The following is a 55,255-nucleotide window of genomic DNA, read 5'->3' as shown; positions in this document are numbered from 1 at the left end:
GGCATCCAAATGCGCTGCGAAATGGCAGGAACTCATGCTAAGTTGCCACGAAAGGGGACCATTGCATGACGGACCGGCCTGACGGAATGACGCGCCGTACCTTTGCGGGCTCGGCATTGGCAGCATCTATCGCACTGACGGGCGGAGCAAAAGCGGCGGAAGCCGCGCTGCGGCCCACCGCGTTCGGGGACCTCGGCCCCTTCTATCCTGTCGAACGACTCGCCGAGCACGATGCCGACCTGACGTGGGTCAAAGGACGTCGTTCGCGTGCGCTCGGCGAGGTCATCGAAGTCAGCGGACGCGTGCTCGACCGGCATGGCAATCCGGTGCGGGGCGCGACACTGGAGATATGGCAGGCCAATTCGGTCGGCCGCTATGCCCATCCTAACGATATTGCGACGGCACCGCTCGATCCGAATTTCCAGGGCTACGCCCAGATCAGGACGGGCGCGAGCGGCGAATGGCGAATCGTCACGGTCAAACCCGCCGCCTATGACTCGCCGATCGGCCGGCGGACGCCGCACATCCATTTCGACGTCCATGGCAAGAGCCAGCGGCTCGTGACCCAAATGTATTTTTCGGACGATGCGGCGACCAACGCCTCCGACATGCTGTACAAAGGGCTCGGCGACGGGGCGGACACCGCGTTGGCGAAACTCGATACGCCGGCGAAATATCGCTGGGACGTCGTGCTCATGGACGGTTAGGGCCCTTCGGACCAGCGCCCGCGCTCATCCTGTTTCCAGAATCGATTGTCGACATCGTCGCGCGCCGCGAGCGCGCGCCAGGTTGCGCGCGCATCGTCGATGCGGCTGTTGTCGAAGAGCAGGAAGGCGCGCTCGAACGCCAGCGCTTCTTCGCGCCATTCGCCGTCGGCGAGCGCGACATGCGTCGCCTGGTTGGGGGGCGACGCCTCGAGCGTTCCGGCCAGCAGGATCGGCTCGATCGCCTCATCGGGCGAGCCCGCATTGCCATGCGGCAGAAAACTCGCGGGCTGGAGCGTCCACAAGGCCTCGTCGATGGCCTGCCGCTGCATCGCCGAGGCGGCGACCACCAGCAGGCGGTCGCCATTCCCCAAGATTCGCGTCGCGATTGCCGGCAGCACCCGTTCGACGGGGTCGCGGATCAGCCGGTAGAAATCGACGCGGGGCATCAGGAATATCTCTCCACCGTCATTGCGAGGAGCGAAGCGACGCGGCAATCCAGAGTGTGCGGTAACCGCACTGGATTGGTTGGCCTACGGCCACCTTCGGCCCGCTCCGCTCGCAATGGCGGGTTGAAGAGCATCAAGACTCGTGGTTGTCGGCGATGTAACGGTCGAGCAGGCGGACGCCATAACCCGTCGCGCCCTTGGCCCATACCGGACCGTCCTTGTCACCCCACGCCATGCCCGCGATGTCGAGATGCGCCCAGGCGACGCCCTCGTTCACATAGCGCTTCAGGAACTGCGCGGCGGTGATCGATCCGCCTTCGCGCGGGCCGATATTCTTCATGTCGGCGATCGGGCTGTCGATCAGCTTGTCATAGGCGGGCGAGAGCGGGAAGCGCCACAGCTTGTTGCCGCTGGCATCGCCCGCTTCGAGCAGTTTCGCCGCCAGTTCGTCGTCGTTGGCGAACATCCCCGCATATTCGTGGCCGAGCGAGATCACCATCGCGCCGGTCAGCGTGGCAAGATCGACGATGACCTTCGGATTATAGGCTTTCTGCGCCCAGGTGATCGCGTCGCAGAGAACCAGGCGCCCCTCGGCGTCGGTGTTGAGCACTTCGACCGTCTGGCCCGACATGGTGGTAACGATGTCGCCAGGGCGCATCGCATTGCCGTCGGGCATATTTTCGACAAGGCCCACGACACCGACGACATTCGCCTTTGCCTTGCGGCCCGCGATCGCCTTCATCGCGCCCGCGACGGCGCCCGCGCCGCCCATGTCCCACTTCATCATATCCATGCCCGGCCCGGGCTTCAGGCTGATGCCCCCGGTGTCGAAGGTGACGCCCTTGCCGATGAACACGACCGGGGCCTCACCCGGCGTGCCGCCGTTCCAGCGCATCGCGAGCAGCCGCGGCGGGCGCGTCGAGCCCTGCGCGACGCCCAGCAGCGCGCCCATGCCCAGCGCCTTCATCTGGCGCTCGTCGAGCACTTCAAGCTCGACACCGAGTTCGGCGAGATGCTGGCACCGTTCGACGAAGCTTTCGGGATAAAGGATGTTCGGCGGCTCGGCGACGAGCGTCTGGGTCAGCGCGACACCATCGGCAACCGCCGAATAGCTGCCCCAGCGCGCCGACAGGTCGCCGGCGGGCGAAGCGATCACGATCGTCTTGAGGCTGGGCTTCGCGGTGTCCGAAAGCCGGGTGCGATAGGTATCGAGCCGCCAGTCGCGCAGCCGTGCGCCCATCGCGAAGGCAAGCACGTCATCCTCGTCGCTCTGCCCCGCGCTCGCGAAATCGACATGCACGGCCGTGACGCCGCTGGTCTGCAGCCGCGCGGTCAGCGCGGCGCCGCCGCGTTCGAGGTCGTGCGTGGTGCCGTCGCCGATCCCGACGAGCAGCAGGCGCCGCGCCTGATCGCCGTCGATCGCTGCGGTTTCGGCGATCGCGCCCGCCGCGCCCTCGAAGCGCGCCTGCGCCGCGGCGGCGCCGAGCAGCGCACCGAGCTTTGCGGCCTCGCCCTTGCGGACGGGGAAAGCGACGACGTCGGCGGACGCATCGATTTGCGCGACAAACTGGATGTCCATGCGGTAACTTTCTTATGCGATGATTGATTGGAACGTGCCGGACCGATAGGGGTTTCGCTTGCGAGTTGCAAAAACAAAGCTGCCGGTCCAAGGCCGGGCAGCGACCATATAGGGTCTGGGACAAAGGGATTAAATGGGCTGGACTTTGTTCCATCGGGGGTCGCGCGCGCAATCGCTGTGGTTCGTCACGGCGAGCACTGCCGCGCTGATGGCATGCCCGGTGGCCGCACAGCAGACGGTCGAACCACCCCCGGTCGCCGTACCCGAAGGGCAGCCCGACCTGCAGGATCGCGACGTCGTCCCGGCCGCACCCGATGCCCCCGCGCCGACGAGCGAGGAACAGATCGGCTTTGCCGCTGACGCCCTGAACTACGACAATGACGCCGACATCGTCGTTGCCGAAGGCAATGTCCAGATGAACCGCGACGCGATCGAGATGCGCGCGGACAAGGTGACGTGGAACCGCCAGACCGGCGAGGTGGTCGCCGAGGGCAATGTCGCGGTCAAGAATCCCGAGGGCGATACCGCCTATGGCGACCGCATCGTCCTGACCGACACGCTGCGCGATGGCGTCGTCGAAAATATGCTCGTCGTGCTCGACAATGGCTCGCGCCTCGCGGCGATGAAGGGCACACGTTTCGACAACGGCAATATCGAGCTGGAAAACGCCGCCTACACCCCCTGCCCCGTCGAGGATGACTCGGGATGCCCGAAGAATCCGAGCTGGCAGATCCGCGCCGTGCGCGTCACCTATGACCGCGCAAAAAACAAGGTGAAATACAAGGGCGCGCGGGTCGAGATTTTCGGCCTGCCGCTGATCCCGCTCCCCGGCCTCAGCCATCCGGCGAACCAGGAGGCGGGCAGCGGGCTGCTGGTGCCTGAAATCCGCCTCGACCGTACGAACGGGTTCGAGATCGCGGTTCCTTACTATCTCCGCCTCGCGCCCGATCGCGACATCACGATCACGCCGCACATCTATACGAGCGCCGCGCCGATGCTGGAGGGCGAGTTCCGCGCGCTGACCGACGTCGGCTCGTTCCGCCTCAACGGCTTTGCAACCCACAGTGCGGCGGTTCCGGTCTCGGGGCCGACGACCGATCGCAACCGTCGGTTCCGCGGCTATTTCGAAAGCGCGGGCAAATTCCAGTTCGACCCGCGGTGGAGCCTGTCCTTTTCGGGCCGCGTCACGACCGACCGCACCTTCATGCGCCGCTATGACATCAGCCGCGACGACCGGCTGCGCTCGACCTTCGAGCTCGAACGGATCGGCGGGCAGAGCTATCTCTCGATCGCCGGCTGGGCGACACAGACGCTGCGCCGCAACGACAGCCAGGGGCAGCAGCCGGTCGCGCTGCCGATCATCGACTATCGCCAGCGCTTCGCGGATCCGCTGCTCGGCGGACAGGTCGAGCTGCAGCTCAACACATTGGCGATCGGGCGCACGTCGGGGCAGGACACGCAGCGCGCCTTCGCAGGGGCGCGCTGGGATCTGCGCGGGCTCACCGGCCTTGGGCAGGAAGTCACGGTCACGGCGCTGGTGCGCGGCGACGTCTATCACAGCGACGAGAATCTCCTGACCGCAATCCCCGGTTATCGCGGCAAGTCGGGGTGGCAGGGCCGCGGCATCGCGGCGGTCGCGGCCGACATGCGCTGGCCCTTCGTCGGCGAGTTCGCGGGCGGGACGCAGACGCTGACCCCACGCGTCCAGATCGTCGCGACGCCGCCGATCAAGAATCTGGACATTCCGAACGAGGATGCCCGCGCCTTCGACCTCGAGGACAGCAACCTGTTCGCGATCAACCGCTTCAACGGCTATGACCGGTTCGAGGACGGCGCGCGCATCACCTATGGCGTGGAATGGAATTACAGCCGGCCGAGCTTCACGATCAACAGCATGATCGGGCAAAGTTATCGCCTGTCCGACAAGCCCAGCCTGTTCCCCGACGGCACCGGACTCACCGACCGCACCTCGGACATCGTCGGGCGCACGACGATCGCCTACAAGAGCTTCCTGCGGCTGACGCATCGCTTCCGCCTCGACAAGGACAATCTCGCGATCCGGCGCAACGAGTTCGACGCGACGATCGGCGGCCGGTCGACCTACGCCGTGCTCGGCTATTCGCGCCTCAACCGCGACATCCTGCTGCTCGGCGAGGATCTGCAGGACCGCGAGGAGGCGCGCGTCGGCGGCCGCGTCGGTTTTGCGAAAAACTGGTCAGTCTTCGGATCGGCGATCATCGACCTCACCAGCCGCAGCGACGACCCGCTGGCGCAGGCCGACGGCTTCGAACCGATCCGCCACCGCCTCGGCATCGCCTATGACGACGACTGCCTGTCGATCGCCCTCACTTGGCGCCGCGATTACATCGACACCGGCGACGCGAAACGCGGCAACAGCTTCTCGTTCCGGATCGCATTCCGGAATCTGGGGTTCTGAGCGTCACGCCATGTGGGATATCATCCTCGGACTACTCATTCCCAAGGGAAACCGGAATGACGCACGAGGACCAGGATTTATAATCTTCGCGCTGCTTTTTTGCGGGGCGATTAGCCTCGGATTGTGGCTTTTGGCGGCGTAGGAAACTAGCCCTAGGCTAGCCGTATCCTACTCGGAAACCGACGCCTGCACCTTTCGGAAAGATCAGTTCTGGCTGGTGCCGACCGTCGCGACGACGGGTTTCGGCGCGATCGCCTCGGCCGCGACGACCCGCTTTTCGCTGCCCGCCGCGATCGCCTTTTCGAGCGCGGCGACCTGCGGGCAGTTCGCCTTGCACACGCGTTTCGCATCGGCAAGCTTTTCGCGCGCGAGTTCGAGCGCGCCCTTGTCGGCGAGCGCCTCGCCCTGCCCGGTCAGCGCGACGACGTCATTGGGTTCGAGAAGCAGCGCCTCGCGGTAGAAACCGATCGCCTTCCCGGGCAAGCCCTGTGCCCGTGCGACCTGTGCCAGCGCAACGATCGCCGACCGGTTGCGCGGATCGGCGGCGAGCGCCGATTCATAGAAATCGACCGCGGCGGCAAGGTCGCCCTTCGCCTGCGCCTCCACCCCCTGATGCTGGAGCGCCACCGAGCGCGGCAGGATGTCATTGTCGGCGCGCTGCGCGTCCGAGGCCACGGGCATGCTGGCAAGGATGAGGCCGGCACCGATAGCCAGGAAACTGACGCGCATCACATTCTCCCATTTCGTCATTTCGGGGGATGCTAACATGGCCGTGTCAGCCGCGCGAGAAAAAATCCGTCGCATCCGTCGTGCGCCGGAGTTAGCAGAAAACCGTGCCCTGCGGCGCGCCCGATGCCTTCGGGCAGATAGCCGCTGTCAGCCGTCCAGTCGGGATGCCGGTTCAAAAACTCGTCCACCTGGACCCGCCCCTCGCGCGCGATGATCGAGCAGACAGCATAAAGAAGTTTGCCGCCCGGCGCCACCAGATCGGCGCCGATGTCGATCAGCTTGGCCTGATCGGCGAGATGCCGGTCGAGCCGCGAGGGGGTGAGCCGCCAGCGCAATTCGGGGCTGCGCCGCCACGTCCCGCTGCCCGAGCAGGGGGCGTCGACAAACACGCGGTCGGCCCGCCCTTGCCAGTCGGCGAGCATCTCCGATTCCCGGTCGGGGTTCAACAATCGTGTCTCGATGCGCGTCGCGCCCGCGCGCTCGGCGCGCGGTGAGAGCTGCTGCAGCCGCGCACGGTTGGTGTCGCAGGCAAGGATTTCGGCGTCGCCACCGGTCAGCGAAGCGATGGCGAGCGTCTTGCCGCCGCCCCCCGCGCAAAGATCGACGATCGCCTGCCCCGGCGATGCATCGAGCGCGGCCGAGGCATATTGGCTGGCGGCGTCCTGCACCTCGAACGCGCCGTCGGAATAGGCGGGATGCTGGGCCGCCGCGGTTTCGGGCGGCAGGCGCCAGCCGTCGGGCGCGCCCGGGATCGCCTCGCCTTCTGCGAAGAGCGTCGCGAGGTCCGCTACCGTCGCCTTGAGGCGGTTGGCACGCAGGTCGAGCGAGGCACGGGCAAGCATCGCACTGCCCTCGTCCATCCCCACCAGCGGGTCGAAGAGATCGACCAGCGCCTGCGCGGCCAGTCCTGTCTCGGCGCGCGGCTCGTCCGCCGCGATCGGCGCGGGACCGTAGGGCGATCCGTCGAACGAGCCCGCCATATCGGGATCGGCGTCGGCGAGCGCGAGCATCGCGGCGCGGCCCGATACGGGCGCCGAGCGCACCAAGCGGATCGCGTCATAGACGTGCGCCCGGATCGCGCGGCGATCCTTCGACCCCGCATAGCGGCGAGCCCGCATCGCTTCTGCAAAAATGGCATCGGCGGGCGCTCCGCCCTCACGTGCCGCGGCGGCGATGGCGTCGAGAATTTCGATCGCGGTCTGGATGCGGGCGGCAGGGGTCACTGCTTCAACCCTCCCCCGTCATGTTATCCAACCGGATAATTCGGCGCCTCACGGGTGATCGCGACGTCGTGGACATGGCTTTCGCGCAGGCCCGCATTGGTGATGCGCACGAACTTCGCGCGCTCGCGCAGATCCTTCAGCGTCCGGCTGCCGGTATAGCCCATCGCTGCCTTCACACCGCCGACGAGCTGGTGGATCACGTCCTTCGCGGGGCCCTTGAACGGCACCTGTCCCTCGATGCCCTCGGGAACCAGCTTCATCTGATCCTTGATGTCCTGCTGGAAATAGCGGTCGGCGCTGCCGCGCGCCATCGCGCCGACGCTGCCCATGCCGCGGTAGCTTTTGTAGGTGCGGCCCTGGAAGAGGAAGGTTTCGCCCGGCGCCTCGGCCGTCCCCGCGAGGAGCGAGCCGACCATGACGCTCGACGCGCCTGCAGCGAGCGCCTTGGCGATGTCGCCCGACGTGCGGAGGCCGCCATCGGCGATCACCGGGACGCCCAGCTTCGACGCCGCCTCGACGCTGTCGAGGATCGCGGTGAGCTGCGGCACGCCGACGCCCGCGACGACGCGCGTGGTGCAGATCGAGCCGGGGCCGATCCCGACCTTTACGCCGTCGGCCCCGCAGTCGATCAAAGCCTTGGTCGCATCGCCGGTGGCGACGTTGCCCGCGAGCACCTGCACGCGGTTCGACAATTTCTTGATCCGTTCGACGGTGGCGCCGACGCCCTTGCTATGGCCATGCGCCGTGTCGACGACGATCAGGTCGCACTCGGCATCGAGGAGTGCCTCGGCGCGTTCGATCCCGCTGTCGCCGGTGTTTGTCGCCGCCGCGACGCGCAGGCGGCCACTGCCGTCCTTGGTCGCATCGGGGAAGTTCACCGCCTTTTCCATATCCTTGACGGTGATCAGCCCGATGCAATGATAGTCGTCGTCGACCACCAGCAGCTTTTCGATGCGGCGCTGGTGAAGCAGCTTGCGTGCCTCGTCCTGTCCGACGCCCGGACGCACGGTCGCGAGATTGTCGGCGGTCATCAGCTCGCGCACGGGCTGGCCGGGGTTGTCGGCGAAACGGACGTCGCGGTGCGTCAGGATGCCGACGAGCTTGCCGCCGGGTTCGACCACCGGAATGCCGGAGATCTTGTGCTGGTCCATGAGCGCGGTCGCATAGGAGAGCGGCGCGTCGGGGGTGATGGTGATCGGGTTGACGATCATCCCGCTTTCGAAGCGCTTGACCTGCCGCACCGCCGCCGCCTGTTCCTCGATCGTGAGGTTACGGTGGAGCACGCCGATGCCGCCGATCTGCGCCATCAGGATCGCCATGTCGGCCTCGGTCACCGTATCCATCGCCGACGAGAGGATCGGAATGTTGAGCGAAATGTCGCTGGTGAGCTGGGTCTGGAGATTGGCATCCGACGGCAGAATGTCCGACGCGCCGGGTACCAGCAACACGTCGTCGAAGGTCAGGCCGGTGATGATTTCCATGGATGCCACTTTCTCATGCGGGCGGCGCCTGCCCGCAGGGTTCGGGGCGGCACTCGCGACTCGTTTGGTGGCGGCCCATGTAACCAGTCGGAGCCAAGCGCGCCAGTGGGGGAAGCACGATTATTTCCCGCGGCGGGGCCGGACAGGAGGATCGAAGGGATGCTGGATGACGAGAGTCTGGAAGCGGCCGGAAGTCGCCATTGTGCACCCCGGGGCCCAGAGCGGCAAAACACCAGGCCGGTGTGTGAATTCCTGGGCCCCGGCTTTCGCCGGGGATCACAAAAGGATGTCCGCTTCCCACCCCAAAGCCGCCATCGGGATTTCGAAAAAGCTTGCCGCGCCGATTGCGATTCAATCCTTCAATGGCTACGCGCTTGATCCGTGAGCGCGACGCAGACCTCTTCCCCGCCTTCTTCCATCGCTCCCTTCCGCTATCCCGCCTTCCGCGCCATCTGGATCGCCAATCTCGCGTCGAATATGGGATCGATGATCCAGTCGGTCGGCGCCGCGTGGCTGATGACCGAGATCACCAATTCGCATCAGCTGATCGCGCTGGTGCAGGCGAGCGCGACGATCCCGATCCTGCTGCTCGGCGTCATCGCCGGCGCGATCGCCGACAATTTCGACCGGCGGCGCGTGATGCTGGCAGCGCAGACGGGAATGCTGCTGATCTCCGCGGCGCTGGCCCTCACGACCTGGATGGGCGCGATTACCCCGCTGTTGCTGCTGTTCTTCACCCTGTCGGTTGGCTGCGGAACCGCGCTCAACGGCCCCGCGTGGCAAGCGTCAGTGCGGCTGCAAGTCGGCCCGAAGGACCTGCCGCAGGCGATCGCGCTCAACAGCATCGCCTTCAACCTTGCGCGGAGCGCGGGCCCCGCGCTCGGCGGCCTGCTGATTTCGCTGACCGGCCCGGCGCTCGGCTTCGGGCTCAATGCGATCAGCTATCTCGCGCTGATCATCGTGTTACTCGGCTGGCATCCCGAGGTGTCGCAGCCGCAGCGCACGCCGATGTTCGCCGCAATCGCGACCGGCATCCGCTTTTGCGTCCAGTCGGACCCCGTGCGGCGAATCCTGATCCGCGGCTTCGCTTTCGGCGCCGCAGCGATCGGTATCCAGGCGCTGATGCCCGCGCTCGTCCGCGACCGGCTGCACGGCACCGAGACCGTCTATGGTCTTTGCCTCGCCGCCTTCGGCGCCGGGTCGATCTTCGCCGCGCTATGGGTCGGGAATCTGCGCCGCCGCTGGGGGAGCGACCGCATCGTCAGCGGTTCGGCGATCGTCTTCGCGGCGGCGACCGTCCCGGTGGCGCTGACGGGATCGATCGCGGTCGTCATGGCCGCGACCTTTATCGCCGGCATGGCGTGGGTCTCGACGCTGACCACGCTCAACGTCGCGATGCAGCTCCGGTCCCCCGAGGCGATCCTCGGCCGCTGCCTGTCGATCTATCAAGCGGTGACCTTTGGCGCGATGGCACTCGGTGCCTATATGCTGGGTCTCGCGGCCGACATCTGGTCGCTTCCGACTGCCATATTGCTCTCGGGCGGATGGCTCGTTCTGACGGCATTGTTGTTGCCATTCCTCGCCCCGATGCCCGCACGGGACGAGGGACGGATCGATCCCTGAAATTTTTCCTCCGGCGCCTTAACCTTGTTTCGGGGCGCCCGTTAATTTGCGCATGACCACACATGCAACTCCATCGAACGAGCCGGTCGGGCGGCTCCTGGGCTGGCTGGGGCTCCGCGCGAAGAACGGGGCCCACGAAGAGGAACAGGCATCCTCGGGAGCGCGCGGTTCGCGCAGCCTGGTGCGGGAGGCGCGGCAGCAGCTGGTCGGTGCGATCGGCGCATTCCTGATCGACCATGATCTGGATATTTCGGCGGCGAACCTGCTGATCGCGCACAGCGCCTTTTCGGGGATCAACCCACGGCTCGCGCGACAGATCGCGGCGCGCTCGATGACGAGCGAAGGCGTGACGCAGCAATGGCTCGACGAGCTGATGGAGAATGACCCCACGCTGGCCGATCGCGCCGACCTCGACCGGATGGTCGCGCGGCTCGAAACGAACCTCGAGACCTTCCAGAGCAGCACCAAGGCCGCACGCAGCGCGACGAGCGAATATGGGTCGAAACTGGAGGAGCATGTCAGCGACCTCGAACAGGTGCAAAAGACGGGCGAGCTTGTCTCGCACCTCGCCGACATTGCGAAGGTGATGCTGGAGCGTACGCGCCACGCCGAAGAGGAAATGCGCAAGAGCGAGGACGAGGCGAAGGCGCTGCGCAAAAGCCTTGCCCGCGCCAAGCGCGACGCAGAGGTCGACTATCTGACCGGCCTCCCCAACCGGCGTGCCTTCGAGGTGCTGCTCGAACGTCATTATGAGGAAGCGCGCGCCTCGTGCGAACCGCTGTCGGTCGCCTTCTGCGACATCGATGAGTTCAAGAAGGTGAACGACATCCACGGCCATGAAGCCGGCGACCGCGTCATCAAGCTGATCGCCGACACGCTCGCGAAGATTTCGAATGACCATTGCCACGTCGCACGGCACGGCGGCGAGGAATTCGTGATGCTGTTCCGCGGCCTGCCGCCGAGCGAGGCGGCGGCGCGGCTCGACGAGGCGCGCGAAGGCTTGGCCGAGCGGCGGCTCATCAACCGCAAGACCGACCAGCCGTTCGGCAAGATCACCTTCTCGGGCGGGGTGGCCGACGTGTTCGGCTTCGGCGATGCCCGCGCGGCGCTGAAAGCCGCCGACGAGGCGCTCTATCGCGCCAAGGAAAGCGGACGGAACCGGATCGAGCTGGCGACGCCAGCCGCCTAATTGCTCCAGCGCGCGAAGATCGCGGTTGGGAGCAAGAGCCCCCGCGCCTCTTCGCGCACCGCCAGCTCGCCGCATTCGACCGTGCCGGGCAGATCGGCAAAAAGCTGTGCGAGCAGTTCGCCGATCGCGAGCGCCGACATGCGCACGGCATAGACGGTGAGAAACAGCGCCTTGCTGTCGGCGTCGAGCAATTGCCGGCAATCGGCGAGCAAGGGAGCGAGCCCTTCTTCCAGCTGCCAGCGCTCGCCTCCCGGCCCGCGTCCGAACTTGGGCGGGTCGAGCAGGATCGCATCGTAGCGCCTTTCGCGCCGCACCTCGCGGGCGGTGAATTTGCCCGCATCATCGACGATCCAGCGGACCGGCTTTTCGGCCATACCGGCGAGCGCGGCATTTTCGCGCGCCTGCGCGACCGACTTTTTCGAGGCGTCGACATGCGTCACCGACGCACCCGCGGCGGCGAGCGCCTGGCTGCCTACGCCGGTGTAGCCGAAGAGGTTCAGGAAGGTCGGGTCCGACTTCCCCGCCACCTGCGCGCGCAACCAGTCCCAGACGGGCGCCATGTCCGGAAAGAAGCCGAGATGGCGGAAGGGCGTGCAGCTTGCCGTGAAACGCGTCTCGCGCCAGCCGAGCGGCCAGCCCTCGGCGGGAACGGGTTTGTTGTAATACCAGCGCCCGCCGCCATCATCGTCCGATGCGGGAACGAACTCGCCGTCGGCCTTGTCCCATTCGTCCTGCGGAAGCGCGGGGTGCCACATCGCCTGCGGTTCGGGGCGGATGAAGCGGTAAGGGCCATAGCGTTCGAGCTTGCGCCCGCCGCCGCTGTCGACCAGCCCATAATCCTCCCAGGCCTCACCGACAAGCGTGACCAGCGGCGCAAGCTCAGCCACGCGCCACTTCCGACAGGATATAGGCCTTCACCGCATCATAATCGCCGGGAAGCTTTTCATAGCGCTCCTCGCGGTCGAACAGGTTGCCGAGGCGCGCGGGAAGCGCCGGGCGGACACCCGTCGCGCGCTCGACCGCGTCGCGGAATTTTGCAGGGTGCGCAGTCGCGAGCGTGACGACCGGAATATCGGCATCGATTTCGAGCGTGCGTGCGGCGGCAAGGCCGACGGCGCTGTGCGGGTCGATGATCTGGCCGCCCTTCTCCTGCGCCCAGCGCAGCGCCAGCGACATCGCATCGCCGTCGATCCGCGCGCTCGAAAAAAGCCCGCGGGCCTCGGTGAGCATGTCGGCAGGGATGCTCATCGACCGATCCCGATCGAACGCGCCCATCATGCCGGCAATCGCCGCGCCATCGCGGCCTGCGAGATCAAAGAGCAGTCTTTCGAAATTGCTGCTGACCTGGATATCCATGCTGGGGGTCGCGGTCGGCGTGACGCTGCCAGCGCTATAGTCGCCCGACGACAGCGCGCGGTGGAGGATGTCATTGACGTTGGTCGCAACGACGAGCCGCGCGACGGGAAGCCCCATGCGCGCGGCGACATAGCCCGCAAAAACATCGCCGAAATTGCCCGTCGGAACGCTGAAAGCAATAGGTCGCTCGGGCGCGCCGAGGCGCACGGCCGCATAGAAATAATAGACGACCTGCGCCATCAGCCGCGCCCAGTTGATGCTGTTCACCGCCGAGAGAGTCAGGGCGCTGCGCGCCTCGGCATCGCCGAACAGCCGCTTCACCATCGCCTGCGCATCGTCGAAGCTGCCGTCGATCGCGATATTATAGACGTTGGGCGCCAGCACGGTGGTCATCTGGCGGCGCTGGACGTCGCTGACCCGGCCTTCGGGGTGGAGCATGAAGATGCGGATATGTTCGCGCCCCGCGACCGCCTCGATCGCCGCCGAACCGGTGTCGCCCGAGGTCGCGCCGACGATCGTCAGGTCGGTCTCGCCGCCGCCGAGGAACTTTTCGAAGAGCTGACCAAGCAATTGCAGCGCGACGTCCTTGAACGCGAGCGTCGGACCGTGAAAGAGTTCGAGCAGCCAGTGGCGGTGGTCGAGCTGGACGAGCGGGGTCACCGCATCGTGGCTGAAGCGGCCGTAGGCAGCCTTGCAGAGCTCGCGCAGCTCGTCTTCGGACAGGACACCCGCGACGAAGGGCGTCATCACCCGCACCGCGGTTTCGACATAATCGAGCCCTGCAAGCGCGCGGATATCGGCGGCCGACATCTCGGGCCATTTCGCCGGCACATAGAGCCCGCCGTCGCTGGCGAGGCCGGCAAGCGTGGCGGCGCGAAAGTCGAGGGTCGGCGCAGAGCCGCGAGTGCTGATATATTGCATGACGGACATGCGCCCTAACGGCGCACCGTCACCGCTGCAAGCGGCGGCGCACCGCAAGCGCGTAGATTATCAGCGCCGCAGCCGCGAAAATGAACCATTGCACGGCATAGGCGAGATGATTGTTGGGTACGTCGGCACCCGACGGCACCTCGCTGGCGCGGAGCCCGGCAACCGGCGCGTCGGCCACGAGCATGGCGCGCGCCGGAACCGCACGGCCGATCAGCCGCTCGACCACCGTCGGCTGTTCGGGGCCCGGAACGATCGTCCCCTGCACCGTGCCACCCGTCCATTTGGGCGGAATGAAGTCGTCCGCGATGCCGACATCGACAAGCACGCCCGGCCCCTCGGCACCGGTACGGCAATCGGCGACCATACGAATGCCGGACTTTCCCATGCGATCGGTGCCGCCGCGCTGGTCCCAGCGCACCACTTCAAGGCACACGACGCTCGATTTGCGGAACAGCATCGCATCGGGAACCGGCGGCAGCTCAGGGTAGGTCACGAGCGCCGACATCGCCCGGTTGCGCTCATAGAGCGCGATCAGGGCCTCCTTCTCGGCCTTGCGCTGGAGTTGCCAGACGCCGAGCGCGATCATCACCGCGACCGCGCACAGGACGAAGATCGTCGGAATCAGCGGCCAGCGGCGCCCGGACGACCGGGGGGCGGCCGACGGCACAGGCTCAGTCATCGCTGAGCCTTCCTTCGGCCGCCTTGCGCTGATGCTCGCTGGCGAGCAGCGCGGCTTTGCCGACGCGAAGACCATAGACCACCGCACCGACTGTTAGCGGGACCCAGAGGATGATGTGCAGCCAGAGCGGCGGCGCGAACGCGAAATCGACGACCAGCGCCGCGACAACGATTAACGCGCCGACGATCAAGGTCAGGAAGGCTGCGGGGCCGTCGCCGACGTTGTAGCTCTGGAAATCGAGCGAACAGACGCGGCAATGCGGCGCGAACTTCGCCGGCCCGTCGAACAGCGTCTGCGCCCCGCACTGCGGACAGAGACCAAAAAGGGCAGCGCGCGCGATCGGCGGCTGCCCCTTTGGTGTCTGATTGTTCTGCGGCAAGTTAGTGTGCAGCGACCGGCGCGCCCCAGCCGCCCCAGACATAGACAATGATGAAGAGGAACAGCCACACGACGTCGACGAAGTGCCAGTACCAGGCGGCAGCTTCGAACCCGAAATGCTGCTGCGGCGTAAAGTGGCCCTTGTAGGCGCGGACGAGGCAGACGATCAGGAAGATCGTCCCGACCAGCACGTGGAACCCGTGGAAGCCGGTCGCCATGAAGAAGGCCGAGGTATAGTTGATCGTACCGAAGGGGAACGGCGCCTCGGCATATTCATAGGCCTGGATGCAGCTGAAGGTGAGGCCGAGGATGATCGTCGCCCACAGGCCCTTCTTCAGGCCTTCGCGGTCGCCGTGGATCAGTGCGTGGTGCGCCCAGGTAATCGTCGTGCCCGAGCAGAGCAGGATCAGCGTGTTGAGCAGCGGCAGCGAGAAGGCGTCGATGACATGGATGCCCTTCGGCGGCCAGATCGTGGCTGCCACGGCGCCATCCTGCCCGAACAGGTTGCTGACCGCCCCGTCGACGATCTCGACCGGCACCGGGAAGAGCGAGAAATCGAACCAGGCCCAGAACCAGCCGACGAAGAACATCACTTCCGACGCGATGAACAGGATCATGCCGTAGCGCAGGTGGAGCTGAACGACCGGCGTATGGTCGCCGGCGTGCGCTTCGTTGATGACGTCCGACCACCAGCTGAAGAAGGTGGCGATCACGCCCATGATACCGAGGCCGAGAACCCATTTGCCCGCGCCGCCGAAATAGTCGGCATGCATGAACATCACGAGGCCGAAGAACATCACCAGCGCGGCGACCGACCCGATGAGCGGCCAGACGCTGGGATTTACGAGGTGATAGTCATGATGTTTGGCACCGGCCATGTCACAGTTCCCGTTTTTTGCCCCAGCGTGGCGATTCCCCAACCGCCCGCCGGTCCTTGGTAAGACTCTTTGATCGCGGCCTTAGCTCGCCTTTTTGCCCCCGTCTACAGGGTGAAAGGTATAGCTGAGCGTGATTTCCTGAATGTCGCGCGCGTCGGGATCGTCCTTGATCTTGGGATCGACAAAGAACAGCACCGGCATCCGGATCTGTTCACCCGCTTTCAGGGTCTGCTGGGTGAAGCAGAAGCACTGGATCTTGGTGAAATATTTGCCCGCCGCGTCGGGGGTGACGTTGAAGCTGGCTGTTCCGACCACCTCGTGCGGCGACTGGTTCTCGGCGATGAAGATCGCCATGTCGCGCGCGCCGATGCTGACCGTGTCGGTCGGATGCTCGGGATAGAATTTCCACGGCAGCTTCGGCGAGACATTCGCGTCGAAGCGCACCGAGATGGTATCGCTGAGGATTTTCGGCTCGGCAGCCGCGGCGACCGGATCGTAACGCTGCGTCGTGCCGCCGAAGCCGGTCACCCGGCAGAAGAGATTGTAGAGCGGCACCGCGGCGAACCCCAGCCCGACCATCGCGACCGCGAGCAGAGCAGCGAGCGAGGCGGTCTTCGCATTGGCCGACATCGTCTTCATTTGGGCACCACCATGCGCGCGATGGTGATGAAGAAGAAGAGGAAGGCGAGCCCGCCGAGCAGCCAGCCCATCAGGTTCGCGCGGCTGCGCTGGCGGCGGCGATATTCGGCCTCGTCGAAGGGCTGTGGTTCGGGAGGCGTTTCGCCGGGTAAGTCGGGGGGGGTCATAGCGGGAACCAATGGTCGGCGACGACCGCGCCGAACAGAATGAAGAGATAGGCGATCGAGAAAGCGAAGAGGCGCTTTTCGGGCTGCATCAAATCGCCCTCGCCCGTCGTGCGGGTCCCGACCTGCACCGAGAGCGCGACGAAGACCGCCGACAGGAGCGCGGCGGTCCAGCCGTAAAGCGCGCCGGCGTAACCGAGCGGCCAGGGCGCGATCGCGCCGATAGCCATGATCACCGCGTAGAACAGGATCTGGCGCCGCGTCGACGTTTCACCTGCAACCACCGGCATCATCGGAATGCCCGCGGCGGCATAATCCGAGCGCACGAACAGCGCGAGCGCCCAGAAATGCGGCGGGGTCCAGAGGAAGATGAGCAGGAACAGCAGCACCGGCAGCGGCGCGACGCTGCCCGTTGCGGCGACCCAGCCGATCAGTGGCGGAAAGGCGCCCGCCGCGCCGCCGATAACAATATTCTGCGGCGTCCGCGGCTTCAGCCACATCGTATAGACAAAGACGTAGAAGAGGATCGAGACGGTCAGCAGCACAGCCGCCTGCCAGTTGGCGGCGAACAGCATCAGGAAGACCGAGAAAGCGGCGAGCCCGACCCCGAACTGCAATGCCGTCTGCGGATCGAGCCGCCCTGCGGGAAGCGGCCGTCCGGCGGTGCGCTTCATCTTGGCGTCGAGACCCGCCTCATACCATTGGTTGAGCGCGCCCGACGCCCCTGCCCCCAGCGCGATCGCGAGGATCGACGAGAAAGCGAGCACCGGGTGCACGCTGCCCGGCGCCGCGAGCAGGCCGCACAGCGCGGTGAATACGACGAGCGACATCACGCGCGGCTTGGTCAGCGCGAACAGGTCGCGCCAGTCGGCGGGTAGCGCCGTTGCGCCGTGGGTCAGGCTCTGCGCCATGCATACTCCGGCCTGTCGGGCGACGCCCCCTGCCGAATGTCAGCAGAGGGCGAAGCTGGTCAGGCGATAAACGTCACGCGATCCGGGGCAGTTCGTTGAACTGGTGGAACGGCGGCGGGCTCGACAGCGTCCATTCGAGCGTCGTCGCGCCTTCGCCCCACGGATTGTCGGCCGCCTGCTTGCCCGCGAACAGCGACCAGAGGATGTTCACGAAGAAGAAGAGCATGCCGACGGCCATGATCACATAGCCGAGCGACGAGATGTGGTGCCAATAGGCATAGGCTTCCGCATAGTCGGGGTAGCGGCGCGGCATGCCCTGCTGGCCCAGGAAGTGCTGGGGGAAGAACATGACGTTGACGCCGATGAAGAACACCCAGAAGTGCAGCTGGCCGAGGAACTCGTTGTACATCCGGCCCGACATCTTCGGGAACCAGTAGTAGAAGCCCGCGAAGAGCGAGAAGACCGCGCCCAGCGACAGCACATAGTGGAAGTGAGCGACGACATAGTAGGTGTCGTGCAGGTTGGTGTCGACGCCGCCGTTGGCGAGCACGACGCCGGTCACGCCGCCCACGGTGAACATGAAGATGAAGCCCAGCGCCCAGACCATCGGGGTCTTGAAGCTCAGCGAGCCGCCCCACATGGTGGCGATCCAGCTGAAGATCTTGATGCCGGTCGGGACCGCGATGACCATCGTCGCGGCGGTGAAATACATCTTGAGGTTCACACTCATGCCCACGGTGAACATGTGGTGCGCCCACACGATGAAGCCGACGACGCCGATCGCGACCATGGCATAGGCCATGCCGAGATAGCCGAAGACGGGCTTCTTGCTGAAGGTCGAGATGATCTGGCTGACGATGCCGAAGCCCGGCAGGATCATGATGTACACTTCGGGATGGCCGAAGAACCAGAAGAGATGCTGGTAGAGCACCGGATCGCCGCCGCCCGTCGCATCATAGAAGGTCGTGCCGAAGTTGCGGTCGGTCAGCAGCATGGTGATCGCCGCCGCCAGAACCGGCAGCGCGAGCAGCAGCAGGAAGGCGGTGACCAGCACCGACCACACGAACAGCGGCATCTTGTGCAGCGTCATGCCCGGCGCGCGCATGTTGAAGATGGTGGTGATGAAGTTGATCGCCCCCAAGATCGACGCCGCGCCGGCGAGGTGCAGCGAGAAAATCGCCATATCGACCGCCGGCCCTGCCGACCCGCTGGTCGAGAGCGGCGCATAGACCGTCCAGCCGGTGCCGGCGCCGTGGCCGCTGCCGCCGGGCACGAAGCTCGACCCCACCAGCATCACGAACGCGACCGCGGTGAGCCAGAAGCTGACATTGTTCATGCGCGGGAACGCCATGTCGGGCGCGCCGATCATGAGCGGCACGAACCAGTTGCCGAAGCCGCCGATCATCGCGGGCATCACCATGAAGAAGACCATGATCAGGCCGTGCGCGGTGATCAGCACGTTCCACAGATGCTTGCCCGCGACCTCGTCGGCGCCGCTGCCCAGCATCGACGCCCAGCCGGGCAGATACTGGATGCCGGGTTCGGCCAGTTCAAGGCGCATCATGCCCGAAATCACACCGCCGACGATCCCCGCGACGATCGCGAAGATCAGGTAGAGGGTGCCGATGTCCTTATGGTTCGTCGACATGAACCAGCGGACGAAAAAGCCCGGCGTGTCATGGTCGTGATCGTGCGCGTGGGCATGAGCGTGTTCGGCGCCGTGCGCGGGTGCAGTCGCTGCGATATCGGTCATCTGTCGGACCCCTTAACTTATTTCTTTGCGGCCGGAGCAGCGGCGGGAGCCGCAGCCGGCGCTGCTTCGGGTGCGGTTGCAGCGGGAACTGCTGCCGACGTTGCGGGTGCGGCAGCGGCCGCAGGTGCGGCGGGCGCCGCAGCGGCCGGAGCCGCGGGCGCCGGATTGGGGTTGCCGCCCTTCGAGCGAACCCAGGCTTCCCACTTGTCGACCGGCAGCACTTCGACCGCGATCGGCATGTAGCCGTGGTCGACGCCGCAAAGCTCCGAACACTGGCCGTAATAGACACCGACCTTGGTCGGGGTGAAGGTCGTTTCGTTGGCGCGGCCGGGGACCGCGTCCATCTTGGTCCAGAAGGCCGGAACCGCGAAGCTGTGGATCACGTCGGCGCCGGTGATGATCAGCTTGACCTGACGGCCCACGGGAACGACCATGCGGTTGTCGACGGCGAGGTGATAGGGCTCGCCCGCAGCCTTTGCCTTGTCTTCGGGCAGGATCTTCGAGACATATTCGCCGATGCCCTGGTCGGGATAGGCATAGCCCCAATACCATTGATAACCGGTGACCTTGATCGTCAGCGCGTCCTTCTTCGGCGGTTCGTACTGGGCCGCGAGCAGGCGGATCGACGGGACGGCGATCACCGCGAGGATCAGCACCGGGATCGCGGTCCAGATCACTTCGATGAACGTATTGTGGGTGGTTTTCGACGGCACCGGGTTCGCCTTGGCGCGGTAGCGCGCGACAACCCAGAGCAACAAGCCGAGAACGAAGAGCGAGATCACCGTGATCACGGGCAGCAGGATCACATGGTTGAACCAGTAGGCCTGCTCACCGATCGGGGTGACCTGCGGCTGGAAATTGACGCCCCCGTCGACCGGCTGGCCGATCCCGGGGGTCGGTTTCATCGGAACATAGGTCGCATCGCCCGCCGGCACGGCCGCTTTCGCGGCGTCGGCCGCAGCCGGGGCGGCGGTCGGCGCGGCCGTATCGGGCGCCGCCGGTGCCGGAGTCGCCGCAGGCGCGGCGACAGGTACCGCCGCAGGAGCCGTCGCATGCGCGGTGCCCACCGCGCCGAGCGACAAAGCCGCTGCGATTGCGCCTTTGATTACAAGGGTTTTCAAGCTCTTCATAAGAATTGTGCCGCCCGTTGCCTGTTGTTCTTTTCGATGCCCCAACCCCTTTGTCCGGGTCGCCGGACACGCGTCGCGGCAGCCGTCCCCAAGGCTGAATCTCGCGGGCGCTATAACCCCGCTTGCCGCTTGCCTCAAGCATCTCTAACACTATTTTACGGCAGGCAAATTTTCGCTGCCGAAACCCAGTCGCCCCGATCGGGGCGATGACAGGAACAAAAGACCCATTCTCCCATGACCGATGATGAAATCCTGGCCGAGTTCCGCGCCGCCGACGCGCTGCTGCAGGGACATTTTCTGCTCTCCTCTGGCCGCCACAGCGAATATTATCTCCAGTGCGCGCGCGTGCTGATGGACACGGCGCGCGCCGGACGGCTTGCGACCGCGCTTGCCGCCAAGCTGCCGCGCGACCTGCGGCAGGCGATCGACGTCGTCGTCTCGCCCGCGATGGGCGGAGTGATCATCGGACATGAAATGGGCCGCGCGCTTGGAAAGCCCGCGATTTTCGTCGAGCGTCCGACCGGCACCTTCGAGCTGCGCCGCGGCTTCGCGATCGACAAGGACGCGAAAGTGCTGATGGTCGAGGATGTCGTCACCACCGGCCTGTCGTCGCGCGAGGCGATGGAGGCGGTCCGCGCGGCGGGCGGCGAGGTCGTCGCCGAAGCGGCGCTCGTCGATCGCTCGGCGGGCAGCGTCGACCTCGGCGTCCCTTTCTTTCCGCTCGTCGCGATCAATTTCCCGACCTATGCCCCCAACGAACTGCCGCCCGAACTGGCGGGCACGCAGGCGGTGAAGCCGGGGAGCCGGAGCGCGGCGGCTTGAGCGTCATGCCCTCAAAGCTGCGGCTCGGTGTCAACATCGACCATGTGGCGACGATCCGCAACGCGCGCGGCGGCGACCATCCCGATCCGGTGCGTGCGGCGGAGATCGTCGCGGCGTTCGGCGGCGACGGCATCACCGCGCATCTTCGCGAGGACCGGCGCCACATCCGCGACGCCGACCTCGCGCGCATCCAGGCCGCGACCGACCTGCCGCTCAATCTCGAGATGGCGGCGACCGACGAGATGCTGGAGATCGCGCTGCGCCATATGCCGCACGCCGCGTGCATCGTGCCCGAAAAGCGCGAGGAACGCACGACCGAGGGCGGGCTCGACGCGGCAGGCCAGCACAATCACCTCGCACCGATTGTGGCACGCCTCAATGATGCGGGCATCCGCGTCAGCCTGTTCATCGAACCCGACCCGCGCCAGATCGAGGCTGCGATGCGGCTGAAGGCGCCCGTCGTCGAATTCCACACCGGCCGCTACGCGCATGTCGAGGGCGAGGAACGCGCCGCCGAACTCCGCCGCATCGCCGACGCCGCGGCGCTCGCGTGGAAGAACGGCATCGAGCCGCACGCAGGGCATGGCCTGACCTATGACAATGTGGTCCCGATCGCCGCAATTCCCCAACTCGCCGAACTCAACATCGGCCATTATCTGATCGGCGAGGCCATATTTACCGGCCTCGAGCATGCGATCCAGCGGATGCGCGGCCTGATGGACGAGGCGCGGGGATGACCTTGCCAATCACAATATCCTCCCTGTGGCGGAGCCATGGGGAGGTGGCAGCGCGGAGCGCTGACGGAGGGGCTCATGGCGCCACGTCGCGGCCCCTCCACCACGCCCTGCGGGCGCGGTCCCCCTCCCCATCGCTGCGCGACAGGGAGGATATCCATTGATCATCGGTCTCGGTTCCGACCTCTGCAATATCGAGCGCATCCAGAATTCGCTCGACCGTTTCGGCGAGCGTTTCGAGCAGCGCGTCTTCACCGACGTCGAACGCGCCAAGGCGGCGCGGCGGCCGTTCACCCGCGCCGGTACCTACGCCAAGCGGTTCGCCGCGAAGGAAGCCTTTTCGAAAGCCGTCGGAACCGGTTTCAAGCGCGGCGTGTTCATGAAGGACATCGGCGTCGTCAACGCGCCGTCGGGTGCCCCGACGCTGGCGCTGACCGGCGGCGCGGCGGCGCGGCTCGCCGAGATGATCCCGGCGGGACATAGCGCGCATATCCACCTGACGCTGACCGACGACCATCCGTGGGCGCAGGCTTTCGTCATCATCGAGGCGATCAAGGACTGAGTATGGCGAAAGCGGACAAGGATGAAGGCGGCTGGGGCAAGCTGATCCGCGACGTGGTGGTGATCGTACTGCTGGTGCTCGGCATCCATAGCTGCGTCGCCAAGCCCTTCTATATCCCCTCCGATTCCATGATGCCGGGGCTGCGCAACGGCGACCGGCTGGTGGTAAGCAAATACCCCTATGGCTGGTCCTACGCCTCGGTCAGCTTTCACCTCGCGCCGAAAACGGCCGGCCGATGGTTCGGCAAGCTGCCCGCGCGCGGCGATATCGTCGTGCTCGAACATCCGGTGACGCGCGTCGACTATATCAAGCGCGTGATCGGCCTGCCTGGCGACACCATCGAACTCAAGGGCGGCGCGCTGTTCATCAATGGCAAGCCGGTGAAGCGCGAAGTGCAGCCGATGCTGTCGATCCCGGTCGACGCCAACCTGCCCGGCCCCGACAGCAGTCTCGGCCGCTTCATCGTCAAGGACGCGGCGGGCAAGGAACGGCTCGAACTGCCGATCGTGCGCGAGACGCTGCCCTGGGGCGCGACCTTCGACACGATCGACATGGGGCCCGGATACCAGACCGACGACTATGGCCCGATCAAAATACCCGCCGACCATCTGTTCCTGATGGGCGACAACCGCGACGGCAGCGCCGACAGCCGCGTGTCGGTGCAGCAGAAGGGCCTCGGCGGACCGGTTCCCTTCGACGCGATCGCAGGCCGCGCCGAGATCATCAGCTTTTCGACCGACGGCACCGCGGAATGGTACAATCCGGTCAGCTGGTTCGAGGCGCTGCGCCCCGGCCGCGCGGGAACCAATCTGCGCCCCGAGCATGATAAAAACGTAGACTAGGTTCGAGGGAGCAAGACCATGGCTGCGACCAGCGAGGAAGCCGTCGCGCAAGCCAAGGCGCAGGACGCCGCCCCCGGCCCCACCGAAATCCGCAGCCAGCTTGTCCGCACCGAACTGTTGAAGGCGGGGGTCTGGCTTGGCGTCGCGCTGCTGATCGGCGTCTGCATCGTCCTGATCCAGCCGATCCTGCTGATCTTTGCCGGGATCGTGATGGCGTCGATGCTCGACGGCGGCACGCGCCTGCTTGGCCGGATATTGCCGATCGCGCGCGGCTGGCGGCTGCTGATCGTCTGCCTGTCGCTTGTCGCTTTCCTGATCTGGACGGTGATGTTCGCGGGTTCGCAGATCGCCGACCAGGCCGCGGCACTGCAGACGGTGGTCATGGGTCAGGTCGAGCGCATCGCCGCGTGGGCCAGCGAGCATGGCATGGGCGAGTTCCAGCTCGATACCAAGACGATCACCGACAATATGGCGGGCACCTTCGGCCGCGTCACCGCCGCGGTCGGCACGGTGCTGGGCGGGCTGACCAGCCTCGTCATGATCCTCGTCCTCGGCGTCTTCATCGCGATCGAGCCGCGGCTGTACGAACGCGGTGTCGCGTGGATGCTGCCGATCAAAGCCCGGGAGAATTTCTACATCACCACCGCGCGCATGGGCTTCACCTTGCGCCGGCTGATGGCGGGACGATTGCTTGGCATGGCGGTGGAAGGGGTCGGAACCTGGCTCGCCTGCATGGCGGTCGGCATCCCGATGGCCGCGCTGATGGGACTGCTGACCGGCCTGCTCGCCTTCATCCCCAACATCGGCGCGATCGTCTCGGGGGTGCTGCTCGTCCTCGTCGGCTTTTCTGCGGGCACCGACACCGGTCTGTGGGCGATCGCCATCTATTTCATCGTGCAGACGGTCGACGGCTATCTGATCGTCCCGATGGTCGCGAAGCAAACGGTCGACCTGGCCCCTGCGCTCGTCCTCGGCGCGCAGATTCTTTTCGGCGCCTTGCTCGGCATCATGGGGCTGTTCCTCGCCGACCCGATCGTCGCGATGATCAAGGTCGCGCTGGAACGCGAGGCCGAGCGCAACGCGGGCGCCGGGCAAGCGAAAGCGGCGGCGAGGCCCTAGCCCCGCCGCCGCTTTGTTTCTTGACCGAACGAGCCGCTTACGGCTGCGGCGCGGGAACCGGGGCGCCGGGTGCGCCCGGAGCGCCGCCGGGGGCACCCTGCATCATCTGTTGCTGCTGCATCATCTGCTGCATCGCGCGGACTTCGGCCTCGGTGCGGAAGTCGATCAGCTCGATGTCGAAATGCAGCGTGCTACCCGCCGGGATCGGTCCAGCCGCGCGGTCGCCATAACCGAGCGCCGGCGGAATCGTGATCTTGTACTTGCCGCCCTTCTGCATCCGGGTCAGCGCTTGCGAAAAGCCGAGAACGACCTGCGACACCTGCATCGGCGCCTGTTCATTGGCGTCGAACACGGTGCCGTCGTCGAGCTTGCCCTCATATTTGATGAGGACGACGTCGGCGGTGGTTGGACTCGGGCCAGTCCCGGCTTTCACCGTTTCGAAACCGATCTTCGGCGTGCCGGTGAACGCGAACGCCGCACCCGCGACGAGCAGCGCGATCAGGCCGATCCACATCAGCCACAGCCCGCCCTTGCTCACCGGGCGCAGTGGAACCGTCGTCACGCTCATAATCTTGTCCTTCCCCTGCCCTTTCGGGCGCGAAACCATCGGCGACGCCTATAGGCGGACGAGCGCCGGAGGGTCCAGAGGCAATCGTCCGTGCCTGTCCGCCGCCCGACCCTATTTCCCGGCCCTTATTTCCCTGCCTTGTCGCTGATCGCCTTGATTACCAGCGCCTTGTCGTCCGTCAGGTAGCGCTGCGCGAGCGTTTCGAGGTCGGCGGGGGTCGCCGCCTCGACGATCGCGATGCTCTTGCGGCTACGGTCGAGCCGTGCCTCCTGGCTTGTCGCCTCGGACACATAGGGCAGCCAATAGCTGTTCTCGCGCCGCGCCTTGGTCATCGCCTCAAGCAGCGGTTTGCGCGCGCGGTCGAGCAGGTCGGCATCGACCGGCTTGTCGCGCAGTTCTTTTGCGATGGCGAAAATGGCGGCGCGCGTCGTCGCCAGATCCTTGAAATCCACGTTGCTCGCGGCGAACAGATGGCCATAGCCCGGATATTCGTCCGACAGGCTCGCCGCCGCTCCGGGGCTGTAGCTTTCGCCCAGTTTCTCGCGCAGTTCCTCGGTCAGCATCAACTGCATCACGCGCGCGAGCAGGTTGAGCCGCATCGCCTCGACAAGGTCGCTGTCGTCGCGCGCGGGCCAATAGACGCGAAGCTCGGCCTGCTCGGCGGGCCCTTTGTGGATCAGGGTCCGCTCGCTGCGGTCGGTCGCATATTGACGGACCCGCGCATCGGCGCGCGGATCGAACGCGGCACGGCGTTCGGGCAGCGCGCCGAAGGTCGCCGCGATCGCATCGATCGCCGCCTGCTCGTCGATGTCGCCGACGACGCCGATCTCGATCGCGCCATGCGCAAGGCTGTCGGCAATCGCAGGCTTGAGTTGGTTCCAGTTGAGCGCCAGCAGTTTCTCGAGCGGCGGGGTCTGCGCGCGCGGATCGTTATTGGCGAGGATTCCGGCTGCGTCGCGGCCGAGCACGGCCGCTGGCGTCGCATCGTTCGCGGCATAGTGCTGGGGCAGGAAACGGCGGATGAGTGCGAGCCCGTCGGCGCGGTAACCCGGATGCGTCACGAACGCCGCCATCAGCTTTGCCTGCAACGCAAAATCCTCGGGCGACGTAAGCGCGCTGCCCCCGAAAGCATCGGTGCTGGCGCCGAAGCCGGGGCTGACCGTCTTGCCGGCGAGGATCGTCCGCAGTTCGTCGGCGCTGTGCGCCTCGAGCCCGCCGACCGTCAGCGAGCCCGCCAGTGCGACCTTCGTCGGATCGTCGCGCGTCGCGAGCAGATTGCCGCCATCGACGCGCACCGACAGATAGACGCGCTCCTTCTGGAAATCGGTCTTCTTGATGTTGAGCATCACATTGTTCGCGAAGCGGATGCGGCGAATGCCGAGATCGTCGATGCGGCCGTCGCTGACGACCTTTCCGGGTGTCCCGAAATTGTCATAGGCGAAGGCTGCGCTCTCGGTCCGCGCCGGCGCCGCGACGGCGACCTGCGCCGACGCCTTGAGCGCGGCGAGGATCGCGCCCGTTCCGCCGTCGAGTGGCTTCTTCGAGGTCACGCGCGCGAGCGGCGGGCTGAGCCCTTCCATCCGCTTGCGGAAGGCGGCGGTGATCGCGTCGGAGGTCAGCGACGGCGCCACCGCCTCGAACATCGCCTGCGACGTTTCGGGCCGCACGACGACGAAATCGCCGTCGGCGGCATCGACGAGAACATCGGCCATCGTATCGCTGCGCCGCGTCGTCACCCCCGCGACCGCATTCTTGAGCGCGGTGCGGCGGTTCGCGACCTGTTCGGCAACCTCGGCTTCGGTGAAGCCGAATTCGGCGGCGCGTCGCCATTCCTGTTCGACGAGCGCGAGCGCGTCCTTCCACGCGCCCTCCTTCGCGACCGCGCCGATCGTGACCTGATCGAAAACCTTCCAGCCCTCAGCATCGCTGAAATAGCCGGCAAGGATCGGCGAATTCTCTTCGAGCGCGATCTTGGCGAGGCGGCGGCCGACGATCGACTCGCCGATATCCTCGGCGAGCTTGCGCGCGCGCTTCGCCTTGGTGTCGGCTTCCTGCACCCACGGCCGGAACGCCGTGATCGTCACCGAATCCTGGATCGCGGGATCGACGAAATCGTCGCTCGCGGCGGCGCGGGCATAATCGGGCTTGCCGATGTCGGGGTTCGCACCCGCCGGGCCGCGGCCCTGCCAGTCGGCGAAGCGCGCCTTGATCTTCGCCTCCATCGCCGCCGGATCGAAATCGCCGACCATCACCAGCGTCGCGCGCTCGGGGCGGTAATAGCGGTCGTAAAGGTCGCGGATGCGCGCAGCGGGAGCGGTCCTGATCACTTCTTCGGTGCCGACGGGAATGCGGCTTGCAACCTTCATCCCCTGCATCTGGAAATCGAGCTGGTCGATCAGGCTGCGCAGTTGATAGGTGTCGCGCGCGCGCCGCTCCGACAGGATGATGCCGCGTTCGCGGTCGACTGCGCCGGGATCGATGGTCAGCTCGCTCGCGGTTTCGCGCATCAGCATCAGCCCGGTGTCGACAAGGTCGTCGGACGCATTGGGCAGGTCGAGCTGGTACACCGTCTGGTCGAAGCCGGTCGACGCATTGGTATCGGCGCCGAAGGCCAGCCCCTTGCGTTCGAGCAGCTTCACCATCTCGCCCTCGGGCACATGGGTCGAGCCGTTGAACGCCATATGCTCGAGGAAATGGGCGAGTCCGCGCTGGTCGTCGGCCTCGGCAAAGCTGCCGACGTCGAAGCGCATCCGCAGCACGACGCTGTCCTTTGGCGTCGTATTCTTCAGCAGCGCATATTTCATCCCGTTGGGCAGGACGCCGAAGATGATGTTGGAATCGAACGGAATGTCGCTTGCAGCAAAGTTCCACACTTTCGCCGCGGGGGTCTGCGGATTGATCGTGGCGGCAGCCGCCGGTTTGGCCACCTCCTTTGCGGACAGCGGCGCCTGATGGAGTGCGAGGAGGACGAGCGGCAAGAGCGCGATCGTGGCGCGGCGGGCAAGGCGGAGGGTCATCCCCCCGTGATGGCCCCGATTTCCGCCCCGTCAAGCCACGTCGGAAACCCGGTCGAGCGGCTTTTCGATGAACGACGTCTGCCGCCGACCAACGGAAGCGACCGGGAAAGCCCGGCCGCTCAGCCCTTCTTTTTGCGGTGGCTTTCCAGGTCGAGCACCGCATTCTCGCCGCCTTCGGGCAGCAGGCCGAGCCGACGCGCGACTTCCTGATAGGCTTCGACCTCGCCGCCAAGGTCACGGCGGAAACGGTCCTTGTCGAGCTTCTCGCCCGAAACCATGTCCCACAGGCGGCAACCATCGGGGCTGATCTCGTCGGCCAGGATGATACGGCTATACTCGCCGTCCCACAGGCGACCGAATTCGAGCTTGAAGTCGATCAGGCGAATGCCGACCGCTGCGAACATGCCCGACATGAAGTCGTTGATACGGATCGCCATATCCTGAATGTCGTGCAATTCTTCCTGGCTGCACCAGTTGAAGCAAGCGATATGCTCTTCGGCGACGAGCGGATCGCCGAGCGCGTCGTCCTTGTAGCAATATTCGATCAACGTGCGGGGAAGCTGCGTCCCCTCCTCGATCCCGAGGCGCTTCGACAGCGAGCCCGCAGCAACGTTGCGAACGACTACCTCGATCGGCACGATCTCGACCTGGCGGATCAACTGCTCGCGCATGTTGAGGCGGCGGATGAAGTGCGTGGGCACACCGATCTGGCCGAGCAATGTGAAGACATGCTCCGAAATCCGGTTGTTCAGCACGCCCTTGCCATTGATCGTCCCGCGCTTCTGCGCGTTGAACGCCGTCGCGTCGTCCTTGAAATACTGGATCAGCGTGCCGGGCTCGGGCCCCTCATAGAGGATTTTGGCTTTGCCTTCGTAAATCTGGCGGCGGCGGGCCATGGGCGGGTACTTTCTGTCGGAACCAAATGAATGGCCCCGGCGATGGCGACTCAGGAAAGAGGCGCGGCGCCGGGGCGGTCGGGCGCGCTATAGCGGCAAAGAAACCGCCCGTCATCCCCAGCGATCTTTACGCTTACGTAAACTAGAGCTTGCCTTGGTGCACGCCGCTTGCAACCATGTCCGAAAATCAAAGGAGAGTGAAATGAGTTTCGACCAGATTCGCCTCGACAAGCATGAGGGCATCGCGCTGCTGACCCTCCACCGTCCCGACCGGATGAACGCCTTCACGACCGAGATGATGATCGAAGCCGTCGCCGCGCTCGACGACTGCGACGCCGACGACGCCGTGCGCGCGGTCATCTTCACCGGATCGGGCGATCGTGCCTTTTGCGCCGGAGCCGATCTCGGTTCGGGTGCCTCGACCTTCGATTATGACAAGCGCACCGACAAACAAGCGATACTGCCCGACGGCGCTTCGGCGAGCCCGATCGGCGCGGATGGCAGCATCGACTGGTCGCACCCGCTGATACGCGACTCGGGCGGGCGGCTGTCGCTCCGCATTTTCGAGGCGAAGAAGCCTGTGCTGGGCGCAATCAACGGCGCGGCGGTCGGCATCGGCGCGACGATGACGCTGCCGATGGACGCGCGCCTTGCCAGCGAGACCGCGCGTTACGGCTTCGTCTTCGCGCGGCGCGGCATCGTTCCCGAAGCCGCGTCGAGCTGGTTCCTGCCGCGCCTCGTCGGCATCGCGAACGCGGTCGACCTCTGTTATTCGGGCCGCCTCATCTCGGCCGAGGAGGCGCGGGACAAAGGCCTCGTCCAGTCGGTCCATGCGCCCGGCGCGCTGATCGATGCGGCAATAGCGAAGGCGCGCGAGATGACCGCCGACAGCGCGCCCGTCTCGGTCGCGCTGACCCGCCATATGCTCTGGCGGATGATGGGCGCGCCGCACCCGATCCAGGCCCATCGCTGGGACAGCCGCGCGATCTTCTCGCGCGGACGCAGCCCCGACGCGGCCGAGGGCGTGACGAGCTTCCTCGAAAAACGCCCGCCCAACTTCACCGCGAGCGTGGCGAACGACTATCCCTGGTTCGACGAGTTCGAGGAATCGCCGCCCTACAGCTAAGCCGCCTCGAACATCCGCCGCCCGCGCCGCGCCGTCATGCTGTGCGTCGATTTGAGCGCGGGCGTGTGGCTGCGGATCGTCTCGACGCTGTGCCAGTTCGCGGTCACCGCGTCGCGCGTCAGCTGGACGGTGACATAACCGCGATCCTCGGTATTCGCCCATTTGAGTTCGGGTGACGACCCCAGCAGGCCGCCGACGCGCTGCGCGTCGGAAATGCCCGGCGTATAATGTTCATAGCCCGGCGAAGTGACGCTGTGACCACCGATCTCGATCCCGGCGGGACGCCCGCCTTCGGCCAGGTCAAAGGCCCATGCGTTGTGCGAATCGCCCGCAAGACTGACGAAGTCGGCATCGGCCGCTTGCGCCGCTGCGAGCAGGCGCGAGCGCGCGGCGGGATAGCCATCCCAGCTGTCGAAGTTGAGCGGCAGGCCGGCCTTTGCGACAAGTTGCCCCGTCTCGACGCGGCGGCGCACCGAGGGGGACATATCGGGCCCGAACCAGTTCGCGACGTCGGGCGGTGTGAAGAGGCTGCCCATCAGGACCTGCTGCGCGCAAATCTGCCAGCGGGTACCCGATTTGGCGGATTTGGCGATGGCGCCGGTCAGCCATTTCTCCTGCTCGACCCCGAGCATCTGACGCGGGGGATCGCGATAGGTCGTTTCGGCGAACTGCCGCAGTTTCGCCGCAGCATCGCCCCCGCCCGCAATGATCTCGTCGACCTCGAACTGGCGGTCGCGGCCGGTGATCCGCGTTTCGGGGAGGAAGATGGTCGCAAGGTCGCCGATTTCGTACTGGCGCCAGCGGCTGTCGTCGACAGGCATCCATTCGCGATAGGCGCGCTCGGCCGCGCGCCTGCGTTCGGGCCACGGCCCCTCGCCTTCATTGTGGTTCTCGGCGCCGTCCCGCCACGCATCGTTCGTTATTTCATGGTCGTCCCACTGTGCGATCATCGGGAATAGCTGGTGCAGCCGCTGGAGGTCGGGGTCGCTGCGATAGGCGGCGTAGCGCAGGCGATAGTCGGCGAGCGCCACGATTTCGTGCGTCGGCTGGATCGATCTGCCGGGAAGCGCTTCCTCGATCGAGGGATATTCGCCGACGCGATATTCATAAAGATAGTCGCCGACATGCGCGACAAGATCGATGTCGCCGCGCGCCGCCGCGTGGGCATAAGCATTGAACCAGCCGAAGGGCAGGTTCGAGCAGGAAAAGAGCGCTATATTGAAAGCGCTTGTCGGCCCCTGCGGCAAGGTGCGCGTGCGGCCGACCGGCGACGTGGTGCCGTCGGGGGCGACGAAGCGATAGAAATACCAGCGTCCCGGCTCGAGCCCGTGGACGCGAAGCTTGACCGTATGATCGTTCCCACCCTCGGCGTCGGCGCTGCCGCCCCCGACGACGCGCGAAAAATCGGCCGTCTCGGCGACTTCGGCGGTCAGTCGCGCGCTCGACGGCGCGGCATAGCGCGTCCAGAGCAGAATGCTCGTCGGACCGGGTTCGCCGCTCGCGACATTATGCGTGAAGCCCTGCGCCATCGCGGCACGCGCGGCGCCGGGCAGCGCAAGCGCAGCGAGCCCCGCGGTGCCGAGTTTGATGAGCAGGCGGCGATCCATTTCGCCCCAAAGCTGGTGCATGACATAGTCTCCCGGATTCGCCGGGTCTTTGCCCGGCTTTTGTTACAGCTTGGCGCCCGGACTGCCGACTAGCCGCTGAACCCGAGCGCGAGCAGCAGCAGCATGAACATGATCACCGAAAACAGGCTGAAAAAGAGCAGAAGGGTCGCGCGCGCCAGCGACCCCAACCGCGACGAACGATAGGCGCCGCGAAGCTGCCGGTACATATGGAACGGGACATAGAACATCGCGACGAAGGTCGCGACATCGCCGAAAATCGTGAGGTTCAGGAGCCGCACCGCGACGAACAGGAGCAGCATGAAGCTGATCGAGTAAGTGACAAAGACGAAATGGTCATAGGTGTGGAAGCGGCGGCTGAACGGATAGAGCAGCCACATGAAAGGCAGCGACAGCGGGATCAGCGCCCAGGCGAATTTATAGGCGTTCGCCTGAAGCTTGTAGAGGATCAGGGCGGGGTTGGCGAAAGCCTTCTCCAGACCGTGATCGATGAAGGGCACACCGGTGTTGACCTTGTTGCGCGTGATGAAGTCGGCGCTACTCGCGACCTGCTGCTTCGGATCGTTCAGCACCGGCGGCCCCGCGGCGCTCTCGGCGTCCCGTTCGGCTTCGCTGCGGCTGCGCGAGATGCCCAGATAATCGGCACTTTTCTGAAGGATTTCGCGTTCCTGCTCCAGCTTCCGGCGATCCGCCCGCGGCAGGTCGGCTTTTGCAAGCTCGGCGTCGATCCGGTCGACTTCCTCCTGCATACTGTCCTTGATCGCGGTGGTGCGGGTCTGTTCCGCGGCCGCCTTGCTGAGCCCTTCGCTGACCCCGCCGCTGCCGACCATCGCCAGCACCGCATAGGTCAGGAACACCGCAAAGAGGAACAGCGCCAGCGGCGAGATGAAACGCGCGCGTTCGCCGTGGATATAGCGGCGCGTCAGGTCGCCCGGGCGCCATGTCAGCAGCGGCAGCGTGTTCCACAGCTTGCCCTCGAAATGAAAGATCGCATGGACAAGGTCGTGCCCGATCGCCCCGAAGCTGCGATGGACATCGGCCCTCTGCCCGCAGCGATGACAGTGCGAGCCGACGAAACTGGTCCCGCAGTTGAGGCAGCGGAGTCCCTCATGCCCGGCCGCGCCACCATGTTTCGGCTCGACCGCCGCGCCCGCCAGCCCGGCCGTGATCGCCGCCCCGATGCTCTCGATATCCCCGCTCATGCGCCCTGACTAGTGGCGCGCGCGGCGGCGTGCAACGGGGCTTTCGAGGTCCAGGCAAAACATGATAGGGGCGGCGTCATGACCGCCGAAGCCCTTGCCACGCCGCGCCTTATCGATGCCGATGCGCTGATCGCCGAAATGGGCGCGCGCGCGCGCGTCGTCGCAAAGATCCTGGCCGTCGCACCGACCGACGCAAAAGCGGCCGCACTGCGCGCCGCCGCAGCCGAATTGCGCGCTCAGGCACCGGCGATTCTCGCGGCCAATGCACGGGATATGGACGCGGGCAAGACCGCCGGCCTGTCGTCGGCGATGCTCGACCGGCTGCGGCTCGACGAGGGGCGCCTCGCGGCAATCGCCGACGCGGTCGAGGATGTCGCGGGTCTTGCCGACCCGGTCGGGCGCGAGATTGACCGCGCCACCCGGCCCAACGGCATGGAACTCAGCCGCGTGCGCGTCCCGCTCGGCGTCGTCGGCATCATCTATGAAAGCCGCCCCAATGTGACCGCCGATGCCGCGGCGCTCGGCCTGATGTCGGGCAACGCCGTGATCCTGCGCGGCGGCAGCGAGGCGGTGCACAGCAACCGCGCAATCCATGCCGCGATGGCGGCGGGTCTGGAGGCAAGCGGCCTGCCCGCCGACGCGGTGCAACTCGTGCCCGTGCAGGACCGCGCGGCGGTCGGCGCACTGCTCCGCGCGCAGGGACTGGTCGACATCATCATTCCGCGCGGCGGCAAGGGTCTTGTCGCGCGGGTGCAGGACGAGGCGCGCGTGCCCGTGCTCGCGCACCTCGACGGGATCAACCATCTCTATATCGACGCGGCCGCCGATCCGGCGAAGGCGGTCGAACTTGCGGTCAACGCAAAGATGCGTCGCACCGGCGTCTGCGGCGCGACCGAAACGATCCTGATCGATCGCGCCTACTCCGCCCCGCTCGCGATCGTCGACGCGCTGATCGCGGCGGGCTGCGAAGTGCGCGGCGACAAGGGTGTCGCGGCGCTGAGCGCGCATGTCGAGACGGCAGCGGCGGGCGACTGGGACACCGAATATCTCGATGCGATCGTCTCGATTGCGCTCGTCGACGGCCTCGATGGCGCGCTCGCGCATATCGACGCGCATTCGAGCCGCCATACCGACGCCATCGTCACCGAGGACAACGAGACGGCCGAGCGTTTCCTTGCCGAAGTCGACAGCGCGATCGTCATGCACAATGCCTCGACGCAATTCGCCGATGGCGGCGAATTCGGCCTCGGCGCCGAAATCGGCATCGCGACCGGCCGCCTCCATGCGCGCGGCCCGGTCGCGCTCGAGGGGCTCACGACGTACAAATGGCTGGTGCGCGGCACGGGGCAGGCCCGGCCTTGAGCGAAACAGTCCGTTTGTGGCGGCCAGTCGGGCCGAAGGAGCTGACGCTGATCACCGATAGTGCGATGCGCGAATTCCCGCCCCGTTTGCCCGATCAGCCCATTTTCTATCCGGTCACGACATTCGAATATGCCGTAAAAATCGCGCGCGACTGGAATGTGCCGGCATCGGGATCCGGCTTCGTGACCGAATTCGATGTGAGTGCCGATTATCTCGCGGGCTACAGGGTCGAACAGGCCGGCGGTCGCGAGCATGAGGAATATTGGATACCCGCAGAGGACCTACCGAATTTCAACCGGGCGATCGTGGGCCATATACGGGTCGTGAAATCCTTCCCCGAATGATCACCACCGGCCTCCTCGGCGGCAGTTTCAACCCCGCGCACGGGGGCCATCGCTCGATCAGCCTCAACGCGATCGATGCGCTGGGACTCGACGAACTGTGGTGGCTCGTCTCGCCGGGCAATCCGCTGAAGCCGGCGAAAGGCATGGCCCCGCTTCCTGCCCGCCTCGGCTCGGCGCAGCGCATGGCCCGCCGATCGCCGATTCGCGCGACCGCGATCGAGGCCGAACTCGGCACACGCTACACCGTCGACACGCTGAAGAAGCTCGTCCGCCGTTACCCGAACCGGCAGTTCATCTGGATCATGGGTGCCGACAACCTCGCCCAATTGCCCGAATGGCGCGACTGGCGGGAGATCGCACGCTTGATCCCGATTGCGATTGTCGCGCGTCCGGGCTATAATGGCCGAACCCACGCTGCGAAGGCGATGGGATGGCTGCGGCGCTTTGTCCGGCCCGCGGACCAGAGATGTCGATGGACAGACTGGAGACCGCCTGCCCTCGTGTTCCTGCGTTTTTCGCCCGATGTGCGATCCGCAACTGCAATACGGCAGGCCAACCCCCGCTGGTTCGAGAGCTATGCAGGCCGCGCGATGCGCGACCCTGTCACGCATTCGCGGCTGGCCATGGATGAAAGGAATGAAAAAGCTTGATAGCCGCCAGTAAGGATGCCGCGCCCGGCGCCGCAACCGCCCCTACGTCTTCGGACGACAGCGTGGAAGCACTCCACGCGCTGATCCTCCACCAGCTGGACGAGGATCAGGCTCAGGAAACCATCTCCATCCCGCTTGCCGGCAAGAGCAGCATCGCCGATCATATGGTGATCGCCAGCGGCCGGTCGACGCGTCATGTGTCGGCGATCGCCGACAAGCTGGCGCAGCGCATCAAGCAGGAAACGGGCCGACACGTCCGCGTCGAGGGCCTGCCGAACGCCGACTGGGTGCTGATCGATTCGGGCGACGTGATCGTCCATCTGTTCCGCCCCGAAGTGCGCAGCTTCTACAACCTCGAGCGCATGTGGTCGTTCGGCGACGCGCCGCCGGTTGCCGCGGTAAATTGACGCCTTTGCCTCGCTAACGTAGGCGAGGCGTCATGTTGCTGCACATCATCGCGCGCGGGCGTATCGGGCGGGGGCCCGAGGCCGAGCTGGTCGAGCGCTACATGAAGCGCGTGACCTGGGCGCAGAAGATTTCGGAGCTTCCCGACACCGGCGGTCGCGCGCCCGCCGCGGCAGAGAACAGCCGCACCATATTGCTCGACGAGGGCGGCGAACAGCTCTCTTCCCTCGAATTTGCCAAACTCCTCGAAAAGTGGCGCGATGGCGGCGTCCGCGAAGCGCGCTTCTGCCTCGGCGCGGCGGACGGCTTCACGCCCGAGGAGCGCGAGGGCGCCGACAAGGTAATTGCCTTTGGCCGCGCAACCTGGCCGCACCTGATGGCGCGCGCGATGCTCGCCGAACAATTGTGGCGCGCGACCAGCATCGTCGCCGGTCACCCCTATCATCGCGAGGGACGGCAATGAGGCGGGCACTGGCGACGCTGGCGCTGGCCGTGACGGTCGCGGGCGGGGCACTCGCCATTGCACAAAGCGACGTTTTCGATCCCGACGCGATCGCCGCGAACGAGCGCCAGCAACTCCTGACCGCCAAGCAGCAATCGGCCGAGGCGATGGAACGCAGCGCCGCGCTCGAAGCGCAGGCGACTGCCGCGCGGAGCGAAGCCGACCGGCTGAAGAAACGCAGCGCCGCGCTCGCCGCGCGCATCCAGTCCGCGGAGGCCGATATCAACGCGGGCGAAGCGCGCGTCGCGCTCGTGGGCCAGCGTGTTGCGGCGCAGGAAGCGCGTCTTGCCGAACAGCGCCAGCCTCTGCTCGAACTCACCGCGGCGCTCCAGCAACTGTCGCGCCAGCCGCCCGTCAGCGTCCTCGCGCAGCCGGGCTCGCTCGCCGACATGGTCCATGCGCGCGCCGTGCTCGACGCCGCGATGCCGGTGATCGCGCAGCGCACCGCAGGGGTCCGCCGCGAACTCGTGCAATTGCGCGCGACGAAGACCCAGCAGGCGATCGCCCTGAAGGCCCTCGCCGCCAGCAAGACCCAGCTCGCGCAGCGCCGCGACGCGCTGACGCGGCTCGAGAATGAAGGCCGCCTCCGCTCGCGCGAGCTGATGAGCAGCGCGCAGCTCGAGGCCGACCGCGCGCTAGGGCTCGGCGAAAAGGCGCGCGACATTGTCGACCTGATGGACACGCTGGAGATCGACAGCGCGACGCGCGGCGAACTTGCCGAACTCGCCGGCCCCCTGCCCCGTCCGCGCGATCCGACGAGCGCGGCGATGACCGCCGCGCCGCCCGCTCCGGCCGAAGCGGAGCTTGCGCGCGGCGCTTACCGCCTGCCCGTCGTGGGGCGCATCGTCGCCGGGCTTGGCGAGGTCAATGAAAGCGGCGTCCGATCGCGCGGTATCACCATCGCCGCGCGCCCCGGCGGGCAGGTGGTCGCGCCCGCTCCCGGCCGGGTCAGCTTTGCCGGCGATTATCGCGGTTATGGCAAGATCGTGATCATCGACCATGGCGGGGGCTGGACCTCGCTCGTCACCGGAATGATCGCGCTGTCGGTCGGGGTCGGCGATACGCTCGACGCCGGGACGCCGGTCGGCCGCGCGGGATCGCAGGACAGCCGGATCACCATCGAATTGCGCCGGGCCGGCCGCCCGGTCGATATCGTGGCGATGCTCGGCTGAGACGCGCGTTAATCGCCCGTTCGGGGCTTGCCCCGTATCGGGATGAGCGCTTGACGGCCTCATAAATCCATAGGACGATGGACGGCCGGGATTTATAAGGCGAGGTGCTTCCTCGCGGATTGAAAGACGACCATGACCGAATCGACCAAGACCCAAGCCTCCCCCAAGCGCCGCTTCGCGCTGTGGCAGGGCGCCGCTGCCTTCTCGACGCTCGCGCTCGTCCCGCTCGCGACCGGCGCGATGGCGACGGTGGATGCGTCGACGCAGGAAGAAATCTCGCGCTTCATGGACGTCTTTCTCGAGGTCAAATCCAACTATGTCGAACCCGTCAGCGACGACAAGCTGATCGAGGGCGCGATCAACGGGATGCTCGCCAGCCTCGACCCGCATTCGGGATATCTCGACGCGCGCGACTATTCGAACCTGCGCACGCAGACCGACGGCGAATATGGCGGGCTCGGCCTGTCGGTCACCATGGAGGACGGCGTCGTCAAGGTGATCGCCCCGACCGCCGACACGCCCGCCGAACGCGCGGGCATCAAGGCCGGCGATTATATCACCCACATCAACAAGGAACTGATTTTCGGGCTCACGCTCGACGAGGCGGTCGAGCAGATGCGCGGGCGTCCGGGCACGAAGATCGACATTACCGTCGTGCGCGAGGGTCAGGACAAGCCGATCGAAATGTCGCTGACGCGCGAAATCATCGACGTGAAGCCGGTGAAGTGGGAAGTGAAGGATGACGTCGGAGTGCTGACGATCACCAGCTTCTCCGCCGACGCGACCCGCGACCTCAAATCGGCCATGGTCTCGGTCGAAAAATCGCTGGGCCGCAAACCGCGCGGCTGGGTGCTCGATCTCCGGTCGAACCCCGGCGGGCTGCTCGACGAAGCAGTCGGCGTCAGCGACCTGTTCCTCGACCGCGGCGAGATCGTGTCGCAGCGCGGGCGCAAGAAGGGCGACATCGAACGCTATTTCGCCGAAACGGGCGACATGACCGGCGGTGCGCCGGTGATCGTGCTGATCGACGCCGGCTCGGCCTCGGCCTCCGAAATCGTCGCAGGCGCGCTCCAGGACCAGCATCGCGCGGTCATCATGGGCGAACGCAGCTTCGGCAAGGGATCGGTGCAGACGGTGCTGCCTCTGACCGACACGACCGCGCTTCGTCTCACCACCGCACGCTATTACACCCCGTCGGGCCGCAGCGTACAGGAAGGCGGGATCGAGCCCGACATCCGTGTGCCGCAGCTTTCGGACCCCGATTACAAGAACCGTCCGCGCTTCCGCGAGAGCGACCTTCGCCGCCACCTGATCAACGAGAAAAAGGTCGACAACAGCCTGCTCGAAAAGGACGAGAAGGACGACCCGCGCTTCACCGCGAGCGCCACCGACCTGAAGGCGAAGGGTATCGACGATTATCAGCTTTACTATGCGCTGCAGACGATCGGGCGGATCGGCCCGAACGCGCCGCGTATGGCGCAGGGCGGCAAGCCGCCGGTAAAGCCGGCCGCCAAGCCGACCGCGCGCAACTGACAGTTTTCGAGGGGTCGCAATGTTGAAATCGCGTCTCGCCGCGCCGTTCGTCGCGCTCGCCGCGCCGTTGCTCCTGTATGGCGGTGCGCTCGTCTCGCAGTTCGGCTTCGGCCTTCATCCCTGCGAGATGTGCTATTGGCAGCGCTGGCCGCACCAGGCGGCCATCGTGCTCGCGCTGCTCGCGCTGCTGCTGCGCAGGAATGACGCTGCGATGCGCACGCTGACTCTGCTCGCCGCGATCGCGATCGCGATCAGCGGCGCGATCGGCGTCTTCCATGCCGGGGTCGAATATGGCCTTTGGCAGGGACTGACGACGTGCAGCACCGGCGTCACCGGCCCGATCACGCTCGACGATATCATGGCCGCCCCGATCACGCGCTGCGACGTCCCGCAATGGACCCTCGCCGGCATTTCGCTCGCGGGTTTCAACGCGATATTCTCGGCTGCCGCCGCCGCGCTCGTCTTGACCTTGCTCCGCCGCGGGCGCACATCGGCAGCATGAGCAAACCGACGAAAAACGCATCGATGATCCGCGTCGATCAGGCGGGCGAATATGGCGCGACGCGCATCTACGCCGGCCAGCTCGCGGTGATGGGCGACCGTCACCCGATGGCGCGCGAAATCGCGCATATGGCCGAACAGGAAGAGCGGCACCGCAAATTCTTCGACGCGATGGTCGCGCGGCGGGGCGTGCGCCCGACCGCCCTGCAGCCGGTGTGGAACGTCGCGGGCTTCGCGCTCGGCGCGGTCACCGCCGCGATCGGTCCGCGCGCCGCGATGGCGTGTACCGCCGCGGTCGAGACCGAAATCGACCGCCATTATCGGCACCAGCTGGACGAGCTCGGCGATAGCGACCCCGAACTCAGCGCCGCGGTCGAGGATTTCCGCGCCGAGGAACTGGAGCATAAGGAAACGGCGCTCGCGGCCGGTGCCGAAAGCGCGCCCGGCTATCCGCTGCTCAGCCTCGCAATCCGCGCCGGTTGCCGCGCAGCCATCGCGCTGTCGAAGCGTATCTGATAGAATTCGAACAATCCTGCCCGTTCAGCACGGATGCAGGCTTATGGTGCCAAGCCCGCCAAAACAGGATGAAGGATAAACTGATGACCCGCCTGCCGCTCGCCGCGCTCCTTCTTGCCAGCAGCTTCGCCGCGCTTCCTGCCGCCGCGCAGGACGCCGACACGACCAATGCCGAAAAGATCAACCAGGTCATCGTGTACGGTCAGGACAAGTGCGAGTCATCGAGCCCCGACGAGATCGTCGTCTGCAACCGCCTGCCCGAACAGGACCGTTATCGTGTGCCGCAGATCTTCCGCGGCGGCGACCCGCTCGACCCGCGCAACCAGGCGTGGCTCAATCGCGTGACCTCGATGGAACGCGTCGGCCGGTTCGGCACCGACAGCTGCTCGCCCGTCGGGCTCGGCGGCTTCACCGGCTGCACCCAGCAACTCGTCGCGGGCGCCAAGGCCGAGCAGAGGGCGGCGGACAAGACCGACTGGCAGACGATGATCGCCGACGAGCGCGCCAAGCGCCTCGCCGGCATCGACGCGGCGGCCGCCGAGGTCGAGGCGGCGGTAACCGCCGAGGAGAAGGCGCTCGCCGAACGGCAGAAGGCGGCGGCAGAACTCGAGCGTCAGGCGAGTGGTCAGGCCCCTGCCCCGGTTACGCCCGATGTCGACGCGGGCGAGCTGCCGGTTCCGCCGAAGAATTGACCGGTCAGCGGCCGCGCGGCGTCCACGGCGCCGACGCGCGCCCTTTCCCCCAGCGCAGCAGCAGCCCGAGCGCGACCCCGACGCCGATCGCGATCGTGAGGTCAGCGAAGACGGTCAGGACCAGGGTCAACACGAGCAGCAGCAGTTCGTCCTTCGGGAGCGCCAGATGCTCGCGCCATTTCTCGGGCTCGGCCATGTTAAGCGCGGTGACGAGCAACACAGCCGCAAGCGCGGGCAGCGCCAGCGCGCCTGCCAGCTTCCCGGCGACGAGCACCACAGCCAGGATCACCAGCGCATGGACCATACCCGCGACCGGCGTCCGCCCGCCTGCCCGGACGTTGGTCGCGGTACGCGCGATCGCGCCGGTCACCGGTAGCCCGCCGAACAGCGGCGTGACGATATTGGCATAGCCTTGCGCCAGCAGCTCGGCACTCGGCCGGTGATGGCCCCCGAACATACGGTCGGCGACGATCGCCGAGAGCAGGGACTCAACGCCGGCGAGAAAGGCGATGGTGAAGGCCGAGGGCAGCAGCACGACGATGCGATCGGCCGTCACCTGCGGCCAGTGCGGCGCCGGCAGGCCGTTCGGCAAACTGCCGAAGCGCGACCCGACGGTATCGACGGGAAGATGCAACCATAGCACCGCGAGCGACGCGAACCCGACCGCGATCACCAGCACCGGCCAGCGTGGGCGCCAGCGGCGCAGCAGCAGGATGGCGGCGATCGTCGCGGCGGTGATGCCGAGCGCAGCGGGGCTCAGGGTCGCACGCGCCGCCCACAGCGCCTCCAGCTTCGGAATCATGTCGGCCGGAACCTTGCCCGCCGACAGGCCAAGCGCATCCTGAAACTGACTGACCGCGATGATCGCCGCGATGCCGATGGTGAAGCCGTCGATCACCGGCTCGGGGACCAGCGCGATCAGCCGGCCGGCGCGAAAGAAGCCCGCGATCACCAGGATGATCCCGGCCATGATCGTCGCGACGATCAGCCCGTCCATCCCGTGGCTCTGGATCACGCCATAGACGACGACGATGAAGGCGCCGGTCGGCCCGCCGATCTGGACCCTGCTGCCGCTGGTCGCGGAGAGGATGAAGCCACCGATGATCGCGGTGACCAGCCCGACGAACGGCGTGCTGCCCGACGCGATGGCGATCGCGATGCACAGCGGCAGGGCGACGAGCGCGACGCTGATCCCGGCCAGGGCGTCGGCGCGAAACAGCGGCCAGCTGTAGTCGCGCATCGTATCCAGCAGCTTGGGCCGGCGCATCGCATCTCCTTCGGCTGAAATCCGCCGAAAGCGCTAATCGCCGGCCCCGCGCCGGGTCAAGGCATGACCGTCAATCGAGCAGATATTTCTGCCAGAAGATCAGCGACGTCCAGAATTGATAATCGGCATTTTCCTTCTTCGCGAAGCCATGCCCCTCGTTGGTGCCGACGAGGTGCCACGCCGTGCCGCCCTTGGCGCGCACTGCCGCGACGATCTGATCGGCCTCCGACGCCGGCACGCGCGGGTCGTTCGCGCCCGTGACGACGAACATCGGCTTGCTGATCTCTGAAACGCGGGTCAGCGGCGAGATTTCCATCAGCTTCTTGCGCTGCGCAGGCACGCGCTCGTCACCATATTCGACGCGGCGCAGGTCGCGGCGATATTCCTGCGTATTCTCGAGGAAGGTCACGAAATTGGAGATCGCGACGACGCACAGGTTCGCCCGCAGCTTGTCGGCAAAATGGGTCGCGGCGGCATAGCACATATACCCCCCATAGCTGCCGCCGGTCAGGCCGAAACGGCTCGCATCGAGCCCCTTGTCCTTTGCGAGGCTGTCGAGAAAGGCCCCCATGTCCTTGACGCTGTCCTCGCGTTTGAACGGACCGTTGTCGAGACCGACGAAGGTCTTGCCGTAGCCGGTCGAACCGCGAACATTGGGATAGAAGAGCGCCACCCCCATTTCGTTGAGCAGATAATTGTTGCGGCCCATGAAGCCCGGACGCGACTGGCTTTCAGGGCCGCCGTGGACGCTCATGATCAGCGGACGCTTGCCGGGGAATTTCGCGGGGTCGGGACGGTAGAGGAAACCCGACACTTCCAGCCCGTCGAAGCTCTTTACCTTGACCAGCTCGGGTTCGACATTCCGCGTGACGTCGAGCCCGCCGGTCTCGCTCTGCGTCCAGCGCGTGACCTTCAGCGTCTTCGGGTCGACGCTATACGCATCGGTCGCGCTGCGCGCCGAGGTGAAGCTGAAACCAACCTCGCCCCATGGCGCGATACTCACCCCGCCGATGACACCCGCCGGCAGGTCCACCGTGCGCACCGCTCCGCTCTTCGGATCGAGCAACCGCAGCTTCGACATGCCCGCTTCGTTGACGACATAGGCGATGAAACTGCCGTCGTCGGCGATGTTGAAGCTGGTGACGTCCCATTTTTCGGCGGGGCCCTTCGCGGTGAACTTGCCGCTTGCCGGGTCCAGCGTGCCTAGCCGCTGGAAGTCCGACCCCTCGTCGCTCGTCAGCCAGATCGTGCCGTCGGGTGCGAATTCGGCACCGCGCTGCGCTATCGCCTTCTTGTGGTCGCCGATCGGCGTAAGCGCACCGCTGGCAAGATCAAGACGGAACAGGTCGGCCTGCTCGACAGACACATATTGCGACACGATCGCCCAGCGCATGTCGGGAGAGAAGTCATTGACCGCCCAGCCGCCGCCCTCGACCTGCGCAATCATCCTGTTCGACGCGCGATCGCGCGGATCGATGAGGTAGATGTCGCTGTCGCGACCGTTGCGACGCGTCGACGTGTAGGCGAGTGTCGTGCCATCCCTGCTCCAGGCATTATATCCGTTGCGGCTCTTGCCGTCGGTCAGCAGTTCGAGCCGACCGTCCTTCAGCGCATAAATCTGGAAAAATTCGTTCCCGCCGACGTCCTTCTGGACCAGCATGATGTCGGCGCTTTTCGGCGACCAGGCGCCGACGCCGACCGGCTCGGCCTCGAACGTCAGTTGCTGGCGCGCGCCCATCGGCGCCGCCACGCGGTGAATCTGCGCGGTGTTGCCGAAACGCGTCGCGATCAGCATCGACCGATCGACCTCGTTCCAGCCGACGAAGCTGGCGCTGCGATTTTCCATATAGGGCCGCGTCGCCGCGGTGATATCGGCCGGAACCTCCGGGATTCCGTCGGCGATCAGCGCCGCGGGCTTGGGTTCGATTCCCGGCCGGCCGCCCTCCGCGGGGAGGGCCGGTGCGAGCGGAAGAGCGAGGGCGGCCAGAATGGCGAGATGACGCATGCTATTTCCCCAATTGCTTCGTGCGAGTAGATGAAACTTAGACGGCACGACCCCGGCCCCTGGATGCAGGGCTTCGACCAACGGCGCTCCACGCTCGACCGTCTGCAACCCGCCTGGGGCAAAAATCGGGCCAATTATCACCGTTTTTGCAGCGATTTGGGCGCCCCGGCGCGATTTCGTTGCGAATCCGGGACGAATCGAATGCATTTTTTAACGAATCGCGCGCAGAGTGTCTTGACTTGGGAATTTTTGGGGCAAATCGTGCGGTTTCTGGGAATCGCCGGCCGGGGAGGCTGAAAAACATGGCATCGACGTTCGGACCGCGCCTCTGGCGCCGATCGACTGCAAGCGTACCGCCGGCACGCAGCCTTGGCCGCCGCATGACCGTTCACGCCGCGGCCGCCCTCATTGCCTTCGCCGCGCTTCAGGTCTGGCTCGTCGCCAGCGCCGTTTCGGCCGGTGCCCCTTCGGCGCTCATCATCGTTGCGCTCATCATGCTCGTCGCGCTCGCGCTGCCGATCGCGCGGATGACCGAGCGGCGCTGGTATCATCTCAGCCGCCAGGCCCTCGCGAGCCGCGGGCTTCATCAGCGCTTCCGCCGCGATACGCGTCGGCTGTGGGCGGCTGCACTCATCCTGCCCTTTCTCTGGGTCAGCGGAGCGATGGCGGCGACCGACGCTATCGCTGCGATCGCGCGCTAAATCATCGACTTTAATTTTTGACGCTGACCCGCGCGCCGTATAGGGCGCGCGGATGCTGACCGTTGCCGAAGCCCTAGACCGCGCGCAGATGCTGTGCGACGCCGCGACCAAAGCCGGCGCCGACGCCGCCGACGCGCTCTATTATTGCAATGCCGCGACCTCGGTCTCGATGCGCCTTGGCGCATTGGAGGACGTCGAACGCTCCGAAGGACAGGATATCAGCCTGCGGGTCTTCGTCGGGCAGCGGAGCGCCAGCGTCTCGACCGCCGACATGGACGCGGGCGAACTCGCCAAGCTCGTCGAGCGCTGTGTCGCGATGGCGCGCGAGGCACCCGAAGATCCCTATGCCGGTCTCGCCCCGCAGGACTTGCTGTTCAAGGGGCCCGTCCCCGATCTCGATCTCGACGACGGCAGCGAGGCCGACCCGCAGGCGCTGCGCGAAGCCGCGCTCGCGGTCGAGGAAGCCGCGCGCGCGATCACCGGCGTGACCAACAGCGAGGGCGGCAGTGCGAGCCACAGCCGCACGCGCTTCGCGCTCGCCACGAGCCACGGCTTTGCTGGCGGCTATGGGTCAAGCGGCCATAGCGTGTCGGCGAGCGTGATCGCCGGCGAAGGCGCTTCGATGCAGCGCGACTATGGCTGGCACAGCGCGCACCACCTTGCCGATCTTGAAAGCACCGCAGAGATCGGCGCGCGCGCCGGGACGCGCGCGGTTGCCCGCCTCAATCCCGGCAAGGCGCCGGTCGGTAAACTCCCCGTCATGATCGATCCGCGCGTCGGCGGCAGCATCGTCGGCCATCTGCTCGGCGCGATCGCGGGTCCGTCGATCGCGCGCGGCACCAGCTTCCTGCTCGGCAAGGAGGAGCAGGCGCTCTTCGACAGCAGCATCCTGATCCGCGACGAGCCGCATCGTCCGCGCGGGCTGCGCAGCCGGGCGTTCGACGGCGAAGGTCTGCCGACCGCAGCGCGGGACATCGTGTCCGGCGGCAGGATCACCGGCTGGCTGCTCGATACCGCTTCGGCGAAGCAGCTCGGCCTTTCGCCCACCGGCCACGCGAGCCGCGGCGGCGGTGCATCGGGGGTGAGCGCGAGCAACCTCCACCTCGCCGCGGGCAGCCTGAGCCCCGAGGCGCTGATGGCCGACATCAAGGAAGGCATCTACGTCACCGAACTCATCGGCCAGGGCGTCAATCCCGTCACCGGCGATTACAGCCGCGGCGCTTCGGGCTTCGTGATCCGCGACGGCGCAATCGCCGGTCCGATCGCCGAATTCACCATCGCGGGCAATCTGGTCGACATGTTCGCCGCGCTGGTCCCTGCGAACGACCTCGAATTCCGGCATGCCACCAATGTGCCGACGCTGCGCATCGACGGCATGACCGTCGCCAGCAGCTGAGCCGCCGCCGATGCCGGGTCGCAACCTCGAAGCCGTGATCGCCGCGACGCGCGAGGTCGGCGATATGGCGATGGCGCGCTGGCGCGGCGAGGGCAAGGCCGTCAACGTCTGGAACAAGTCGCACGACAATCCGGTTAGCGACGTCGACCTGGCCGTCGATGCGCGGCTGAAAGCCGTGCTCGGCGCGATGGTCCCCGAGGCTGGCTGGCTCTCCGAAGAGACCGCCGACAATGAGGACCGCCTGTCGTGCCGCGCCATGTGGTGCGTCGACCCCATCGACGGCACGCGCGATTTCATCCGCGGCCGCCCCGGCTGGTGCGTGTCGGTCGCGCTGGTGATCGACGGCCAACCCGAGCTCGGCGTGCTCTATGCCCCCGCGCTCGACGAGCTGTGGGTCGCGCAAAAGGGCAAGGGCGCGACCTTGAACGGCGAAACGCTGCGCGCCAGCCGCCGGATGATCTTCGATGGATCGCGCGTCCCCGCCGACAGCCTGCCGAAGATCGACCGCGACCTGATCATGGTGACGAAGCCGAACAGCATCGCGCTGCGCATGGCGCTCGTCGCCGACGACCGCGCCGACCTGGTCGCGACGCTGCGCTGGGGGTTCGAGTGGGACGTCGCCGCTGCGGCGCTGATTGCGACCGAGGCCGGGGCCGTCGTCACCGACGCCTTCGGCGAACCGCTGGTCTTCAATACGCCGCGCGCGCAAGCCTTCGGTGTCATCGCCTGCTCCCCCGGGATCCACCGGGCGGTCGTCAGCCGGCTACACGACCGCGCCGCCATGATCGCCTACAACGCCTGACGCAACGGCGCCGAGCCGGCCTGTTGTAGCATGTGCTACATCGTGCTATTCACCTCTGTAGCACATGCTACACAAAGGAGCTCTACCATGGCAGCACAGGACCGGCACCTTCCCTTCACCACGCGCCAACTCGCGATCATCGTCGGGATGGGGGTCGTCGTCTGGCTCGTCGGGGCATTGGTCTGCCGCTGGATCGGCGATTCCGGCTGGTACGCCGGCACGGCGCGCTGGATCGTCTATGCGGCGTTGATCCCGGGAACCTTGCCCGTGCTGCTGCTGTTAAGGGCGCTAGCGGGACTGCGCAGCGACCAGATGGCTCTGGCGAGCGCGGTCGCCACGGCTGCGGCCATCACGCTCGACAGTGTCGCGTTGGTCGTGGTGCCGGAGCTTTACGCGGCGAATAGCAACAATCTGGCGTCGGCGGGTGCGTCGATCCTGTGGGGCGGGGCGGTCGCAATCTTCCTCGGCTGCTGGCTGAACCGCGTTCAGCCGAGCGCCTGATCGACCACGCTCGCCATTCCCAGACTGTCGAGAAGGACCAGGCCTTCGATTTCCGCCAGCAATCGCGCGGCGGCGGCCGGGCCAGCATCGGGAAGCAGATGGGCCTCGATCCACACCATAAGGCCGCCGCCGATCGCTGCGCCGACGCGCCGCGCCAGCGCGTCGCCCGCAGCGCCCCGGGCGGCAAGTTCCAGCCACAGACGCATGAAAGGGGCCGCAACCGGCTCGCGAAGCATCGGGACGATCCGCGCGCGCAGCTCCTCCGCTCCCAGAGGCTGGGCCGGGGCCGCCGCGTCGAGCAGTGCCGTCATCCGCCCCGCCGCGCGTTCGAGCACGGCAGCAAGCAGCGCGCCCTTGTCGGGATAATAATAAAGGAGCATCCGATCGCTGGTTCCGGCCGCACGGGCCAGCGCGCGCAGGCTCGACCCCGCAATGCCATGCGCCAGCACATGATCGGCGAGCGGGTCGAGCCAGATGGCAGGGCGGTCGGCGGCCTCGGTCACGCCTGCGCTGTGGCACGAATGGCGGAGCGGTGCAAATGGCCGCACTTCCCTTGACTTTCTGCCCGACTCGCCTTACCTGCGCACCATTCCGACAGCCTGACCGGACGGCGAAACGCTCCAAGCGTGTTCGTGGTCCGTTTTTTGCGTTGGAAATCAGACGCTTTGAGATGGGGTCGTTGCCAGCGACCCTGTGGAGCAGGAGAAAGTTACCAATGGCACGTATCGCGGGCGTCAACCTGCCCACCAACAAGCGCGTCATCATCGCGCTCACCTACATCCACGGCATCGGTCGCAAGACCGCCGTCGACATCGCCGACAAGCTGGGCATCGACCACAGCCGCCGCGTCCAGGACCTCAGCGACGCCGAGATCCTGCAGATCCGCGAAACGCTCGACGCCGACCACACGGTCGAGGGTGACCTTCGCCGCAACACGGCGATGAACATCAAGCGCCTGATGGACCTCGCCTGCTATCGCGGCCTGCGTCATCGCAAGGGCCTTCCCGTCCGCGGCCAGCGCACGCACACCAATGCGCGCACCCGCAAGGGCAAGGCGAAGCCGATCGCCGGCAAGAAGAAGTAAGCCGGTTTTTCGCGCCGGCGGCCGCCCTCACCGGCTTGTGCCCCGGCCCGCTTTACGGATTTAGGTTAGGATTTCATCATGGCTCGTGAACCGCAGCGCCTTCGTCGGCGCGAACGCAAGAATATCTCGTCGGGTGTGGCCCACGTCAACGCGACCTTCAACAATACGATGATCACCATCACCGACGCGCAGGGCAATGCGATTGCCTGGTCGAGCGCCGGCATGATGGGCTTCAAGGGCAGCCGCAAGTCGACCCCGTACGCCGCGCAGGTGTGCGCCGAAGACGCGGGCAAGAAGGCCGCCGAACACGGCGTCCGCACCCTCGAAGTCGAGGTCAAGGGCCCCGGCGCGGGCCGCGAATCGGCTCTCCGCGCCCTGCAGGCCGTCGGGTTCCACATCACGTCGATCCGCGACGTGACGCCGATCCCGCACAATGGTGTCCGCCCGGCCAAGCGCCGCCGCGTCTGACACCTTTTTCCGGAACGGCGGCTTCGGCCGCCGTGCCGCCGCAATATCTCCGCGGGACCGCTGCCGACCCCAGCCGCCCCGCCCATAGCGAAGGGAAGTCCATGACTGTCAATATCCGGAACTGGCAGGAATTGAAGAAGCCCAGCAACCTGGAAATCAAGGCCGGCGGCGACGGCAAGCGCAAGGCGACCTTCGTCGCCGAACCGCTTGAGCGCGGTTTCGGTCTGACGCTTGGCAACGCGCTGCGCCGCGTGCTGCTGTCGTCGCTCCAGGGTGCGGCCATTACGTCGATCAAGATCGAGAATGTTCTGCACGAATTCTCGAGCCTTGCCGGCGTGCGCGAAGATGTCACCGACATCGTCCTCAACGTGAAGCAGATCGCCCTCAAGATGGAAGGCGAAGGCCCGAAGCGGCTGCAGCTCTCGGCGACCGGTCCCGCGACCGTCAAGGCGGGCGACATCATGGTGTCGGGTGACATCAAGGTGATGAACCCGAACCATGTCATCTGCCACCTCGACGACGGCGCGACGCTGAACATGGAACTCGTCGCCGACACCGGCAAGGGTTACGTCCCCGCGACCGCGAACCGCCCGGCCGACGCGCCGATCGGCCTAATCCCGGTCGACTCGCTCTACTCGCCCGTCCGCCAGGTCGCCTACAAGGTCGACAATGCGCGTATCGGCCAGGAGCTCGATTTCGACAAGCTGAGCCTGACCGTCGAAACCGACGGCACGGTCACCCCGGAAGACGCCGTCGCTTATGCGGCGCGCATCCTCCAGGACCAGCTGCAGGTCTTCGTCCACTTCGAAGAGGCGATGAACGACAGCGGCCTGATCGGCATGGCGGCCCCCTCGGCCGCGACCGAGGAATCGGACGTCAACCAGCTCAACCGCTTCCTTCTCAAGAAGGTCGACGAGCTCGAGCTGTCGGTCCGTTCGGCGAACTGCCTCAAGAACGACAACATCATCTACATCGGTGATCTCGTTCAGAAGACCGAAGCCGAAATGCTCCGCACGCCGAACTTCGGCCGCAAGTCCTTGAACGAAATCAAGGAAGTGCTGTCGTCGATGGGCCTGCGCCTCGGCATGGACATCCCCGGCTGGCCGCCGGAGAATATCGAGGAAATGGCGAAGAAGCTCGAACAGGAGCTTCTCGGCTGATCTTGCGGCCCGGCGAAAGCCGGGTCCCACAACGGGAATGGGTCGGCCCGATAATCGACCTGGTCTGGGCTACCTCACACGGGCCCTTAACGAACGAAGGAAGAAATCATGCGTCATAAATCGGGTGGCCGGAAGCTTCAGCGCACCGGCGCGCATCGCATCGCGATGTTCCGCAACATGTCGGCCTCGCTCATCAAGCACGAGCAGATCACGACGACCGTCGCCAAGGCGAAGGAACTGCGTCCCTACGTCGAAAAGCTGGTCACGCTCGCGAAGCGCGGCGGCCTTGCCAACCGCCGTCTCGCCAAGAGCCGCCTGATGGACGACACGCAGCTCGCGAAGCTGTTCGATGTCCTCGCCGAGCGCTACAAGGACCGCAACGGCGGCTATACCCGCATCATCAAGGCCGGCATCCGCGCCTCGGACGCCGCACCGATCGCGATCATCGAATTCGTCGATCGCGACGTCGATGCCAAGGGCCAGGATTCGGGTCCGGTGCTGACCGAGGACGAATTCGAAGACGCGTAAGCCGCGGCTTCCAGCGACAAAAGATCAAGGGCGGCGTCCGCAGGGACTGCCGCCCTTTTTCATGTTCGATAATGCGGAGGCTCGCCCGGCCGGTCGCCGAACCGAAGCCTCAGCCATAGGAAACGGAAAGCTTCCCCTTGCGGCGCTGCGCGCGCATCACGCCGCCGACAGCGGCAAAGCCGAACAGGAACATCGCCCAGGTCGCGGGCTCGGGCACCGCCGAGGTGACGACGGCCTTGATGATCAGATCGTCATAATCGTTGTCGGCGCCCTGAATCTGGTCGTCATAACCGAAATAGAAGGTCGAAACGGAACTGCCGCTCTTCTGCATTTTGGTCAGGAAGATGCCGAAGCCGTCGTCCCCGACCGTCGCCGGCTTCCCGCCGACGCTCGAGAAATTCAGGCGGCCGGCGAGACTGCCGGCATTGAATGCGCCGCTGCCGATCGAAACCGGCGCGCCGAAGTTATTCTGGAAGGGCGTGTTCTCGCTCTTGATCAGATTGGGGGTCGAAATCGTCGCGAAACTGTCGTTGAAGCCGCTTTCCGAACCGAGCAGATAGAAGGTGATGATCGAATTTTCGGTGAGGACCAGCGAAACGTCGTCCGACGAATATTTCGTGAGGCCCAGCGCGTTCAGCTGCGACTTGAAATCATTGCTGCTCGAAATCGTCTCCTTATCGTCGAAGGTGATCGTCACGGCGGCCTGCGCCGCAACCGGAAGCGCGGATGCAAGGAGCAAGGCCATAGCAGCAAGCGGTTTTTTCATGTCTTTTCCCCCACGCCCGGCGCGCCCTTCATTCGGTTCGTCACGCCCGGCGACTCGGAGTTTTAGCATTTCGGAAACCATGAAAGTAGGGCACCGGGGAAGATGTGCCGAAGTGGTACATGCTGATTTACGGCGATCTTTTTGCGGACGATCGCCGCCCGCGCCCGGCCGTCGAGCGATCTGCAGCGGCCCCGCCGCCTGGCCGCTCAAAATATGGCCGGCACCCCAAGCCGATGCCCAAATCCGCTTGCCCGGCCTCTTTCTATCCTTACATAATGGCGCACGATTGTTGCTTCGACGATGAGGATCGCCTTGCCATGCCCCGTAAAGATATGCGCGCGCCGCTTGCGCTGGTCGCGCTGATGATGACGCCCGCCGTTGCGCCGACCGCTGCAAACGCTACCGATTCCGCCGCGGCCCCTGCCCCGGCGCTCGCCTATCCGGCGACCGAACGCGGCTCGACGGTCGATCGGCAATTCGGCGTCGACGTCGCCGACCCCTATCGCTGGCTGGAGGACGATGTTCGCGTCAATCCGAAGGTCGCGGCGTGGGTTGCCGAGCAAAACAAGGTCACCGACGCCTATCTTGCGACGCTTCCCGGCCGCGAGGCGTTCCACAAGCGGATGACCGAACTCTATAATTACGAACGCTTTGGCCTGCCGACGAAGGCGGGGACGCACTATTTCTACACGCGCAACGACGGGCTTCAGCCGCAGTCGGTGCTCTATGTCCGCGACGGACTGAAGGGCGAGGGCCGCGTGCTGATCGATCCCAATGCCTGGGCAAAGGACGGCGCGACCGCGCTCGGCGAATGGAACCCATCGGAAGACGGCAAATATCTGCTCTATTCGGTGCAGGACGGCGGCACCGACTGGCGCATCGTCCGCGTCAAGGACGTCGCGACGGGACAAGACACCAGCGACGAGATCCGCTGGGTCAAATTCTCGGCGCTCGACTGGGCGAAGGACGGCAGCGGCTTTTACTATTCGCGTTTCCCCGAGCCGAAGGAAGGCCAGGCTTTCCAGTCGCTCAACGAAAATCACGCGGTCTATTTCCACAAGCTCGGCACGCCGCAGAGCGAGGACGTGCTGATCCACGCCACCCCCGACGAGCCGAAGCTCAACCACAGCGCGGTCGTCACCGACGACGGAAAATATGTCCTTGTTGTCTCGTCCAAAGGGACCGACGAACGCTATGGCCTGACACTGCATCCTGCGAAGGGCGGCGCGGCGATTCCGCTCGTCGACGACTATGCAAACAATTGGGAATATGTCACCAACGCGGGCTCGCGCTTCACCTTCCTGACCAACAAGGGGGCGCCCCGCGCGCGCCTCGTGTCGCTCGACATCCGCAAGCCCGGCGAAATTACCGAACTGGTCCCGGAGAGCCAGTCGACACTCGTCGGCGCCTCGCGCGTCGGCAACCGCATCATCCTGTCCTATCTCGGCGACGCCAAGTCGCAGGCGGTGATGATCGGGCTCGACGGCAAGCCGATTTCAGCAATCCGTCTGGCCGATATCGGGTCGGCGAAGGGCTTTGGCGGCAATCCGAGGGACGCGGAAACCTTTTACGAATTTTCGAGCTACGCGACGCCGACGACGATCTTCCGCCTCGATACGGTGACCGGCAAGAGCGAGGTGTTCGCCGCGCCCAAGCTGACCTTCGACCCCAAGCAATTTTCGGTCGAACAGCGTTTCTACAAGTCGAAGGACGGCACGCAGATCCCGATGTTCGTCGTGATGAAAAAGGGGCTCGATCGCAGCAAGGGATCGCCCACCCTCCTCTACGGCTATGGCGGGTTCAACGTGTCGCAGGTGCCGGGCTTCTCGCCCACCAAGCTCGCGTGGATGGACAAGGGCGGCGTGTTCGCGGTCGCTAACCTGCGCGGCGGCGGCGAATATGGGAAGGCGTGGCACGATGCCGGCCGGCTCGACAAGAAACAGAATGTGTTCGACGACTTCATTGCCGCGGGCGAATATCTGATCGCAGAGGGGATCGCAGGCAAGGGTCAGCTCGTCATCGAGGGCGGGTCGAACGGCGGGCTGTTGGTCGGCGCGGTCACCAACCAGCGCCCCGATCTGTTCGCTGCGGCGCTGCCCGCGGTCGGCGTGATGGACATGCTGCGCTTCGACCGTTTCACTGCCGGCCGCTATTGGACCGACGACTATGGCTATCCGTCGAAGGAAGCCGATTTCCGGAACCTCCTTGGCTATTCGCCCTATCACAATATCAAGGGCGGCGCGGCCTATCCGGCGATTCTCGTCACCACGGCCGACACCGACGACCGCGTCGTGCCGGGGCACAGCTTCAAATATACCGCCGAACTGCAGCATGAGGATATCGGCCCCAAGCCGCACCTGATCCGCGTCGAAACGCGCGCGGGTCACGGGTCGGGCAAGCCGGTCGACAAGATCATCGCCGAGGCGGCGGACAAATATGCCTTTGCCGCCAAATGGACCGGGCTGAAGGTCGAATAGGCGCCCCTATGTCCTACGCTCTCTCCTTTTCGGCAACCGACCCCGCGACGCTCTGGGCAGAGGCCGCCGACGCGGCCGAGGCGCTCGTCGCGGGCGAGCCCGACGGCATCGCCAATATGGCGAATGTTGCGGCGCTCGTCTGGCAGGCGATTCCCGACCTCAACTGGGCGGGCTTCTACCGCTTCGACGGGACCGAACTCGTCCTCGGCCCGTTCCAGGGCAAGGCTGCGTGCATCCGCATTCCGCTCGACAAGGGGGTGTGCGGCGCCGCGGCGCGCCTTCGCGAGACGCAGCGCGTCGAGGATGTCCACGCTTTTCCGGGCCACATCGCCTGCGACGCCGACAGCCGCAGCGAGCTGGTCGTCCCGATCGTCGCCGACGACCGACTAATCGGCGTCCTCGACCTCGACAGCCCGTCGCCGGCGCGCTTCACCGCGGAGGATCAGTCGGGCGCCGAAATTCTCGTCGCGCGCATCGCCGCAGCGCTGGCGCCCTGACCCAAATCAGCCTGGCCCAAATCGGCCTGACCCAAATCGGGACGCAAAACTCAGGGTTAACAGATTCGCGAGAATCACCCTGATTTGATAACAAACTGTTAACCAGTCGCTCGCCGACGCAGCGATGCGGACGGCGCGGCCAGGGTAACAGGGAGTTTAGAATGCGCACGATCTTGCTTCTGGGGGCGGCCGTCGGAACGGTGTTGCTGACGAGTGGCGTGGCGCGTGCCGCGGATCCCGCGCCGAAGCTCGACTATGGCACCCCCGCAGCCCCCGACGTCCGGGTCTATACCGGCTATCCCGATCGCGTGCCGAGCGAGACCGACTATCGCCACGTCGAGGGGGGCTATGACGCAGAGGGCCGCTGGACCGGGAGCTGGACCGGCACTTACGACGCGCCCGACGGTCGTCGCTACGAAGGCACTTACGAGGGCACGGTCGAGGGACACGGCGCGGGCTATCCGCCGCCGCCCTATTATAATCCCTATTACGGCGGCCATCCCGATCCCGAGGATGCGGAGATGGCGCGTCGCTGTGGCCGGGGGGGCACAGCGACCGGAGCGGTTGTCGGAGGCGTCGTGGGGGGCGTCGTCGGCAACCGCGTCGCCGGGCATGGCGACCGCACCGCAGGCACGCTGATCGGCGGCGGTGTCGGTGCGCTGGCCGGCGCCGCGATCGGCAACGAAGCCGACAAGAAGAAGTGCGACGAATGGTGGGAGGGCCGCGGCCGCCATCATCAGGGCGGCTATGCCTGGCATCACGGCGGCACTTACCCCGGCGCCTACTCATACAGCAGCGGCTATGGTTACGGCTATGGCTGGTACACGCCGGGCGTCGTCGTCACGACGATCATCAACGGCGCCCCGCTGGTCACCGAGACGGTCGAGACCACCACCAAGACCTATTATGAAAAGGCGCCGGTCCGGAAGCGCTATGCTCCGAAGAAGAAGTGGAAGCCGAAACCCAAGCCGCGCTGCGTCTGCTGAACGACCCCGACTGGTCTGGTCACCGTCACAAGGTCCCGTCAGGCCCGCCCTCCACCCGGAAGGCGGGCCTTTCCTTTCATCGCGGACCCGCCACGGTTCAGCGGCGCGAAAGCATGGCGGGCGTAACAGCGAATCCTGTTGCGGGTGGGAGCGTCCCTTGCCCGCGCCTGCGGAGTATCCCGCCCATGCGCAAAT

Annotated in this window: 56 protein-coding genes (1 of these 56 only partly in view); 32 read left to right on the top strand and 24 right to left on the bottom strand. The window is 66.0% G+C overall.

The window, feature by feature from the left end; all coding sequences use genetic code 11:
* Window positions 1-65 precede the first annotated feature (65 nt).
* Window positions 66-707, top strand: a complete 642-nt coding sequence (locus ATE64_RS02795) for a protocatechuate 3,4-dioxygenase (protein ID WP_082657551.1) — start codon at window positions 66-68, stop codon at window positions 705-707.
* Here the strand turns inward: ATE64_RS02795 and ATE64_RS02790 are convergent.
* A complete protein-coding gene (locus ATE64_RS02790) occupies window positions 704-1,153 on the bottom strand; it encodes a DNA polymerase III subunit chi (protein ID WP_058454449.1) in 450 nt (149 codons plus the stop codon). The two genes, ATE64_RS02795 and ATE64_RS02790, sit on opposite strands and share 4 nt — an antisense overlap.
* A 133-nt stretch (window positions 1,154-1,286) precedes the next feature.
* Window positions 1,287-2,732: a leucyl aminopeptidase gene (locus ATE64_RS02785; RefSeq protein WP_058454450.1), complete on the bottom strand. Its 1,446-nt coding sequence runs from the start codon at window positions 2,730-2,732 to the stop codon at window positions 1,287-1,289.
* Window positions 2,733-2,865: 133 nt separating this feature from the next.
* On the opposite strand from ATE64_RS02785, the gene lptD reads away from it, so the two are divergent.
* Window positions 2,866-5,169, top strand: coding sequence for an LPS assembly protein LptD (gene lptD / locus ATE64_RS02780; protein WP_058454451.1), 2,304 nt, complete (start codon window positions 2,866-2,868; stop codon window positions 5,167-5,169).
* A 204-nt stretch (window positions 5,170-5,373) separates the two neighbouring features.
* On the opposite strand, the gene ATE64_RS02775 is transcribed toward lptD, so the two are convergent.
* From ATE64_RS02775 to guaB, 3 genes are read right to left on the bottom strand one after another with little or no spacing between them, the layout of a single operon-like run.
* Window positions 5,374-5,898 (bottom strand): tetratricopeptide repeat protein, encoded by a 525-nt coding sequence (locus ATE64_RS02775; RefSeq protein WP_058454683.1) that lies wholly within the window; start codon window positions 5,896-5,898, stop codon window positions 5,374-5,376.
* A 32-nt stretch (window positions 5,899-5,930) separates the two neighbouring features.
* Complete coding sequence (locus tag ATE64_RS02770) at window positions 5,931-7,121, bottom strand: RsmB/NOP family class I SAM-dependent RNA methyltransferase (protein WP_058454452.1); 1,191 nt, start codon at window positions 7,119-7,121, stop codon at window positions 5,931-5,933.
* Window positions 7,122-7,144: 23 nt separating this feature from the next.
* Entirely contained in the window at window positions 7,145-8,602 is a 1,458-nt protein-coding gene (gene guaB, locus ATE64_RS02765; protein ID WP_058454453.1) for an IMP dehydrogenase, read from the bottom strand.
* Window positions 8,603-8,983: 381 nt separating this feature from the next.
* On the opposite strand from guaB, the gene ATE64_RS02760 reads away from it, so the two are divergent.
* Window positions 8,984-10,225, top strand: coding sequence for an MFS transporter (locus ATE64_RS02760; protein ID WP_058454454.1), 1,242 nt, complete (start codon window positions 8,984-8,986; stop codon window positions 10,223-10,225).
* A 52-nt stretch (window positions 10,226-10,277) separates the two neighbouring features.
* A complete protein-coding gene (locus tag ATE64_RS02755; RefSeq protein WP_082657550.1) occupies window positions 10,278-11,414 on the top strand; it encodes a GGDEF domain-containing protein in 1,137 nt (378 codons plus the stop codon).
* Here the strand turns inward: ATE64_RS02755 and ATE64_RS02750 are convergent.
* From ATE64_RS02750 to coxB, 10 genes are all read right to left on the bottom strand, one after another.
* Window positions 11,411-12,301 (bottom strand): class I SAM-dependent methyltransferase, encoded by an 891-nt coding sequence (locus ATE64_RS02750; RefSeq protein ID WP_058454455.1) that lies wholly within the window; start codon window positions 12,299-12,301, stop codon window positions 11,411-11,413. The two genes, ATE64_RS02755 and ATE64_RS02750, sit on opposite strands and share 4 nt — an antisense overlap.
* Window positions 12,294-13,691 (bottom strand): threonine synthase, encoded by a 1,398-nt coding sequence (gene thrC / locus ATE64_RS02745; protein ID WP_058454456.1) that lies wholly within the window; start codon window positions 13,689-13,691, stop codon window positions 12,294-12,296. The genes ATE64_RS02750 and thrC overlap by 8 nt, the downstream gene beginning before the upstream one ends.
* A gap of 28 nt (window positions 13,692-13,719) precedes the next feature.
* Window positions 13,720-14,379: an SURF1 family cytochrome oxidase biogenesis protein gene (locus ATE64_RS02740; RefSeq protein WP_058454457.1), complete on the bottom strand. Its 660-nt coding sequence runs from the start codon at window positions 14,377-14,379 to the stop codon at window positions 13,720-13,722.
* Window positions 14,372-14,758, bottom strand: a complete 387-nt coding sequence (locus ATE64_RS02735; protein WP_231728989.1) for a DUF983 domain-containing protein — start codon at window positions 14,756-14,758, stop codon at window positions 14,372-14,374. The genes ATE64_RS02740 and ATE64_RS02735 overlap by 8 nt, the downstream gene beginning before the upstream one ends.
* Window position 14,759: 1 nt before the next feature.
* Window positions 14,760-15,635, bottom strand: a complete 876-nt coding sequence (locus tag ATE64_RS02730) for a cytochrome c oxidase subunit 3 (protein WP_058454459.1) — start codon at window positions 15,633-15,635, stop codon at window positions 14,760-14,762.
* Window positions 15,636-15,716: 81 nt separating this feature from the next.
* Entirely contained in the window at window positions 15,717-16,274 is a 558-nt protein-coding gene (locus tag ATE64_RS02725; RefSeq protein WP_058454460.1) for a cytochrome c oxidase assembly protein, read from the bottom strand.
* The gene (locus tag ATE64_RS21930) at window positions 16,271-16,441 is read right to left on the bottom strand and encodes a hypothetical protein (RefSeq protein ID WP_167541732.1); all 171 of its coding nucleotides are present in this window, start codon (window positions 16,439-16,441) and stop codon (window positions 16,271-16,273) included. Before ATE64_RS21930 ends, ATE64_RS02725 begins: the two co-directional genes overlap by 4 nt.
* Window positions 16,438-17,349, bottom strand: coding sequence for a heme o synthase (locus ATE64_RS02720; RefSeq protein WP_058454461.1), 912 nt, complete (start codon window positions 17,347-17,349; stop codon window positions 16,438-16,440). The genes ATE64_RS21930 and ATE64_RS02720 overlap by 4 nt, the downstream gene beginning before the upstream one ends.
* A 73-nt stretch (window positions 17,350-17,422) precedes the next feature.
* Window positions 17,423-19,102 (bottom strand): cytochrome c oxidase subunit I, encoded by a 1,680-nt coding sequence (ctaD, locus tag ATE64_RS02715; RefSeq protein ID WP_058454462.1) that lies wholly within the window; start codon window positions 19,100-19,102, stop codon window positions 17,423-17,425.
* A 17-nt stretch (window positions 19,103-19,119) separates the two neighbouring features.
* Window positions 19,120-20,232 (bottom strand): cytochrome c oxidase subunit II, encoded by a 1,113-nt coding sequence (gene coxB, locus ATE64_RS02710; protein WP_058454463.1) that lies wholly within the window; start codon window positions 20,230-20,232, stop codon window positions 19,120-19,122.
* 234 nt (window positions 20,233-20,466) lie between these two features.
* Here coxB and pyrE point away from each other — a divergent pair, with 234 nt between their 5' ends.
* From pyrE to ATE64_RS02685, 5 genes are all read left to right on the top strand, one after another.
* A complete protein-coding gene (gene pyrE / locus ATE64_RS02705; RefSeq protein ID WP_058454464.1) occupies window positions 20,467-21,054 on the top strand; it encodes an orotate phosphoribosyltransferase in 588 nt (195 codons plus the stop codon).
* Between the two features lie 5 nt (window positions 21,055-21,059).
* Window positions 21,060-21,791 (top strand): pyridoxine 5'-phosphate synthase, encoded by a 732-nt coding sequence (locus ATE64_RS02700; RefSeq protein ID WP_058454465.1) that lies wholly within the window; start codon window positions 21,060-21,062, stop codon window positions 21,789-21,791.
* Between the two features lie 157 nt (window positions 21,792-21,948).
* Window positions 21,949-22,350 carry a holo-ACP synthase gene (gene acpS, locus ATE64_RS02695; protein ID WP_058454466.1) on the top strand — a complete coding sequence of 134 codons (402 nt, stop codon included), beginning with the start codon at window positions 21,949-21,951 and terminating at the stop codon, window positions 22,348-22,350.
* A 2-nt stretch (window positions 22,351-22,352) separates the two neighbouring features.
* Window positions 22,353-23,192, top strand: coding sequence for a signal peptidase I (gene lepB / locus ATE64_RS02690; RefSeq protein ID WP_058454467.1), 840 nt, complete (start codon window positions 22,353-22,355; stop codon window positions 23,190-23,192).
* An 18-nt stretch (window positions 23,193-23,210) separates the two neighbouring features.
* A complete protein-coding gene (locus ATE64_RS02685; protein ID WP_058454468.1) occupies window positions 23,211-24,311 on the top strand; it encodes an AI-2E family transporter in 1,101 nt (366 codons plus the stop codon).
* A 37-nt stretch (window positions 24,312-24,348) separates the two neighbouring features.
* On the opposite strand, the gene ATE64_RS02680 is transcribed toward ATE64_RS02685, so the two are convergent.
* The 3 genes from ATE64_RS02680 to purC form a co-directional block, all read right to left on the bottom strand.
* Entirely contained in the window at window positions 24,349-24,879 is a 531-nt protein-coding gene (locus tag ATE64_RS02680; protein ID WP_058454469.1) for an FKBP-type peptidyl-prolyl cis-trans isomerase, read from the bottom strand.
* A 125-nt stretch (window positions 24,880-25,004) separates the two neighbouring features.
* Window positions 25,005-27,896 (bottom strand): insulinase family protein, encoded by a 2,892-nt coding sequence (locus ATE64_RS02675; RefSeq protein WP_058454470.1) that lies wholly within the window; start codon window positions 27,894-27,896, stop codon window positions 25,005-25,007.
* Between the two features lie 119 nt (window positions 27,897-28,015).
* The gene (purC, locus tag ATE64_RS02670) at window positions 28,016-28,792 is read right to left on the bottom strand and encodes a phosphoribosylaminoimidazolesuccinocarboxamide synthase (RefSeq protein WP_058454471.1); all 777 of its coding nucleotides are present in this window, start codon (window positions 28,790-28,792) and stop codon (window positions 28,016-28,018) included.
* A gap of 202 nt (window positions 28,793-28,994) precedes the next feature.
* Here purC and ATE64_RS02665 point away from each other — a divergent pair, with 202 nt between their 5' ends.
* The gene (locus ATE64_RS02665) at window positions 28,995-29,918 is read left to right on the top strand and encodes a crotonase/enoyl-CoA hydratase family protein (protein ID WP_058454472.1); all 924 of its coding nucleotides are present in this window, start codon (window positions 28,995-28,997) and stop codon (window positions 29,916-29,918) included.
* On the opposite strand, the gene ATE64_RS02660 is transcribed toward ATE64_RS02665, so the two are convergent.
* Together ATE64_RS02660 and ATE64_RS02655 are read right to left on the bottom strand one after the other, a co-directional pair.
* On the bottom strand, window positions 29,915-31,546 hold the full coding sequence (locus ATE64_RS02660; RefSeq protein WP_082657549.1) for an alkaline phosphatase D family protein: 1,632 nt from the start codon (window positions 31,544-31,546) through the stop codon (window positions 29,915-29,917). The two genes, ATE64_RS02665 and ATE64_RS02660, sit on opposite strands and share 4 nt — an antisense overlap.
* A 68-nt stretch (window positions 31,547-31,614) precedes the next feature.
* The gene (locus ATE64_RS02655) at window positions 31,615-32,745 is read right to left on the bottom strand and encodes a DUF3667 domain-containing protein (protein ID WP_058454473.1); all 1,131 of its coding nucleotides are present in this window, start codon (window positions 32,743-32,745) and stop codon (window positions 31,615-31,617) included.
* A gap of 78 nt (window positions 32,746-32,823) precedes the next feature.
* On the opposite strand from ATE64_RS02655, the gene ATE64_RS02650 reads away from it, so the two are divergent.
* The 10 genes from ATE64_RS02650 (at window position 32,824) to ATE64_RS02605 (ending at window position 40,422) form a co-directional block, all read left to right on the top strand.
* A complete protein-coding gene (locus ATE64_RS02650; RefSeq protein ID WP_058454686.1) occupies window positions 32,824-34,107 on the top strand; it encodes a glutamate-5-semialdehyde dehydrogenase in 1,284 nt (427 codons plus the stop codon).
* On the top strand, window positions 34,071-34,451 hold the full coding sequence (locus tag ATE64_RS02645) for a hypothetical protein (RefSeq protein ID WP_058454474.1): 381 nt from the start codon (window positions 34,071-34,073) through the stop codon (window positions 34,449-34,451). Before ATE64_RS02650 ends, ATE64_RS02645 begins: the two co-directional genes overlap by 37 nt.
* Window positions 34,448-35,101, top strand: coding sequence for a nicotinate-nucleotide adenylyltransferase (locus ATE64_RS02640; protein ID WP_058454475.1), 654 nt, complete (start codon window positions 34,448-34,450; stop codon window positions 35,099-35,101). Before ATE64_RS02645 ends, ATE64_RS02640 begins: the two co-directional genes overlap by 4 nt.
* Window positions 35,098-35,508 carry a ribosome silencing factor gene (gene rsfS, locus ATE64_RS02635; protein WP_082657548.1) on the top strand — a complete coding sequence of 137 codons (411 nt, stop codon included), beginning with the start codon at window positions 35,098-35,100 and terminating at the stop codon, window positions 35,506-35,508. Before ATE64_RS02640 ends, rsfS begins: the two co-directional genes overlap by 4 nt.
* Window positions 35,509-35,540: 32 nt before the next feature.
* The gene (locus ATE64_RS02630; protein WP_058454476.1) at window positions 35,541-35,969 is read left to right on the top strand and encodes a 23S rRNA (pseudouridine(1915)-N(3))-methyltransferase RlmH; all 429 of its coding nucleotides are present in this window, start codon (window positions 35,541-35,543) and stop codon (window positions 35,967-35,969) included.
* Entirely contained in the window at window positions 35,966-37,180 is a 1,215-nt protein-coding gene (locus ATE64_RS02625) for a peptidoglycan DD-metalloendopeptidase family protein (protein ID WP_058454477.1), read from the top strand. Before ATE64_RS02630 ends, ATE64_RS02625 begins: the two co-directional genes overlap by 4 nt.
* A 132-nt stretch (window positions 37,181-37,312) precedes the next feature.
* Entirely contained in the window at window positions 37,313-38,713 is a 1,401-nt protein-coding gene (locus tag ATE64_RS02620; protein ID WP_058454478.1) for a S41 family peptidase, read from the top strand.
* Window positions 38,714-38,732: 19 nt separating this feature from the next.
* The gene (locus ATE64_RS02615) at window positions 38,733-39,215 is read left to right on the top strand and encodes a disulfide bond formation protein B (protein ID WP_058454479.1); all 483 of its coding nucleotides are present in this window, start codon (window positions 38,733-38,735) and stop codon (window positions 39,213-39,215) included.
* A complete protein-coding gene (locus ATE64_RS02610; RefSeq protein ID WP_058454480.1) occupies window positions 39,212-39,730 on the top strand; it encodes a demethoxyubiquinone hydroxylase family protein in 519 nt (172 codons plus the stop codon). The genes ATE64_RS02615 and ATE64_RS02610 overlap by 4 nt, the downstream gene beginning before the upstream one ends.
* 83 nt (window positions 39,731-39,813) lie before the next feature.
* Window positions 39,814-40,422 carry a hypothetical protein gene (locus tag ATE64_RS02605; protein ID WP_058454688.1) on the top strand — a complete coding sequence of 203 codons (609 nt, stop codon included), beginning with the start codon at window positions 39,814-39,816 and terminating at the stop codon, window positions 40,420-40,422.
* Window positions 40,423-40,426: 4 nt separating this feature from the next.
* On the opposite strand, the gene ATE64_RS02600 is transcribed toward ATE64_RS02605, so the two are convergent.
* Window positions 40,427-41,689: a SulP family inorganic anion transporter gene (locus ATE64_RS02600; protein WP_058454481.1), complete on the bottom strand. Its 1,263-nt coding sequence runs from the start codon at window positions 41,687-41,689 to the stop codon at window positions 40,427-40,429.
* Between the two features lie 70 nt (window positions 41,690-41,759).
* Window positions 41,760-43,694, bottom strand: a complete 1,935-nt coding sequence (locus ATE64_RS02595; protein ID WP_058454482.1) for a prolyl oligopeptidase family serine peptidase — start codon at window positions 43,692-43,694, stop codon at window positions 41,760-41,762.
* Between the two features lie 302 nt (window positions 43,695-43,996).
* On the opposite strand from ATE64_RS02595, the gene ATE64_RS02590 reads away from it, so the two are divergent.
* The 4 genes from ATE64_RS02590 to ATE64_RS02575 all read left to right on the top strand — a co-directional run bounded on the left by ATE64_RS02590 (window position 43,997) and on the right by ATE64_RS02575 (window position 47,094).
* Window positions 43,997-44,395 carry a hypothetical protein gene (locus ATE64_RS02590; protein WP_058454483.1) on the top strand — a complete coding sequence of 133 codons (399 nt, stop codon included), beginning with the start codon at window positions 43,997-43,999 and terminating at the stop codon, window positions 44,393-44,395.
* Between the two features lie 52 nt (window positions 44,396-44,447).
* Window positions 44,448-45,791 (top strand): metallopeptidase TldD-related protein, encoded by a 1,344-nt coding sequence (locus ATE64_RS02585; protein ID WP_058454484.1) that lies wholly within the window; start codon window positions 44,448-44,450, stop codon window positions 45,789-45,791.
* A gap of 10 nt (window positions 45,792-45,801) precedes the next feature.
* Window positions 45,802-46,593: a 3'(2'),5'-bisphosphate nucleotidase CysQ gene (locus ATE64_RS02580; RefSeq protein ID WP_058454485.1), complete on the top strand. Its 792-nt coding sequence runs from the start codon at window positions 45,802-45,804 to the stop codon at window positions 46,591-46,593.
* Window positions 46,594-46,680: 87 nt separating this feature from the next.
* Window positions 46,681-47,094 carry a hypothetical protein gene (locus tag ATE64_RS02575; RefSeq protein WP_058454486.1) on the top strand — a complete coding sequence of 138 codons (414 nt, stop codon included), beginning with the start codon at window positions 46,681-46,683 and terminating at the stop codon, window positions 47,092-47,094.
* On the opposite strand, the gene ATE64_RS02570 is transcribed toward ATE64_RS02575, so the two are convergent.
* Window positions 47,079-47,597: a TetR/AcrR family transcriptional regulator gene (locus ATE64_RS02570; RefSeq protein WP_058454487.1), complete on the bottom strand. Its 519-nt coding sequence runs from the start codon at window positions 47,595-47,597 to the stop codon at window positions 47,079-47,081. The genes ATE64_RS02575 and ATE64_RS02570 overlap by 16 nt on opposite strands.
* Window positions 47,598-47,809: 212 nt before the next feature.
* Between ATE64_RS02570 and rpsM the strand changes: the two genes are divergently transcribed.
* The 4 genes from rpsM (at window position 47,810) to rplQ (ending at window position 50,334) form a co-directional block, all read left to right on the top strand.
* Window positions 47,810-48,178 carry a 30S ribosomal protein S13 gene (gene rpsM / locus ATE64_RS02565; RefSeq protein WP_058454488.1) on the top strand — a complete coding sequence of 123 codons (369 nt, stop codon included), beginning with the start codon at window positions 47,810-47,812 and terminating at the stop codon, window positions 48,176-48,178.
* Between the two features lie 78 nt (window positions 48,179-48,256).
* Window positions 48,257-48,646 (top strand): 30S ribosomal protein S11, encoded by a 390-nt coding sequence (rpsK, locus tag ATE64_RS02560; protein ID WP_003040416.1) that lies wholly within the window; start codon window positions 48,257-48,259, stop codon window positions 48,644-48,646.
* A gap of 101 nt (window positions 48,647-48,747) precedes the next feature.
* On the top strand, window positions 48,748-49,806 hold the full coding sequence (locus ATE64_RS02555) for a DNA-directed RNA polymerase subunit alpha (protein WP_058454489.1): 1,059 nt from the start codon (window positions 48,748-48,750) through the stop codon (window positions 49,804-49,806).
* Between the two features lie 108 nt (window positions 49,807-49,914).
* Window positions 49,915-50,334 (top strand): 50S ribosomal protein L17, encoded by a 420-nt coding sequence (rplQ, locus tag ATE64_RS02550; RefSeq protein WP_058454490.1) that lies wholly within the window; start codon window positions 49,915-49,917, stop codon window positions 50,332-50,334.
* A gap of 109 nt (window positions 50,335-50,443) precedes the next feature.
* Here the strand turns inward: rplQ and ATE64_RS21925 are convergent, their stop codons facing one another.
* Entirely contained in the window at window positions 50,444-51,100 is a 657-nt protein-coding gene (locus tag ATE64_RS21925) for a PEPxxWA-CTERM sorting domain-containing protein (RefSeq protein WP_167541731.1), read from the bottom strand.
* A 317-nt stretch (window positions 51,101-51,417) separates the two neighbouring features.
* On the opposite strand from ATE64_RS21925, the gene ATE64_RS02540 reads away from it, so the two are divergent.
* The 4 genes from ATE64_RS02540 to ATE64_RS02525 all read left to right on the top strand — a co-directional run.
* Window positions 51,418-53,577 carry a prolyl oligopeptidase family serine peptidase gene (locus tag ATE64_RS02540; protein ID WP_197410098.1) on the top strand — a complete coding sequence of 720 codons (2,160 nt, stop codon included), beginning with the start codon at window positions 51,418-51,420 and terminating at the stop codon, window positions 53,575-53,577.
* Window positions 53,578-53,585: 8 nt separating this feature from the next.
* Entirely contained in the window at window positions 53,586-54,074 is a 489-nt protein-coding gene (locus ATE64_RS02535) for a GAF domain-containing protein (RefSeq protein ID WP_058454493.1), read from the top strand.
* Window positions 54,075-54,235: 161 nt separating this feature from the next.
* On the top strand, window positions 54,236-55,060 hold the full coding sequence (locus ATE64_RS02530) for a glycine zipper domain-containing protein (protein ID WP_058454494.1): 825 nt from the start codon (window positions 54,236-54,238) through the stop codon (window positions 55,058-55,060).
* Window positions 55,061-55,245: 185 nt separating this feature from the next.
* Window positions 55,246-55,255: the beginning of a hypothetical protein gene (locus ATE64_RS02525; protein WP_058454495.1), read on the top strand. The gene runs 551 nt beyond the window's last position; only the first 10 of its 561 coding nucleotides appear in the window; its start codon is at window positions 55,246-55,248; its stop codon lies beyond the right edge, outside the window.

It is taken from the genome of Sphingopyxis sp. H073 (assembly GCF_001468395.1).
Lineage (GTDB): Bacteria > Pseudomonadota > Alphaproteobacteria > Sphingomonadales > Sphingomonadaceae > Sphingopyxis.
This window is presented reverse-complemented; position numbering and strand designations above follow the sequence as displayed.

What these genes read in the sequence shown, in the direction of transcription:
- ATE64_RS02720 (WP_058454461.1), bottom strand. Translation starts at nt 17,349, where the DNA reads ATGGCGCAGAGCCTGACCCACGGCGCAACGGCGCTACCCGCCGACTGG.
- ATE64_RS02610 (WP_058454480.1), top strand. Translation starts at nt 39,212, where the DNA reads ATGAGCAAACCGACGAAAAACGCATCGATGATCCGCGTCGATCAGGCG.
- ATE64_RS02555 (WP_058454489.1), top strand. Translation starts at nt 48,748, where the DNA reads ATGACTGTCAATATCCGGAACTGGCAGGAATTGAAGAAGCCCAGCAAC.
- ATE64_RS02645 (WP_058454474.1), top strand. Translation starts at nt 34,071, where the DNA reads ATGGCTGGTGCGCGGCACGGGGCAGGCCCGGCCTTGAGCGAAACAGTC.
- ATE64_RS02700 (WP_058454465.1), top strand. Translation starts at nt 21,060, where the DNA reads ATGCCCTCAAAGCTGCGGCTCGGTGTCAACATCGACCATGTGGCGACG.
- ATE64_RS02540 (WP_197410098.1), top strand. Translation starts at nt 51,418, where the DNA reads ATGCCCCGTAAAGATATGCGCGCGCCGCTTGCGCTGGTCGCGCTGATG.
- ATE64_RS21930 (WP_167541732.1), bottom strand. Translation starts at nt 16,441, where the DNA reads ATGACCCCCCCCGACTTACCCGGCGAAACGCCTCCCGAACCACAGCCC.
- ATE64_RS02685 (WP_058454468.1), top strand. Translation starts at nt 23,211, where the DNA reads ATGGCTGCGACCAGCGAGGAAGCCGTCGCGCAAGCCAAGGCGCAGGAC.
- ATE64_RS02530 (WP_058454494.1), top strand. Translation starts at nt 54,236, where the DNA reads ATGCGCACGATCTTGCTTCTGGGGGCGGCCGTCGGAACGGTGTTGCTG.
- ATE64_RS02590 (WP_058454483.1), top strand. Translation starts at nt 43,997, where the DNA reads ATGGCATCGACGTTCGGACCGCGCCTCTGGCGCCGATCGACTGCAAGC.
- ATE64_RS02640 (WP_058454475.1), top strand. Translation starts at nt 34,448, where the DNA reads ATGATCACCACCGGCCTCCTCGGCGGCAGTTTCAACCCCGCGCACGGG.
- ATE64_RS02655 (WP_058454473.1), bottom strand. Translation starts at nt 32,745, where the DNA reads ATGAGCGGGGATATCGAGAGCATCGGGGCGGCGATCACGGCCGGGCTG.
- ATE64_RS02725 (WP_058454460.1), bottom strand. Translation starts at nt 16,274, where the DNA reads ATGAAGACGATGTCGGCCAATGCGAAGACCGCCTCGCTCGCTGCTCTG.
- ATE64_RS02575 (WP_058454486.1), top strand. Translation starts at nt 46,681, where the DNA reads ATGGCAGCACAGGACCGGCACCTTCCCTTCACCACGCGCCAACTCGCG.
- ATE64_RS02600 (WP_058454481.1), bottom strand. Translation starts at nt 41,689, where the DNA reads ATGCGCCGGCCCAAGCTGCTGGATACGATGCGCGACTACAGCTGGCCG.
- rpsK (WP_003040416.1), top strand. Translation starts at nt 48,257, where the DNA reads ATGGCTCGTGAACCGCAGCGCCTTCGTCGGCGCGAACGCAAGAATATC.
- thrC (WP_058454456.1), bottom strand. Translation starts at nt 13,691, where the DNA reads ATGCAATATATCAGCACTCGCGGCTCTGCGCCGACCCTCGACTTTCGC.
- ATE64_RS02535 (WP_058454493.1), top strand. Translation starts at nt 53,586, where the DNA reads ATGTCCTACGCTCTCTCCTTTTCGGCAACCGACCCCGCGACGCTCTGG.
- ATE64_RS02795 (WP_082657551.1), top strand. Translation starts at nt 66, where the DNA reads ATGACGGACCGGCCTGACGGAATGACGCGCCGTACCTTTGCGGGCTCG.
- pyrE (WP_058454464.1), top strand. Translation starts at nt 20,467, where the DNA reads ATGACCGATGATGAAATCCTGGCCGAGTTCCGCGCCGCCGACGCGCTG.
- ATE64_RS02755 (WP_082657550.1), top strand. Translation starts at nt 10,278, where the DNA reads ATGACCACACATGCAACTCCATCGAACGAGCCGGTCGGGCGGCTCCTG.
- ATE64_RS02615 (WP_058454479.1), top strand. Translation starts at nt 38,733, where the DNA reads ATGTTGAAATCGCGTCTCGCCGCGCCGTTCGTCGCGCTCGCCGCGCCG.
- ATE64_RS02775 (WP_058454683.1), bottom strand. Translation starts at nt 5,898, where the DNA reads ATGCGCGTCAGTTTCCTGGCTATCGGTGCCGGCCTCATCCTTGCCAGC.
- ATE64_RS02740 (WP_058454457.1), bottom strand. Translation starts at nt 14,379, where the DNA reads ATGACTGAGCCTGTGCCGTCGGCCGCCCCCCGGTCGTCCGGGCGCCGC.
- ATE64_RS02665 (WP_058454472.1), top strand. Translation starts at nt 28,995, where the DNA reads ATGAGTTTCGACCAGATTCGCCTCGACAAGCATGAGGGCATCGCGCTG.
- ATE64_RS02785 (WP_058454450.1), bottom strand. Translation starts at nt 2,732, where the DNA reads ATGGACATCCAGTTTGTCGCGCAAATCGATGCGTCCGCCGACGTCGTC.
- coxB (WP_058454463.1), bottom strand. Translation starts at nt 20,232, where the DNA reads ATGAAGAGCTTGAAAACCCTTGTAATCAAAGGCGCAATCGCAGCGGCT.
- ATE64_RS02680 (WP_058454469.1), bottom strand. Translation starts at nt 24,879, where the DNA reads ATGAGCGTGACGACGGTTCCACTGCGCCCGGTGAGCAAGGGCGGGCTG.
- ATE64_RS02790 (WP_058454449.1), bottom strand. Translation starts at nt 1,153, where the DNA reads ATGCCCCGCGTCGATTTCTACCGGCTGATCCGCGACCCCGTCGAACGG.
- ATE64_RS02625 (WP_058454477.1), top strand. Translation starts at nt 35,966, where the DNA reads ATGAGGCGGGCACTGGCGACGCTGGCGCTGGCCGTGACGGTCGCGGGC.
- lptD (WP_058454451.1), top strand. Translation starts at nt 2,866, where the DNA reads ATGGGCTGGACTTTGTTCCATCGGGGGTCGCGCGCGCAATCGCTGTGG.
- rplQ (WP_058454490.1), top strand. Translation starts at nt 49,915, where the DNA reads ATGCGTCATAAATCGGGTGGCCGGAAGCTTCAGCGCACCGGCGCGCAT.
- ATE64_RS02650 (WP_058454686.1), top strand. Translation starts at nt 32,824, where the DNA reads ATGACCGCCGAAGCCCTTGCCACGCCGCGCCTTATCGATGCCGATGCG.
- ATE64_RS02605 (WP_058454688.1), top strand. Translation starts at nt 39,814, where the DNA reads ATGACCCGCCTGCCGCTCGCCGCGCTCCTTCTTGCCAGCAGCTTCGCC.
- ATE64_RS02675 (WP_058454470.1), bottom strand. Translation starts at nt 27,896, where the DNA reads ATGACCCTCCGCCTTGCCCGCCGCGCCACGATCGCGCTCTTGCCGCTC.
- rpsM (WP_058454488.1), top strand. Translation starts at nt 47,810, where the DNA reads ATGGCACGTATCGCGGGCGTCAACCTGCCCACCAACAAGCGCGTCATC.
- ATE64_RS02620 (WP_058454478.1), top strand. Translation starts at nt 37,313, where the DNA reads ATGACCGAATCGACCAAGACCCAAGCCTCCCCCAAGCGCCGCTTCGCG.
- purC (WP_058454471.1), bottom strand. Translation starts at nt 28,792, where the DNA reads ATGGCCCGCCGCCGCCAGATTTACGAAGGCAAAGCCAAAATCCTCTAT.
- ATE64_RS02730 (WP_058454459.1), bottom strand. Translation starts at nt 15,635, where the DNA reads ATGGCCGGTGCCAAACATCATGACTATCACCTCGTAAATCCCAGCGTC.
- lepB (WP_058454467.1), top strand. Translation starts at nt 22,353, where the DNA reads ATGGCGAAAGCGGACAAGGATGAAGGCGGCTGGGGCAAGCTGATCCGC.
- ATE64_RS02630 (WP_058454476.1), top strand. Translation starts at nt 35,541, where the DNA reads ATGTTGCTGCACATCATCGCGCGCGGGCGTATCGGGCGGGGGCCCGAG.
- ATE64_RS02595 (WP_058454482.1), bottom strand. Translation starts at nt 43,694, where the DNA reads ATGCGTCATCTCGCCATTCTGGCCGCCCTCGCTCTTCCGCTCGCACCG.
- ATE64_RS21925 (WP_167541731.1), bottom strand. Translation starts at nt 51,100, where the DNA reads ATGAAAAAACCGCTTGCTGCTATGGCCTTGCTCCTTGCATCCGCGCTT.
- ctaD (WP_058454462.1), bottom strand. Translation starts at nt 19,102, where the DNA reads ATGACCGATATCGCAGCGACTGCACCCGCGCACGGCGCCGAACACGCT.
- ATE64_RS02580 (WP_058454485.1), top strand. Translation starts at nt 45,802, where the DNA reads ATGCCGGGTCGCAACCTCGAAGCCGTGATCGCCGCGACGCGCGAGGTC.
- guaB (WP_058454453.1), bottom strand. Translation starts at nt 8,602, where the DNA reads ATGGAAATCATCACCGGCCTGACCTTCGACGACGTGTTGCTGGTACCC.
- ATE64_RS02585 (WP_058454484.1), top strand. Translation starts at nt 44,448, where the DNA reads ATGCTGACCGTTGCCGAAGCCCTAGACCGCGCGCAGATGCTGTGCGAC.
- ATE64_RS02660 (WP_082657549.1), bottom strand. Translation starts at nt 31,546, where the DNA reads ATGCACCAGCTTTGGGGCGAAATGGATCGCCGCCTGCTCATCAAACTC.